Source organism: Neorhizobium sp. BT27B (assembly GCF_050455485.1).
GTDB lineage: Bacteria > Pseudomonadota > Alphaproteobacteria > Rhizobiales > Rhizobiaceae > Neorhizobium.
Genome location: NZ_JBCIYT010000006.1, coordinates 55,857 through 111,392 on the forward strand (window position 1 = coordinate 55,857; position 55,536 = coordinate 111,392).

Annotated in this window: 54 protein-coding genes and 1 other RNA gene (1 of these 55 cut by a window edge); 23 read left to right on the forward strand and 32 right to left on the reverse strand. The window is 60.4% G+C overall.

The window, feature by feature from the left end; translation table 11 throughout:
- The 4 genes from AAIH70_RS16960 to AAIH70_RS16975 form a co-directional block, all read left to right on the forward strand.
- Nucleotides 1-1,194 carry the 3' portion of an alkaline phosphatase gene (locus AAIH70_RS16960; RefSeq protein ID WP_132276039.1) on the forward strand. Its footprint begins 561 nt before the window's first position, so 1,194 of the gene's 1,755 nt are visible here — the last part of the coding sequence; the start codon falls outside the window, past its left edge; the stop codon is at nt 1,192-1,194.
- Between the two features lie 116 nt (nt 1,195-1,310).
- Nucleotides 1,311-1,790 (forward strand): hypothetical protein, encoded by a 480-nt coding sequence (locus AAIH70_RS16965; protein ID WP_430034963.1) that lies wholly within the window; start codon nt 1,311-1,313, stop codon nt 1,788-1,790.
- Between the two features lie 4 nt (nt 1,791-1,794).
- Complete coding sequence (locus tag AAIH70_RS16970) at nt 1,795-2,484, forward strand: ABC transporter ATP-binding protein (protein ID WP_132276041.1); 690 nt, start codon at nt 1,795-1,797, stop codon at nt 2,482-2,484.
- Nucleotides 2,481-3,872: an FtsX-like permease family protein gene (locus AAIH70_RS16975; RefSeq protein ID WP_132276043.1), complete on the forward strand. Its 1,392-nt coding sequence runs from the start codon at nt 2,481-2,483 to the stop codon at nt 3,870-3,872. The genes AAIH70_RS16970 and AAIH70_RS16975 overlap by 4 nt, the downstream gene beginning before the upstream one ends.
- A gap of 18 nt (nt 3,873-3,890) precedes the next feature.
- Here AAIH70_RS16975 and AAIH70_RS16980 read toward each other — a convergent pair whose 3' ends face one another.
- From AAIH70_RS16980 to rimP, 8 genes are all read right to left on the reverse strand, one after another.
- Nucleotides 3,891-4,883, reverse strand: coding sequence for an Ldh family oxidoreductase (locus tag AAIH70_RS16980; RefSeq protein ID WP_132276045.1), 993 nt, complete (start codon nt 4,881-4,883; stop codon nt 3,891-3,893).
- 94 nt (nt 4,884-4,977) lie between these two features.
- Nucleotides 4,978-5,931 (reverse strand): energy transducer TonB family protein, encoded by a 954-nt coding sequence (locus tag AAIH70_RS16985; protein ID WP_245519218.1) that lies wholly within the window; start codon nt 5,929-5,931, stop codon nt 4,978-4,980.
- On the reverse strand, nt 5,928-6,440 hold the full coding sequence (gene exbD, locus AAIH70_RS16990) for a TonB system transport protein ExbD (protein ID WP_132276047.1): 513 nt from the start codon (nt 6,438-6,440) through the stop codon (nt 5,928-5,930). The genes AAIH70_RS16985 and exbD overlap by 4 nt, the downstream gene beginning before the upstream one ends.
- 5 nt (nt 6,441-6,445) lie before the next feature.
- Nucleotides 6,446-7,702 (reverse strand): tonB-system energizer ExbB, encoded by a 1,257-nt coding sequence (gene exbB / locus AAIH70_RS16995; RefSeq protein ID WP_245519219.1) that lies wholly within the window; start codon nt 7,700-7,702, stop codon nt 6,446-6,448.
- A gap of 321 nt (nt 7,703-8,023) precedes the next feature.
- Nucleotides 8,024-10,741, reverse strand: a complete 2,718-nt coding sequence (gene infB, locus AAIH70_RS17000; protein ID WP_132276049.1) for a translation initiation factor IF-2 — start codon at nt 10,739-10,741, stop codon at nt 8,024-8,026.
- Between the two features lie 101 nt (nt 10,742-10,842).
- The gene (locus AAIH70_RS17005; protein WP_132276051.1) at nt 10,843-11,535 is read right to left on the reverse strand and encodes an RNA-binding protein; all 693 of its coding nucleotides are present in this window, start codon (nt 11,533-11,535) and stop codon (nt 10,843-10,845) included.
- Nucleotides 11,532-13,151, reverse strand: a complete 1,620-nt coding sequence (gene nusA, locus AAIH70_RS17010; protein ID WP_132276053.1) for a transcription termination factor NusA — start codon at nt 13,149-13,151, stop codon at nt 11,532-11,534. The genes AAIH70_RS17005 and nusA overlap by 4 nt, the downstream gene beginning before the upstream one ends.
- A 58-nt stretch (nt 13,152-13,209) precedes the next feature.
- Nucleotides 13,210-13,806: a ribosome maturation factor RimP gene (gene rimP / locus AAIH70_RS17015; RefSeq protein WP_132276055.1), complete on the reverse strand. Its 597-nt coding sequence runs from the start codon at nt 13,804-13,806 to the stop codon at nt 13,210-13,212.
- Nucleotides 13,807-14,070: 264 nt separating this feature from the next.
- On the opposite strand from rimP, the gene AAIH70_RS17020 reads away from it, so the two are divergent.
- The gene (locus AAIH70_RS17020; protein WP_132276057.1) at nt 14,071-15,702 is read left to right on the forward strand and encodes an MFS transporter; all 1,632 of its coding nucleotides are present in this window, start codon (nt 14,071-14,073) and stop codon (nt 15,700-15,702) included.
- A 23-nt stretch (nt 15,703-15,725) separates the two neighbouring features.
- On the opposite strand, the gene AAIH70_RS17025 is transcribed toward AAIH70_RS17020, so the two are convergent.
- Together AAIH70_RS17025 and recR are read right to left on the reverse strand one after the other, a co-directional pair.
- Complete coding sequence (locus AAIH70_RS17025; RefSeq protein WP_132276059.1) at nt 15,726-16,967, reverse strand: lytic murein transglycosylase; 1,242 nt, start codon at nt 16,965-16,967, stop codon at nt 15,726-15,728.
- A 10-nt stretch (nt 16,968-16,977) separates the two neighbouring features.
- Nucleotides 16,978-17,583: a recombination mediator RecR gene (gene recR / locus AAIH70_RS17030; protein ID WP_132276061.1), complete on the reverse strand. Its 606-nt coding sequence runs from the start codon at nt 17,581-17,583 to the stop codon at nt 16,978-16,980.
- 57 nt (nt 17,584-17,640) lie between these two features.
- Between recR and AAIH70_RS17035 the strand changes: the two genes are divergently transcribed.
- The gene (locus AAIH70_RS17035) at nt 17,641-18,273 is read left to right on the forward strand and encodes an MOSC domain-containing protein (protein ID WP_132276063.1); all 633 of its coding nucleotides are present in this window, start codon (nt 17,641-17,643) and stop codon (nt 18,271-18,273) included.
- 8 nt (nt 18,274-18,281) lie between these two features.
- On the opposite strand, the gene AAIH70_RS17040 is transcribed toward AAIH70_RS17035, so the two are convergent.
- The 4 genes from AAIH70_RS17040 to ffs form a co-directional block, all read right to left on the reverse strand.
- Nucleotides 18,282-18,893, reverse strand: coding sequence for a LysE family translocator (locus AAIH70_RS17040; RefSeq protein WP_132276065.1), 612 nt, complete (start codon nt 18,891-18,893; stop codon nt 18,282-18,284).
- 72 nt (nt 18,894-18,965) lie between these two features.
- A complete protein-coding gene (locus AAIH70_RS17045) occupies nt 18,966-19,289 on the reverse strand; it encodes a YbaB/EbfC family nucleoid-associated protein (protein ID WP_132276067.1) in 324 nt (107 codons plus the stop codon).
- A 12-nt stretch (nt 19,290-19,301) separates the two neighbouring features.
- Nucleotides 19,302-21,188, reverse strand: coding sequence for a DNA polymerase III subunit gamma/tau (locus AAIH70_RS17050; protein WP_132276069.1), 1,887 nt, complete (start codon nt 21,186-21,188; stop codon nt 19,302-19,304).
- A 77-nt stretch (nt 21,189-21,265) separates the two neighbouring features.
- Nucleotides 21,266-21,362: signal recognition particle sRNA small type (gene ffs / locus AAIH70_RS17055), an RNA gene on the reverse strand.
- A 111-nt stretch (nt 21,363-21,473) separates the two neighbouring features.
- Here ffs and AAIH70_RS17060 point away from each other — a divergent pair.
- From AAIH70_RS17060 to AAIH70_RS17075, 4 genes are all read left to right on the forward strand, one after another.
- A complete protein-coding gene (locus tag AAIH70_RS17060; RefSeq protein WP_132276071.1) occupies nt 21,474-21,893 on the forward strand; it encodes an HIT family protein in 420 nt (139 codons plus the stop codon).
- A 30-nt stretch (nt 21,894-21,923) separates the two neighbouring features.
- Entirely contained in the window at nt 21,924-22,877 is a 954-nt protein-coding gene (gene nudC / locus AAIH70_RS17065; protein ID WP_132276073.1) for an NAD(+) diphosphatase, read from the forward strand.
- 6 nt (nt 22,878-22,883) lie between these two features.
- Nucleotides 22,884-23,579: a helix-turn-helix transcriptional regulator gene (locus AAIH70_RS17070; protein WP_132276075.1), complete on the forward strand. Its 696-nt coding sequence runs from the start codon at nt 22,884-22,886 to the stop codon at nt 23,577-23,579.
- A 70-nt stretch (nt 23,580-23,649) separates the two neighbouring features.
- Entirely contained in the window at nt 23,650-24,024 is a 375-nt protein-coding gene (locus AAIH70_RS17075) for a VOC family protein (RefSeq protein WP_132276077.1), read from the forward strand.
- A gap of 60 nt (nt 24,025-24,084) precedes the next feature.
- Here AAIH70_RS17075 and AAIH70_RS17080 read toward each other — a convergent pair whose 3' ends face one another.
- Both AAIH70_RS17080 and AAIH70_RS17085 read right to left on the reverse strand, forming a co-directional pair.
- Nucleotides 24,085-24,942: a prephenate dehydratase gene (locus AAIH70_RS17080; RefSeq protein ID WP_430034973.1), complete on the reverse strand. Its 858-nt coding sequence runs from the start codon at nt 24,940-24,942 to the stop codon at nt 24,085-24,087.
- A gap of 5 nt (nt 24,943-24,947) precedes the next feature.
- A complete protein-coding gene (locus AAIH70_RS17085) occupies nt 24,948-25,700 on the reverse strand; it encodes a 3-deoxy-manno-octulosonate cytidylyltransferase (RefSeq protein ID WP_132276081.1) in 753 nt (250 codons plus the stop codon).
- A gap of 154 nt (nt 25,701-25,854) precedes the next feature.
- Here AAIH70_RS17085 and AAIH70_RS17090 point away from each other — a divergent pair, with 154 nt between their 5' ends.
- Nucleotides 25,855-26,430 (forward strand): c-type cytochrome, encoded by a 576-nt coding sequence (locus AAIH70_RS17090; RefSeq protein ID WP_132276083.1) that lies wholly within the window; start codon nt 25,855-25,857, stop codon nt 26,428-26,430.
- A 69-nt stretch (nt 26,431-26,499) separates the two neighbouring features.
- On the opposite strand, the gene AAIH70_RS17095 is transcribed toward AAIH70_RS17090, so the two are convergent.
- Nucleotides 26,500-27,444 carry an AEC family transporter gene (locus AAIH70_RS17095; protein ID WP_132276085.1) on the reverse strand — a complete coding sequence of 315 codons (945 nt, stop codon included), beginning with the start codon at nt 27,442-27,444 and terminating at the stop codon, nt 26,500-26,502.
- Nucleotides 27,445-27,818: 374 nt separating this feature from the next.
- On the opposite strand from AAIH70_RS17095, the gene AAIH70_RS17100 reads away from it, so the two are divergent.
- Nucleotides 27,819-28,811, forward strand: a complete 993-nt coding sequence (locus tag AAIH70_RS17100) for an adenosine kinase (protein ID WP_132276087.1) — start codon at nt 27,819-27,821, stop codon at nt 28,809-28,811.
- Here AAIH70_RS17100 and AAIH70_RS17105 read toward each other — a convergent pair.
- Nucleotides 28,804-29,349 carry an SH3 domain-containing protein gene (locus AAIH70_RS17105; protein ID WP_132276089.1) on the reverse strand — a complete coding sequence of 182 codons (546 nt, stop codon included), beginning with the start codon at nt 29,347-29,349 and terminating at the stop codon, nt 28,804-28,806. The genes AAIH70_RS17100 and AAIH70_RS17105 overlap by 8 nt on opposite strands.
- Before the next feature lie 151 nt (nt 29,350-29,500).
- Between AAIH70_RS17105 and AAIH70_RS17110 the strand changes: the two genes are divergently transcribed.
- Nucleotides 29,501-30,505, forward strand: coding sequence for a 2-hydroxyacid dehydrogenase (locus tag AAIH70_RS17110; RefSeq protein WP_132276091.1), 1,005 nt, complete (start codon nt 29,501-29,503; stop codon nt 30,503-30,505).
- Here AAIH70_RS17110 and AAIH70_RS17115 read toward each other — a convergent pair.
- From AAIH70_RS17115 to recF, 3 genes are read right to left on the reverse strand one after another with little or no spacing between them, the layout of a single operon-like run.
- On the reverse strand, nt 30,502-30,975 hold the full coding sequence (locus tag AAIH70_RS17115; RefSeq protein WP_132276093.1) for a GNAT family N-acetyltransferase: 474 nt from the start codon (nt 30,973-30,975) through the stop codon (nt 30,502-30,504). The genes AAIH70_RS17110 and AAIH70_RS17115 overlap by 4 nt on opposite strands.
- Nucleotides 30,972-31,742 carry a molybdopterin-synthase adenylyltransferase MoeB gene (locus tag AAIH70_RS17120; protein WP_132276095.1) on the reverse strand — a complete coding sequence of 257 codons (771 nt, stop codon included), beginning with the start codon at nt 31,740-31,742 and terminating at the stop codon, nt 30,972-30,974. The genes AAIH70_RS17115 and AAIH70_RS17120 overlap by 4 nt, the downstream gene beginning before the upstream one ends.
- 39 nt (nt 31,743-31,781) lie before the next feature.
- Entirely contained in the window at nt 31,782-32,903 is a 1,122-nt protein-coding gene (recF, locus tag AAIH70_RS17125; protein ID WP_132276097.1) for a DNA replication/repair protein RecF, read from the reverse strand.
- A gap of 303 nt (nt 32,904-33,206) precedes the next feature.
- Here recF and AAIH70_RS17130 point away from each other — a divergent pair, with 303 nt between their 5' ends.
- The 3 genes from AAIH70_RS17130 (at nt 33,207) to AAIH70_RS17140 (ending at nt 35,895) form a co-directional block, all read left to right on the forward strand.
- Nucleotides 33,207-34,703: a globin-coupled sensor protein gene (locus AAIH70_RS17130; RefSeq protein ID WP_132276099.1), complete on the forward strand. Its 1,497-nt coding sequence runs from the start codon at nt 33,207-33,209 to the stop codon at nt 34,701-34,703.
- 450 nt (nt 34,704-35,153) lie between these two features.
- Nucleotides 35,154-35,684: a cupin domain-containing protein gene (locus tag AAIH70_RS17135; RefSeq protein ID WP_430034978.1), complete on the forward strand. Its 531-nt coding sequence runs from the start codon at nt 35,154-35,156 to the stop codon at nt 35,682-35,684.
- The gene (locus AAIH70_RS17140; RefSeq protein ID WP_430034980.1) at nt 35,641-35,895 is read left to right on the forward strand and encodes a SlyX family protein; all 255 of its coding nucleotides are present in this window, start codon (nt 35,641-35,643) and stop codon (nt 35,893-35,895) included. Before AAIH70_RS17135 ends, AAIH70_RS17140 begins: the two co-directional genes overlap by 44 nt.
- Nucleotides 35,896-35,907: 12 nt before the next feature.
- Here AAIH70_RS17140 and AAIH70_RS17145 read toward each other — a convergent pair whose 3' ends face one another.
- Nucleotides 35,908-37,086 (reverse strand): low temperature requirement protein A, encoded by a 1,179-nt coding sequence (locus AAIH70_RS17145; protein WP_132276105.1) that lies wholly within the window; start codon nt 37,084-37,086, stop codon nt 35,908-35,910.
- 151 nt (nt 37,087-37,237) lie between these two features.
- On the opposite strand from AAIH70_RS17145, the gene AAIH70_RS17150 reads away from it, so the two are divergent.
- Nucleotides 37,238-37,876 (forward strand): LysE family translocator, encoded by a 639-nt coding sequence (locus tag AAIH70_RS17150; protein WP_245519220.1) that lies wholly within the window; start codon nt 37,238-37,240, stop codon nt 37,874-37,876.
- A gap of 57 nt (nt 37,877-37,933) precedes the next feature.
- On the opposite strand, the gene dnaJ is transcribed toward AAIH70_RS17150, so the two are convergent.
- From dnaJ to AAIH70_RS17170, 4 genes are all read right to left on the reverse strand, one after another.
- Entirely contained in the window at nt 37,934-39,061 is a 1,128-nt protein-coding gene (dnaJ, locus tag AAIH70_RS17155; protein WP_132276107.1) for a molecular chaperone DnaJ, read from the reverse strand.
- 97 nt (nt 39,062-39,158) lie between these two features.
- The gene (gene dnaK, locus AAIH70_RS17160) at nt 39,159-41,060 is read right to left on the reverse strand and encodes a molecular chaperone DnaK (protein ID WP_132276109.1); all 1,902 of its coding nucleotides are present in this window, start codon (nt 41,058-41,060) and stop codon (nt 39,159-39,161) included.
- 210 nt (nt 41,061-41,270) lie between these two features.
- Entirely contained in the window at nt 41,271-43,907 is a 2,637-nt protein-coding gene (locus AAIH70_RS17165) for a transglycosylase domain-containing protein (RefSeq protein WP_132276111.1), read from the reverse strand.
- A gap of 190 nt (nt 43,908-44,097) precedes the next feature.
- The gene (locus AAIH70_RS17170; RefSeq protein ID WP_132276113.1) at nt 44,098-44,505 is read right to left on the reverse strand and encodes a DoxX family protein; all 408 of its coding nucleotides are present in this window, start codon (nt 44,503-44,505) and stop codon (nt 44,098-44,100) included.
- Between the two features lie 173 nt (nt 44,506-44,678).
- Here AAIH70_RS17170 and AAIH70_RS17175 point away from each other — a divergent pair, with 173 nt between their 5' ends.
- The 4 genes from AAIH70_RS17175 (at nt 44,679) to AAIH70_RS17190 (ending at nt 46,387) form a co-directional block, all read left to right on the forward strand.
- Nucleotides 44,679-44,921 (forward strand): hypothetical protein, encoded by a 243-nt coding sequence (locus AAIH70_RS17175; protein WP_132276115.1) that lies wholly within the window; start codon nt 44,679-44,681, stop codon nt 44,919-44,921.
- Between the two features lie 106 nt (nt 44,922-45,027).
- The gene (locus tag AAIH70_RS17180; RefSeq protein ID WP_245519221.1) at nt 45,028-45,285 is read left to right on the forward strand and encodes a DUF982 domain-containing protein; all 258 of its coding nucleotides are present in this window, start codon (nt 45,028-45,030) and stop codon (nt 45,283-45,285) included.
- Nucleotides 45,286-45,567: 282 nt separating this feature from the next.
- Entirely contained in the window at nt 45,568-45,789 is a 222-nt protein-coding gene (locus AAIH70_RS17185; RefSeq protein WP_132276117.1) for a hypothetical protein, read from the forward strand.
- A 253-nt stretch (nt 45,790-46,042) separates the two neighbouring features.
- Nucleotides 46,043-46,387 (forward strand): hypothetical protein, encoded by a 345-nt coding sequence (locus AAIH70_RS17190; protein ID WP_132276119.1) that lies wholly within the window; start codon nt 46,043-46,045, stop codon nt 46,385-46,387.
- Here the strand turns inward: AAIH70_RS17190 and AAIH70_RS17195 are convergent.
- The gene (locus tag AAIH70_RS17195) at nt 46,381-46,872 is read right to left on the reverse strand and encodes a YbaK/EbsC family protein (protein WP_132276121.1); all 492 of its coding nucleotides are present in this window, start codon (nt 46,870-46,872) and stop codon (nt 46,381-46,383) included. The two genes, AAIH70_RS17190 and AAIH70_RS17195, sit on opposite strands and share 7 nt — an antisense overlap.
- A gap of 490 nt (nt 46,873-47,362) precedes the next feature.
- Between AAIH70_RS17195 and AAIH70_RS17200 the strand changes: the two genes are divergently transcribed.
- Nucleotides 47,363-47,572, forward strand: coding sequence for a cold-shock protein (locus AAIH70_RS17200; protein ID WP_132276123.1), 210 nt, complete (start codon nt 47,363-47,365; stop codon nt 47,570-47,572).
- Between the two features lie 341 nt (nt 47,573-47,913).
- Here AAIH70_RS17200 and AAIH70_RS17205 read toward each other — a convergent pair whose 3' ends face one another.
- Entirely contained in the window at nt 47,914-49,305 is a 1,392-nt protein-coding gene (locus AAIH70_RS17205) for a dipeptidase (protein ID WP_132276125.1), read from the reverse strand.
- A gap of 100 nt (nt 49,306-49,405) precedes the next feature.
- Nucleotides 49,406-49,837 carry a MarR family winged helix-turn-helix transcriptional regulator gene (locus AAIH70_RS17210; RefSeq protein WP_132276127.1) on the reverse strand — a complete coding sequence of 144 codons (432 nt, stop codon included), beginning with the start codon at nt 49,835-49,837 and terminating at the stop codon, nt 49,406-49,408.
- A gap of 420 nt (nt 49,838-50,257) precedes the next feature.
- On the opposite strand from AAIH70_RS17210, the gene polA reads away from it, so the two are divergent.
- Nucleotides 50,258-53,248, forward strand: a complete 2,991-nt coding sequence (gene polA, locus AAIH70_RS17215; protein WP_430034985.1) for a DNA polymerase I — start codon at nt 50,258-50,260, stop codon at nt 53,246-53,248.
- A gap of 36 nt (nt 53,249-53,284) precedes the next feature.
- On the opposite strand, the gene AAIH70_RS17220 is transcribed toward polA, so the two are convergent.
- The 3 genes from AAIH70_RS17220 to AAIH70_RS17230 form a co-directional block, all read right to left on the reverse strand.
- Nucleotides 53,285-53,575 carry a hypothetical protein gene (locus AAIH70_RS17220; protein ID WP_132276129.1) on the reverse strand — a complete coding sequence of 97 codons (291 nt, stop codon included), beginning with the start codon at nt 53,573-53,575 and terminating at the stop codon, nt 53,285-53,287.
- Nucleotides 53,576-53,686: 111 nt separating this feature from the next.
- A complete protein-coding gene (locus tag AAIH70_RS17225; protein WP_132276131.1) occupies nt 53,687-54,820 on the reverse strand; it encodes an alpha-D-ribose 1-methylphosphonate 5-triphosphate diphosphatase in 1,134 nt (377 codons plus the stop codon).
- Nucleotides 54,820-55,530 (reverse strand): DUF1045 domain-containing protein, encoded by a 711-nt coding sequence (locus AAIH70_RS17230; protein ID WP_132276132.1) that lies wholly within the window; start codon nt 55,528-55,530, stop codon nt 54,820-54,822. Before AAIH70_RS17230 ends, AAIH70_RS17225 begins: the two co-directional genes overlap by 1 nt.
- Between the last annotated feature and the right edge of the window lie 6 nt (nt 55,531-55,536).

Genomic DNA, 55,536 nt, shown 5'->3' on the forward strand with positions numbered 1-55,536 from the left:
TCGGCCTACATGACCGGTCACAAGACCGCCGTGAACGCCATCGGCGTTTATGCCGACCGCACACCTGCCTCGATGGACGACCCCAAGGTCGAAACCCTCGCCGAAGCCCTGCGCCGCCAGACCAAGAAGTCGATCGGCATCATCTCTACCGCCGAACTGCAGGACGCGACCCCGGCCGCAGTCGTCGCCCACACCCGTAAGCGTGGTGACAAGGCCGAAATCAACGGCATGCTGTTCGACGTCAAGCCAGACGTTCTGCTCGGCGGTGGCTCCGCCTACTTCCTGCCGCAGGCGACTGCCGGCTCGAAGCGCAAGGACGACAAGGACTACATCGCCCTGTTCAAGGAAGCCGGTTACACGCTGGCAACCAGCAAGGGTGAACTGGCAACGGCGGCCAGCAGCAATACCGGCAAGATCCTGGGCCTGTTCCACACCGGCAACATGGACACCACGCTCGACCGCGAGTTCCTCAAGAAGGGTACCGTCGGCAAGTTCCCGGAACAGCCGGGCCTGGTCGAAATGACCAAGGTCGCTCTCGATTCGCTGTCGAAGAACCCGGAAGGTTTCTTCCTGATGGTTGAAGCCGCAAACGTCGACAAGATGTCCCATCCGCTGGATTGGGATCGCGCTGTCGTCGATACGATCGAGTTCGACAAGGCCATCGGTGTTGCCCGCGAATTTGCCGCCAAGAACCCCGACACGCTGATCGTCGTTACCGGCGACCACACCCACGGTGTTTCCATCATCGGCACCGTCGATGACGAAAAGCCGGGCACCGAAATGCGCGAAAAGGTCGGTACCTACGCCGAAGCCGGCTTCCCGAACTACGAAGACAAGGACGGCGACGGTTATCCGGACAAGGTCGACGTGTCGCGTCGCCTGTTCCTGAACGCCAATAACGGCCCTGACCATTACGAAACCTTCCGTCCGAAGCTCGATGGCCCGTTTGCGCCGTCGGTCCAGAACGAAAAGAAGGAATACATCGCCAACGAACAGTACAAGGACGTTCCCGGCGCTGTCTTCGTATCCGGCATCATCCCGAAGAGCGCTGACAGCGGTGTCCACGCTGTTGACGATATCGTTCTGCAGGCCGAAGGCCCGGGCGCCGAAGGCTTCCGTGGCTACATGGAGCAGAGCGACGTCTACAAGGGTCTCGCCGAAGCTTTCGCGCTTGGCGCAAAGCAGACCAACTAAGACCTGAAAAGACCGTGGGGGCACGTCGTCATGGCGTGCCCCTGCCGTTCCCGCTCTTGCATCGCCACTCCGTTAGGATCACGATGCGTGAGACATTTCCAAAAAGGAGATTGGTCATGAGCAAGCTTGATCAGGCGCGGTTCAATCGCCGCCAGACGCTGCAGACCATGACGCTGGGCCTGATGGCCGGCCTGCCGCTGTTTTCCGCCGCCACGCGTGCTCGCGCCGAAAGCCCGATTTCGTTCGATGAGCTTTATGGCAAGATCAGCGTCCTCGGGCTCGAATTTTCCGAAAAGGTCAAACAGCTGAACGGCAAGGAGATCGCCATGCGCGGTTTCATGGCGCCGCCGCTGAAGGCCGAAGCGCAGTTTTTCGTGCTCACCGAAATCCCGATGTCGATCTGCCCGTTCTGCTCCACCGACAGCGACTGGCCGGACAATATCGTCGTCGTTTATCTCGGCGAAAAACAGACCTTTACCCAGCCCAGCCAGACGATCGAAGTGCGCGGCAAGCTGGAAACGGGATCGTGGACCGATCCGGAAACCGGCTTTGTCAGTCTCCTGCGTATCCGCCAGGCTGAATACGGCACGGTTTGAAAACATGTTGCCGCTGAAAATCGAAAATCTCGCCGTATCGTTTCCCGGTCTGGCGGCACCGGTTCTTAGTCTCGATAGTCTCGAAATCGCCGCCGGCAGCCGTGTGGCGCTGACGGGCGGTTCCGGTTCGGGCAAAAGCACGCTCATCAACATCATCGCCGGCCTTGAGCGCATTCGCGCCGGTCGCGTGTTCTGGGGCGAGCAGAACCTCGCAGATCTGTCCGAGGGCCGACGCGATCAATGGCGCGCCGCCAATATCGGTCTCGTCATGCAGGACTTTCATCTGTTTCCCGGCCTCTCGGCACTGGAAAACATTCTTCTGCCGGCGCGCCTGTCGCGCGTCGCCAATGCAGAACTGGTGAAACGCGCCCGCACATTGTTCGAAACCGTCGGCCTCACCCGTCCCGACCAGCATGTCGAGACCATGTCGCGTGGCGAAATGCAGCGCGTGGCGATCGCCCGCGCATTGCTGCGCAAGCCCGGCGTCATCATTGCCGACGAACCGACCGCCAGCCTCGATCTCGAAAGCGGCGAGGCGGTTGGTGATCTCCTGCTGTCAGTGGCTGCCGATGCCGGCTCGACGCTGATCATCGCCAGCCATGATCAACGTCTTGTCGAACGCCTTGATCGCCGCCTGTCGCTCAAGAGCGGGCGCATCGTCGCTGATGCTCGGCTTGGGGAGATCGCGGCATGATCCGGTTCATCCTCGCCGATCTGCGTCGTCTCTGGCTGGGCGGCGCCGTTGTCATTCTTCTCGTGGCGCTTGCCACGGCTCTCGGCGTTGCAGTTACACTGCAGGAACGTTCGCTTCGTCTCGGCAGTGCGCGTGCAGCGGATAAATTCGACCTCGTCGTCGGTGCCGCCGGCAGCGAAACGCAGCTGATCCTCTCCTCCATCTTTTTGCAGCCCGCACCGCTGCCGCTGGTCGATGGCGCCGTCCTGACGAAACTGGCCGCCGATCCGCGTGTTGCCTGGGCTGCCCCGGTCGGTTTCGGCGACAGCTATGCCGGCTATCCGATCATCGGTACCACGACCAGCCTGATCAATGGCACGACGACCGGTTTTGCCGACGGAAAAATGTTTGCACTGGAAGGTGAGGCCGTCCTTGGCGCCGCGGTGGATCTGTCCGTCGGGGCCGAAATCAAGCCCATGCATGGCAGCGCCGAAACCGGCGGCCACACACATGCCGGCGCAGCCTACAAGGTTGTCGGCAAGCTGCAGCCCACCGGTACGCCCTGGGATCGCGCCATTCTGGTGCCGATCCAGGCGGTCTGGCATGTCCATGGTCTTGGCGCGGAGCATGGCCATCATGAGGAAGACGGTCACGATCATGCTGCCGAAGGCGAGGGGCATCATGATGAAGCGGATGCGCATGCCGGGGGAGAGGCGGGCCAGCCGGAACCGGTGGCGCACGCTTCCGAAGCTCAGCAGCCGGTAGCGAAATATGCTTTTGCCATCGGTTCGGCATCCTCGAAACATGTCGAGGAAGAACACCACGGCAGCATCGATCCGGATGCGCCCATCGTCGAGACCTTTGGTGAAGGCATGCCCGGCCTGCCGGCGATCCTCGTCAAGCCAAAAACCATTGCCGATGCCTATCGCCTGCGTCAGGAATATCGCACAGGTGCCACGCTCGGTGTCTTTCCGGGTGAAGTCCTGACCGGACTTTATGCGACGCTGGGCGATGCCAAGATGGTGTTGAGCGCCGTTGCCGCCGGCTCGCAGGGGCTGGTCGCTGCCGCGCTGGTTCTGGTCACGGTGATTCACGTGGGTCAGCGCCGCCGCCAGATCGGTGCGCTGCGAGCATTTGGGGCACCGCGCAGCTCGGTGTTCCTGATCGTCTGGCTGGAACTGTTTCTGCTCGTCGCGCTGGGCATCGGCATCGGTTTTCTGGTTGGTCTTGGGGCCGCTCACTTTGGTGCACAGATGTTTACCGCCAAAAGCGGCGTCATCCTGCCGGTCGGCTTTACCCGCGAAGATCTGCGGCTTGCGATGATCCTGCTCGGCTTTGCCGCCGTGCTGGCTGCGGTACCGGCGCTTCTTGCCTATCGCCAGTCTCCGGCTCAGGCCCTCAGGGCCTGAGCAAGAACCTGCTCGCCATCAACGAAGTGCTTCGATTGCCGCCATGACGTCGTCTTCAAGCGTCAGGCCGCTCTCCAGCGCAGTTCGACGCAATCCGCGTCCACGACGACCGGGAAGGCGTACACCCTCCTCACGGGCCATCTCAGAGGCGAGACCGGCCATGCGCTCCAATGTGCCTGCGCCGGTTGCCGCATTCGGATCGATGGCGATGATCATGTGGCCCAGAGAGGGGGCAGGACCGTGTTCGTCGAGCAGGGAGCTTGCCTGATGGGAAAAGGTTGCGCCGGTCAACCCGGCCGCCAGCACTTCCACCATCAATGCAAGCGCTGCACCCTTTGCCCCGCCGGCCGGCGCCATCGTGCCTTTCAGCGCGGCAGCCGCATCGGTGGTCGGGTTGCCATCCACGTCAAAAGCCCAGTCATCGGGAATGCTGACCTTTTTCTGGTTGGCTTCCATCACCTTGCCGCGCGCCACCTTAGAAAGTGCAAGATCGATGACCAGCGGATCGTTGCCGGCAACCGGCACGGCGAAAGCGATCGGGTTGGTGCCGTAAAGCGGTGTCTTGCCGCCCCAGGCGGCCATGGCGGCCGGTGCGTTGGCAAACATCATCGCCACCAGCCCCTGCTCGGCAAAACGCTCTACCGTCAGCGCCATGACGCCGGCATGGTGGGAACGGTTGATGGCGGCAAGTGCTATCCCCTGTTCGCGCACGATTGCCGGCAGCATGTCGACCGCCAGATCGAGTGCCGGATAGGCAAAGCCAAGATTGGCGTCGATGGCGAGAATGCCGGGTTTGGGTCGCGAAGACAGCGGCAAGGCGCGGCCATCCACCTTGCCGGTGCGCACCTGTTTGACATAGGTCGGCACGCGGCGCAGGCCATGGCCGGATTGCCCGGCCGCTTCCGATTGCACAAGCGCACGTGCCACCGAAAGGGATGCCACGGCATCGACGCCATTGTCTTGAAAAATGGAGGAAATGAGGAGTTCGGCGTCTGCCAGCGAAATGTTCATAAACTGCACCTGTTGCGATGCAGCATAATTAGCAAGTGCCAGTCTGAAGCGCTACCGCCATGCCCGATTTCTCAAGGCATGGCGGCGATGGTTTTTAGCGGATGGTGAAGCGGATCGGAACGGTGATCGTCTTGTTGACACCAGCAGGTGGTGCCGGTACGGGCGATGCCCGTTTCATAAGCGCCAGAACTTCCTGGTCGAGCGCATCGGAACCGGAGGAACGCGATAGCGAGACCGACAGAACGTTGCCGCTGTTATCGATCTGGAAGCGGACGGACACCGTGCCTTCCTCGCGTCGCGAACGCGCTGCAGCCGGATATTTCTTCCTGCGTTCCAGATGCGCAGCCAAGCGTCCCTGCCAGCGTTGCGGCGACATTGAGGATGAAGCGGAACTGCTCGTCGATGTCTGCTGTGCAGCCGTGCGATCGGACTGGGTGGCGTCGACCTTGGCTTCCTGGCTGGCTTTGGTCGCCTGAACCTGTTTTTTCGGGCGCGGCTTTTCCGCAACCTTCTTTTTCACCGGCTCTTCCGGTTTCTTTTCGACAGGTTCGGGCGGACGCATGACCGGCAACGGCACCTCGACATTGTCGAGTGCTGCCATCTGTTCTTCCACGATCGGATCGACCTGTGGCTCCGGCGGCTCTTCCGGCACGCTTTCGGTCACTTCCTGAACCGGTTCCGGCACGGGCTCCGGCGGCGGCTCTTCGATGACCGGTTCCGGTGGTGGCGGTTCGGGCGGCGTCACCTCCTGCGGTGGAGGCTCAGGCTGAGGCTCGACGGGCTCCGGCGTGTCGCTCTTGATCTCTTCGGAATCCTGCGTCTGTTCGGCGATCTGCGTTTCTTCCGGCATTGCCGCTTCCGGCTCCGGTGCAAGCTCGATCATGATCGCCGGCGGAGGCGTATTGTCGCCGGCCGCCATTTCGGGTTCCCGCATCAGGTAGAAGCCGGCGCCAATGTGAAGAGCGAGCACGACAAGTCCTGCCGAACCCCAAAGGGCAGCCTCTCCAAAACGCCCGGCGGGCGTTGGATTGAAGGTGACCGAGTTCACGGGTTTGCACCTCCTGCAGGTGCCGGAGCGGCTGGTGCAGCAACGGGTGCTGTTGCAGGTACCGCGCCATCCTGGGCGGGAATTGGCGCGGGAAGGCTTTCCAGCCCCACAAGCGCGATCTTCAGGTATCCGGCATCACGCAGAAGGTTCATCACCTCCATGAAGTGGCCGTAATCGACCATCTTGTCGGCGCGCAGGAAAATGCGCGTATCGCGCTTGTTGCCCGTCAGCCGGTCGAGTGTGTTGGCGAGCTCTTCGCGTGCAACGGCATCGTTGCCGATGTTCAGCGACAGGTCTTCCTTGACGGTCAGATACATCGGCTCTTGCGGACGCTCTGCCGGTTTGGCGGTTGATGCCGGCAGGTCGACATTGACATCGACCGTCGCCAGAGGTGCCGCCACCATGAAGATGATCAGCAGGACCAGCATCACGTCGATGAACGGCGTGACGTTGATCTCGTGGTTCTCGGCCATTTCCTCGCCGTGATGTTCTCGAATACCGCCAGCCATGGTTCTTACTCCCCGGCGACAAGCGAAACCGGCTTGACGCGGCCGCCCGGCGGGATTTTGCGGAAGTCGAGGTCACGGCTGACCAGTCGCTCGACGCCGGCGGCTGCATCGGCCAGAAGCTGGCGGTAGCCGGTGACCGAGCGGGCAAACAGGTTGTAGATCACCACGGCCGGGATGGCGGCGACGAGGCCGATGGCGGTTGCCAGCAGAGCTTCTGCAATGCCGGGTGCGACGACGGCCAGATTGGTCGTGTTGGATTCCGAAATGCCGATGAACGAGTTCATGATGCCCCAGACGGTGCCGAACAGGCCGACAAACGGGCCGACGGAACCGATCGTTGCCAGAATGCCGGTGCCGCGTGCCATGCGGCGGCCGGCAAAGGCTTCGATACGCGACAGCACGGAGGACACGCGTTCTTTCACGCCGTCACCTTCGGCGTGTTCGATGGCGGCTTCGGAAATCTCCATCTCTTCGGCAGCTGCGCGTAGCATGGCGGCTGCCGGGCCACCACGGCCCTCGGTCGCCTTGACGGCCTCAGTCAGCGTGCGCGCCTTGCGGATCGCCTTGATCGTCTTGTTGGCGCGGGCACGGGCGCCCGTCAGTTCCAGCGTCTTGGCAAACCAGACGGTCCAGGTCAGCAGCGACGCGATGGCGAGGCCGATCATGACGCCTTTGACGACCCAGTCGGCCTGCATGAACATGCCCCAGGGGGAAAGATCGTGAGGCAGGTCGGCGCGCGGTGCTTCCTCGTCGGTCGCAGGTGCGATGTCGGTTGCCTGCTCTGTGCCTGGCTGAGCAGGTGCGGCCGTGCCGGATGGCTCCGTGCTCTGCGCCCGCGCGGATTGCTCGGAGGCGGTCGGCGTCACGGGTGCTGCTGGGGCCGGTGAAGCGGCTGGAGCGGCATTGTTTTGCGCTGGTGCTGGCGCCGACTGTGCCGGTGTCGGCTGGCTGGCCGGTGCCGGGGTTGGCTGGGCCTGCTCAGGAGCAGCAGCCTGCGGCAGACGGCCTGTTGGCGCATTCGGTGCTGCCTGCGGCGGGGTGCTCGGCTGAACTGTTTCGGAAGGTGCGGGTGCGGTATTCTGAGTCGGAGCAACTGGAGTCGTCTGCGAAGGCGCGCTGTTCTGCGTCGTCGCTGCAGGCGTTTCCGCCGGCGGTGTCTGCGCATGGACGGATGCCGTCATCAGCGTCGCGGCAATGAGCGCCGTGCAGGATAGAAAGCCACGGCCACGGGTGGTCGAAATGCGATTTTTGGCTATGGACATTCAGAAATTCTCCGGACTCGAAACAGGCTTGCACGATGCATCCGATCGTGTGCCATGCCCGGGAGAATGCTTTTTGCATTCAATCCGCCAGCGAACATGCCTCAGGCGACGCTCGTACCGTTCGGTTACCCGATAGTAAACTTGACTGCGCTTGGCAACAATAAATTGCTGCGACACGGTAAAATACGCGTGCTGGACTCAAGTTTGAGTTTATCGCGTTATGGGTGATCGATGCCGGAAAAAGTGATGGTCTATCGCGCAAAAGAAAAGCCGCCCGTGAAAAAAATCACGGGCGGCTTTCCTGTTTCTAGCCCCGTCGGCTTAGAGCGTACGGGTGATGTGTTCCACGCGGAAGCACTCGATGACGTCGCCAGCGCGAATGTCTTCGTAGTTCTCGAAGGCCATACCGCATTCCTGACCCATCGGCACTTCCGAGACTTCGTCCTTGAAGCGCTTGAGCGTCTTGAGCTTGCCTTCGTGGATGACGACGTTGTCGCGCAGCAGGCGGACACCTGCACCACGCTCCACCTTGCCCTCGACGACACGGCAACCCGCGACCTTGCCGGTCTTGGTTATGTTAAACACTTCCAGGATTTCGGCATTGCCGAGGAAGGTTTCGCGACGTTCCGGCGAAAGCAGACCCGACATCGCCGCCTTCACGTCATCCACCAGATCGTAGATGATGTTGTAGTAGCGAAGCTCGATACCGCCACGTTCGGCGGCCGTACGGGCCTGTGCGTTGGCACGGACGTTGAAGCCGATGATCGCGGCGTTGGACGCTTCGGCAAGCGAAAGGTCCGATTCCGTGATGGCACCTGCGCCCGAGTGAACGATGCGCGCACGCACTTCGTCGGTGCCGAGCTTGTCGAGCGACGCGATGATCGCCTCGACGGAACCCTGCACGTCGCCCTTGATGAGCAGCGGGAATTCCTTGTAGCCGGTGTTCTGCAGCTTGCTCATCATCTGTTCGAGCGAACCGCGCTGACCGGACTGGCGGGCAACCGCCTTGTCGCGAGCAAGACGCTGGCGATATTCGGAAATCTCGCGTGCACGGCTTTCGTTTTCGACGACAGCGAAGCGGTCACCGGCAGCAGGCGTACCCGACAGGCCGAGGATCTCGACCGGCATGGCAGGTCCCGCTTCCTTGACGTGATCGCCCTTGTCGGTGACGAGGGCGCGAACACGGCCCCACTGGTCGCCGGCAACGATGATCTGGCCTGGCTTCAGCGTACCCTTCTGGACGAGGACGGTCGCAACCGCACCACGACCGCGGTCGAGCTGGGCTTCGATGACGATACCTTCAGCGGTACGGACCGGGTCAGCCTTGAGGTCGAGAATTTCGGCCTGCAGCAACACGGCTTCGAGCAGCTTGTCGAGGTTCGTCTTGTTCTTGGCCGAAACTTCGACGTCGAGCACTTCACCGCCGAGCGATTCAACGAAGACTTCGTGCTGCAGAAGCTGCTGACGGACCTTGTCCGGGTTGGCTTCGTGCTTGTCGATCTTGTTGATCGCCACGATGATCGGTACACCGGCAGCCTTGGCATGGCTGATGGATTCGATCGTCTGCGGCATCACGCTGTCATCGGCTGCGACCACGAGGATCGCAATATCCGTTGCCTGTGCACCACGGGCACGCATGGCCGTGAAGGCGGCGTGACCGGGGGTGTCGATGAAGGTGATCTTCTGGCCGTTCTGTTCGACCTGATAGGCACCGATATGCTGGGTAATGCCACCGGCTTCACCAGACACGACGTTGGCCTGACGGATCGCATCAAGCAGCGAGGTCTTGCCGTGGTCGACGTGACCCATGATCGTCACGACCGGAGGACGCGAGATCATTTCGACGGCGTCGTCGGCAACGTCGAAGATACCTTCTTCAACGTCGGATTCCGAAACACGCTTGACGGTGTGACCGAATTCGCTGGCGATGAGTTCTGCAAGGTCGGCGTCGATGACGTCGCCCGGCTTCATCATCTGGCCTTCCTTCATCAGGTACTTGATAACGTCGACGGCGCGTTCGGACATACGCTGCGACAGTTCCTGAATGGTGATGGTTTCCGGCAGGATGACTTCGCGGATAACCTTTTCACGGGTTTCCTGCATCTGGCTGCGGCGGAATTTTTCCTGGCGACGGCGCATGGCGGCCATCGAGCGGCCACGGTTGTTGCCGTCGTCGTCCGTGCTGGCAGCAGTGATCGTCAGCTTGCCCTGGCGGCGACCTTCGTCGGCCTTCGGACGTGCAGGTGCCTTTGCCGGAATGACGACCGGTGCCTTGCCACGGTTCGGAGCGCCACCACGCGGCGGGCCGCGACGGTCGTCTTCTTCCGTAACGTTGCGGCGGCCGGGAACGGCGGCAGCAGTGCCGGGAGCGGCAGGACGCGTCGACTGCGGACGGTTTTCCTGATTGCGATTACCGGCAGGTGCAGCGGCAGCCGGCTGAGCGGCCGGTGCTTCAACGACAGGTTCCGCAACAGGCTCGGGCTTCGGCAATGCGGCGATGCGCGCAGCTTCGGCTTCCGCCTCGATGCGGCGCTGTTCTTCCTCGACCTTGCGGCGGGCTTCGTCTTCTGCGCGCTTCTGGGCTTCAATAACTTCGCGAGCCTGAGCTTCTACCAGCGCGCGACGGCGGGCGTCCATTTCGCTGGCCGAGAGGTCATGCAGCACGGCGCCGCGGGGGCGTTCGGGCTGGCGGACCTGCGTCGGCGCAGGGCGATGGGCCTGCGTCTGCTGGTGGACACGCGTCTGGGTCTGAGCCGGTGCAGGCGTCGGTGCTGCCGGGCGCGGTGCAGGTGTGGCTGTCGCAGCCGGAGCGGCGGCAACGGGTGCGTGCGTTTCAGCGCGCGGAGCCGGCGTTGCGATCGGGGTGATCGGCTTTTCGTCCTGTGGGCGGGTCGGGCGGCGTTTCACCGTTTCGACGACGACCGACTTCGTACGGCCGCGCCCCATGTCCTGGCGCACGGTACCCTGGCTCATCCCTGAAGGCTTCAAGGTGAGGGTCTTTTTCACGCCGGCTGTCTTGTCGTCTTTGTTGTCCGTCATTCCGTTCCTGTTCCTTCGCACAGGACCGGATGAGGAACATCAGACCCTGTGTTTCAATACACGTCGTTCAATGCGGCAGCCGGCTTTTGCCGGTACCCGTGTCATGTCTCTGACCGGCCAGCGCCGCCATTTGCTCCGGAAGGACCGCCATGACGGTACGTTTCGAGCATGGTTGCGCGCTTCACTACACCTTCACCCGCCTGGCCTGCAAGCGCCACGGCATGGATAAAAGCATTCTGGCCCATCAGTTCGTCCATTTCGGCCGAGGTAAACAGCCGGAAAGAAGGAATCTCCTCTTCCAGGCCGTTGCCCAGCCGCCAGGCCTTTCGGGCCTGGTCGATCTTGCGTATGCCGTCCGCGGCGGCGTCCGACGCGTGAAACACGGCCAGAGCCTCGCCCGAACGGACAGCGGCATCCACTTTCGTTGCGCCGGTCACGAACTGGCCTGCCTTGCGGGCCATGTTCATCATGCCTGTCACCTGGGCGGCCAAAAGCGTGTCCACCAGGGCGACGAGTTCCGGCTCCGCACGCACCTCCTTGTTTTTCAGGGCGCGTGCAAAAATCTTGCGAGCCACGGCCTTTTCGACCAGAGCCCGTTCCGCCTTAACCCAGCAGCCGCGACCGGGCAGCTGGCGTTTCAGGTCGGGAACCACCGTCCCGTCAGGGCCGGCCACGAAGCGGATCAGCGTTTCAGGCGATCCGGCTTCGCGTGTCACGATGCAGGTGCGGTCGTTGAAAACCTCGTCCGCAGCCTGATCTTCGTGATCACCGTTGGCAGAAGCCTCGGCAATCATTCCTGTTCAGCGGCTTCCGCCTCCTCCGAGGTTTCGGCTTCTTCGGCCTCTTCAGCGGTCGCAAGGTCAGCCTCGGTGATCCAGCCGGCCAGAAGACGGGCCTGCACGATCATGTTCTCGGCTTCGACGCGGGAAACGTCGAACTTCGAGAACGTGCCCTCGAACTTCTTGGTTTCGTTGTCCTTGCGCTCCGACCAGCCGACCAGATCGTCTGCTGCGCAGCCGGCAAAGTCTTCGACCGTCTTGATGCCTTCTTCGCCGAGCGCCACCAGCATCTGGGCGGTGAGGCCGTCGATCTGCTTCAGCTCGTCCTGAACGCCGAGCGCCACGCGCTTGGCATCGTTTTCGGCTTCGATACGCTCCAGGAATTCCTTGGCGCGCGTCTGGATCTCGTTGGCGGTGTCTTCGTCGAAACCATCGATCGAGGCGATTTCGTCGAGTTCGACGTAAGCCAGTTCCTCGACGGCGGCAAAACCTTCAGAAGCAAGCACCTGGCCGACCATTTCGTCGACGTCCAGCGCTTCCATGAACAGGTTGGTACGCTCGTTGAATTCCTTCTGACGGCGTTCCGACTCTTCGGCCTCCGTCATGATGTCGATATCCCAGCCGGTCAGCTGCGATGCGAGACGGACGTTCTGGCCGCGACGGCCGATGGCCAGCGACAGCTGCTCGTCCGGAACCACGACTTCGATGCGCTCTGCATCCTCGTCGAGAACGACCTTGGCGACTTCAGCCGGCTGCAGGGCGTTGACGATGAAGGAAGCCGGATCCTGGCTCCACGGAATGATGTCGATCTTTTCGCCCTGAAGCTCGCCGACAACGGCCTGAACGCGCGAACCACGCATACCGACGCAGGCGCCGACCGGATCGATCGACGAGTCGTTGGAAATGACGGCGATTTTCGCACGCGAACCGGGGTCACGGGCAACCGACTTGATCTGGATGATGCCGTCGTAGATTTCCGGCACTTCCATGGTGAAGAGCTTCACCATGAACTGCGGATGCGTACGCGACAGGAAAATCTGCGGGCCACGCTGTTCGCGGCGCACGTCGTAAACGTAAGCGCGGACGCGGTCGCCGTAGCGCATGTTTTCGCGCGGGATCATCTCGTCACGACGGATGATGCCTTCGCCACGGCCGAGATCGACGATCACGTTGCCGTATTCGACGCGCTTGACTGTACCGTTGACGATTTCGCCCATGCGGTCCTTGAACTCGTCGAACTGGCGGTCACGCTCGGCTTCGCGCACCTTCTGCACGATGACCTGCTTGGCCGACTGGGCGGCGATGCGGCCAAAGTCCATCGGCGGCAGCGGATCGGCGATGAAGTCGCCGATCTTGGCGTCGACATTGCGGTCGCGGGCGAGCGCCAGCGGGATCTGCGTGCCGTAGTCTTCGGCATGCTCGACCACTTCGAGAAGACGCTGAAGGCGGATTTCGCCGGTCTTCGAATTGATGTCGGCGCGAATATTGGTCTCAGAGCCGTACCGCGAACGTGCGGCCTTCTGGATCGCGTCGGCCATGGCGGCCAGAACGATTTCGCGGTCGATGACCTTTTCGCGCGCAACTGCATCTGCGATCTGCAGAAGTTCAAGCCGGTTCGCACTCACTGCCATAGTCGTTGGTCTCCGTAGGTCGAAATGCTGACTGCCGTTTCAGGCAGGGTTTCGTTTGTTATTCTGCGTCTTGTTCGTCTTCGTCGTCGTTCTGGTTGGCCGCCTGCTTGGCAAGCTTGTCGGCTTTCAGAGCGTCACGGATCAGGTCGTCCGTCAGGATCAGCTTGCCCTCGGCCAAAGCCGAGAACGGAATGGTCACATGCGCTTCTTCGCCGGCAGCCACCTGGTCGCGCTCAAGCACAAAACCGTCTTCACTGGTCTCGCCGATCTTGCCACGGAAACGCTTCTTGCCGTCGACCAGGATCGAGGTCTCCAGCTTGATGAGATGGCCGGTCCAGCGCGCGAAATCGGACTTGCGCACCATGGGGCGATCGATGCCCGGCGACGACACTTCCAGATGATACTCCTTGTCGATGGGATCTTCCACATCGAGAACCGGCGAAATGGCGGTGGACACGGCCTCGCAGCCTTCGACATCCATCGTGCCGTCTTCGCGCTCGGCCATGATCTGCAGTGTCATGCCGTTCTGGTTCATCATGCGGACGCGCACCAGACGGAAACCCATGCCGATTAGCGTGGGTTCGATGATTTCTGCGATCCTGAGGTCAAGGCCAGTCTCGACGATGAGACGCGGCTCCAGTTCGGTTGGCTGCATGTTTTATCCGGCGTTTTATCGCTCAAAAGCGAGGCTTGTCCCGCGACCGGCTAATAAAAAAGAGCGGGTCCTTGCGGGCCCACCCTTCATCAGACGATCAAGAATTTAAAGGCTATATACGCTCCGAGCCGTAGGATTGCAAGGGTTGCGCAATCATGCCTTAGCGTCACCTAAACCATATCGGCATCGACCCGGTTTTCGGCTTGCCCTCGACAGGCATGTCTCTAGGTTAGCGGGTAACAAGAATCATCCAGGAACAGCACAGTGCCCAACCGGGTGTCGCCTCTCGCGCCTTTCAGCCACCAGACATTCCGTACCGTCTGGCTCGCCAGCATCTCCTCCAATCTCGGCGGGTTGATCCAGGCGGTGGGTGCCGCCTGGATGATGACCTCGATCACCAGTTCGCAGGATATGGTGGCGCTGGTGCAGTCATCGACCACCCTGCCGATCATGCTGTTCTCGCTGATTTCGGGCGCGCTGGCCGACAATTACAATCGTCGCGGCATCATGCTGACGGCGCAGATCTTCATGCTCGTCGTCTCGTCGCTTCTGACGCTCTGCGCCTATCTCGACGTCCTGACGCCTTGGTCTCTTCTGACCTTCACCTTCCTGATCGGCTGCGGCGTGGCGCTCAACAACCCGTCCTGGCAGGCCTCGGTCGGCGACATGGTGCCGCGAGACGTGGTGCCGGCAGCCGTCACGCTCAACAGCGTCGGCTTCAATATCACCCGCAGCGTCGGCCCGGCCATCGGCGGTGCCATTGTCGCGGCGGCGGGTGCGGCAGCCGCCTTTGCCGCCAACACGGTCAGCTATCTGGCGCTGATCTACGCGCTGGTGCGCTGGCGCCCGCAATATATCAAGACCAAACTGCCGCGCGAAACCATGCTGCGCGCCATCTCGGCCGGTATCGGTTACGTGGCAATGTCGCCCAACATCCTCAACGTGATGTTGCGCTCCTGCGTTTTCGGCTTCTCCACCACCATCATCCTGGCGCTTCTGCCGATCGTTGCACGTGATCTGGTGGCTGGTGGCCCGCTCACCTATGGCATCATGCTTGGCGCCTTTGGTCTCGGCGCCATCGCCGGCGCCTTTTCTAATGCGTATTTACGCGAAGCATTTACGTCGGAAACCATCGTCCGCATTTCGTTTTGCGGTTTTGCCTTCAGCGGCGTGGTCATCGCCTTCAGCAGCAATGCATGGCTCACCACCGCCGTCATGCTCATTCCCGGCGCCTGCTGGGTCATGGCGCTGTCGCTGTTCAATGTCACCGTGCAGATGTCGACGCCGCGCTGGGTGGTCGGTCGGGCGCTGTCGCTCTATCAGACAGCGGTTTTCGGCGGCATGGCGGCCGGCAGCTGGATCTGGGGTCTGGTGGCCGAAAACCACGGTGCGCCGTTTGCCTTTCTCTGTTCCGCCGCCGTCATGCTTCTGGGCGTGGCAATCGGTCTTCGCATGCGCCTGCCACAGTTTGAAAGCCTCAACCTCGATCCGCTCAATACGTTCAGCGAACCGTCGCTGCGCCTCGACCTGAAGGCGCGAAGCGGCCCGATCGTGTTGTTGATCGACTATACGATCGGCGAGAAGGACGTGCCAGAGTTTCTCGAGCTGATGTCGCAGCGTCGCCGCATCCGCATCCGCGATGGCGCCCGCCAGTGGACACTGATGCGTGATCTGGAAAACCCGGATATCTGGACGGAAACCTATCACACCGCCACCTGGGCCGATTACGTGCGCCACAACCAGCGCCGAACCCAGGCGGATGCCGATGTCTGGAAGCGCATTCGCGAACTGCATGTCGGCGAAGTCGGCCCGCGCGTGCACCGCATGATCGAACGTCAGGCCATCCCGCCGCGCGACGATATCTTTCACAAGGCGTCGATCGATCTGCATCATTGAGATCGAGCAAGCTGAAACTCAGCCTATCGCAACTTGCCCTTCAACGAGGCATCCGGATAACAGGTCTGCGCGATACCGCTCTTGGCCTGCCAGTCGCCCAGTGAACGACGCGTCTTGAAACCTGGCAATCCATCGACATTGCCGACATCATACCCCTTGGCGACCAGCGCCTTCTGCATGGCCAGCACGTCGGAGCGCAGCATCTTACCGACATCGCCCCATTGTGACTGGAAAGGTCCCGCCCCATAGGCGATGCGATCGGCCAGATTGCCGATGAACAGCGCATAGAGGTCGGAATTGTTATATTCCTTGATGACGTAAAAATTCGGCGTCACCAGAAATTCCGGCCCGCCGCGCCCGGCCGGTACCAGCATCATGCCATCGGCCTTCAGGTCGGCCGAGGGAAACGCCTTGCCGGTGATCCGCTCGATGCCGATGCCGGCCCAGGCGGACACCGGCTTGGCCAGATCCGGCCCTTCCTGTGCGCAGGAAACATTTTGCGGAATGCTGACTTCAAAACCCCAGTCGCGGCTGCGCTGCCAGCCTTCCTTTTGCAGGTAATGACCGATCGAGGCGAGCGCATCCGGCACCGAATTCCAGATATCGGCGCGGCCATCGCCGTCGAAATCAACGGCATATTTCAGATAGCTGGTTGGCATGAATTGCGGCTGTCCCAGCGCGCCGGCCCATGATCCCTTCATGGTCGCGGCATCGACATCGCCACGCTGGATCATCTGCAAAGCCGCAATCAATTCTTCGCGGAACATGTCCTTGCGGGTCGACATGAAGGCTTTTGTCGCCAGAACCTGCACGGCGGAATAGGGCATGCGCGCCTTGCCGAAACCGGATTCCCGGCCCCAGATGGCAACGATCACTTCACCCGGAACGCCATAGGCGGCTTCGATCTTCTTCAGCGTCGAACCATAGGTGCTGGCCAGCCCGCGGCCGGTCGTCGCCAGTCCCTGCAGGCGCTTTTCGTTGAAGTAAGCGCCCGGCGAGGAAAACTCTGCCTGGCTCTGGTCCTGTTTCTTCGGAGGCGTGGTGCCCGGCGGCACCAGATCCGGCAGGTCCCAGTTCAGCGAAACTCCGTCGAAGGCAGCCATGATTGTGCGCTCGGAAACGCCGGCCTTTCTGGCGGCAGGAGAAAGATCGCTGGCGATCCATCGCTGGAACTGTTTTTCGACATCCGGCTTGTTCTGGGCAAGGGCGGGCAGGGGGAGGAAGGCGAGAGCGCTGGTCAGTAGTGCGGCCAGTTTCGTTTTCATGGCTTCCTCCTCAGATTGCCGTGCGTGCGCGCAGTGCTGCACTCAGCGTGCCTTCGTCGAGATAATCCAGCTCACCGCCCACCGGCACGCCATGCGCCAGCCGGGTGATGGCAACACCGAGATCGGCCAGCCGATCGGTAATGTAATGCGCCGTCGTCTGTCCCTCGACGGTGGCATTCACCGCAATGATGATTTCCTTGATCCCGCCCTCGCTCACCCGGTCGATCAGACCCTTGATGTTGAGATCATCCGGCCCGACGCCATCGAGCGGCGAAAGCGTGCCGCCGAGAACATGATAGGCGGCGTTCATCACGGCGGCCCGTTCCAGCGCCCAAAGGTCGGACACGTCCTCAACGACAATAATGACGGATTGATCGCGGCGGTCGTCGGTGCACACCGTACAGGGGTCGATCGTATCGACATTGCCGCAGCGCGAGCAGACTTTCACCTTGTCATAGGCCTCGCCCATGGCGGCCCCGAGCGGACCCAGCAACTGGTCCTTCTTCTTGATCAGGTGAAGCGCTGCCCGTCGGGCGGAGCGGGGGCCCAGTCCCGGCACTTTCGCCAGAAGCTGGATGAGTTTTTCGATTTCAGGACCGGTAACGCGTTTTGCCATGCGCAGCTTTTAGCCCATATGTGAGGCAAACGGAATCTCGGAAGGTGGTCTGATCGCATGAAACTTCTCGCCGTCTGCCTCGGTCATGCGGAAAAACTGCCGGGCAAATCCTACAAGACCGGCATCAACAAGCATGCCGTCAATTCATCCGTCATGATCGACCGCGAAGGCCTCGTCGGCGATGCAGTCTGCAACGGCAAATACCACGGCGGCCCGGAACAGGCAGTGCTTCTGGAAGGATCGCTGACGATGGACTGGTGGTCGCATAAGCTTGACCGGCCTCTGCCACCCGGCACGTTCGGCGAAAATCTCGTGATCGAAGGCCTCGATAATCGCGACGTCAGCGCCGGCGATCGTTTCGTGTTCGAAAATGGCCTCGAATTGCAGGCGACCTCGGCGCGTACGCCCTGCGCCACGCTTGCCGCGCGTATGGGAGATCCGTCGATCGTGAAAACCTACAGGCAGGCCATGCGCCCCGGCATCTATTGCCGTGTTCTCAAACCCGGAATGGCCATGGCTGGCGATGGTGTCGAACACATTCGCCACGACGGCGCAAATGTGCCCATCCCGGAAATGCTGGAGAAATTCGGCAAGCGACTGGTCGAAGCCGATGCTGCACGTTTCCTTGACGCCCCCATCCATGCGGATATGCGCGAAGCCATCATCGCCGGCAAACCGGCAAAGTTCTGATGTCGGCCTCAGCGCGTCGCAATCGCCGCCGCAGCCCCGGCCATGGTGCCGGCCGAAATCCGGTTGGCGATCTTTACAGCTCGTGGGCTTTTCAGAAACTGTCGTGCCTTTGCCGCCAGCGCCATCCACGCGACATCGACGGTTGCAAGAACGATGACCATCGCCGCCACCAGTTCCGCCCAACCAACCAGGGTCACGCCGGCAAGGTCGATGATGGAAGGCAGAAGCGCCACGTAAAACATCATGATTTTGGGATTGCCGAGTGTCACCGTCAGGCCGGCCCCAAACATTTTTAGCGCCGAACGGCTTTCCGGCAGGTCTTCACCACCGACGTCGGCAGGGGCGAACCACATTTTCCAGGCCAGATAGAGAAGATAGGCAACGCCGATCCACTTGATCGCCACGAAAACCGGCTGAAAGCTTTCGGCAACGGCGGCAAGACCGGCCACGGCGAGCGACAGCCAGATCGCCTCGCCCACCCACATGGCGGCAATGAATGGCAGAACATTGCGCCATCCCTTGGAAAGCACGCGTGCCACAAGGGCTGCAATGCTCGGGCCGGGAGAGCCTGCGGCTACAAACAGGGCGGCTGCGAAAACCAGAATGGATGTGAATGTCACGGCCGCGCTCCTCCAAGCGTAAGTAAAATCGGGCGCATCCCACATGAGATGCGCCCGATCCTGTCGAAAGAATCAGAACGGGAACTTCATACCCGGCGGGATCGGCAGGCCGGCGGTCAGTTCGCGGGTTTTTTCCGCGGTGGTTGCGTCGGCCTTGTCCTTGGCATCCTTGTGGGCGGCGATCAGCAGGTCCTCGAGGATCTCGACTTCCTCTTCCTTGAACAGGGAAGGATCGATCTTCAGGCCGAGCATCTCGCCCTTGCCGTTCAGGCGCACGGTCACGAGACCGCCACCCGATGTGCCTTCGACTTCGAGAAGGGCGATATCCGCCTGCATCTTCTCCATCTTGGCCTGCATTTCCTTGACCTTGCCCATCATGCCCATGATGTCGCGCATCGGTAATCTTCCTTATTGATCGGTGTCGATGTCGTCGCCGGACAAAATATCGCCCTCGGCGGTTTCGATCACGGCCGGTGGGGCCGCTGTCTCGTCGTCGTCGGATGTGTCGTCAACGCGAATGCGCACGTCGATAACCTTGGCGCCCGGAAACTGGCCGAGAATTGCCATGACATCGGGGTCGGAACGAGCGTCGGTAAGGCGCACTTCACGCGCCGAATTGTCGATTTCGACAAGCGTCGCCGAGCCCTCTTCGCGGCTGAGCGAGACGATCCAGTGAATACCGGTCCATTCCTTCAGCTTCACGCCGAGTTCACCGGGAAGCGAAGCGGGACCGCCTTCGGTCAGGCGCATGTCCAGCCGACCGGGCTCCACCTTCACCAGTCGCACGAAATTGCGCACCAATGCCTTGAGTTTGGCGTCACGGTTTTTCACGCACAGATCGACAATGTCGTTCAGCGAGCTGACGGAAACTTGCGGCGCAGCCTTTTCGGCCGGTTGCTGCTCGATCCGCCCAACCGGCATCTCCTGACGTTCCGGCATCGGCACAGAATGCAGGCGCGCCGTCGCGCCATTGCCGCCAATGCCCTGCGGCATGCCGATTGCGCGCGCGCTGGTCATCGGCGCAGATTGCATAGCCTGCGATCCGCCGCCGCCATTACCGTTCGGCGCACCACGCGGAGCGGCACCTTCGCCACCGCCATTGGCTATATCCAGCATTCGTTTTGCGGCTTCTTCCGGTGAAGGAAGGTGGGCAGCATGCGTCAGGCGGATCAGCACCATTTCGGCAGCGCCGGCAGGCCGCGAGGAATTTTCCGCTTCCGGAATGCCTTTCAGCAGCATCTGCCAGATGCGTGACAGCGTGCTCACCGCTACCGATTGAGCGTAGTCTGCACCACGCGTGCGTTCCACTTCGCTGAGCGATGGATCGTTGGCGGCATCGGGAATATATTTGAAACGGGTGACGAGATGGGTGAAGTCGGCAAGATCCGTCAGCACCACGACCGGGTTTGCTCCGGCCTCGTATTGCGCCGTGAATTCGGAAAGCGCTGCCGTCACGTCGCCGGCCACGACATGGCCAAACAGGTCGACGATACGGGCGCGGTCGGCCAATCCCAGCATGCCGCGCACGGTATCGGCATGCACGCTGCCGCCGCCATGTGCAATCGCCTGGTCCAGTAGCGAAAGGCCGTCACGCGCAGAACCTTCGGCCGCACGCGCGATCATGGCGAGTGCTTCTGGCTCGGCGGTAATGCCTTCCTTCTGCGCGATCGTGCCAAACAGGCCGACCAGATCGGCGGCACTGATACGGCGCAGGTCGAAACGCTGGCAGCGCGACAAAACGGTGATCGGAACTTTTCGGATTTCCGTCGTCGCAAAGATGAATTTCACATGTTCCGGCGGCTCTTCGAGCGTCTTCAAGAGGCCGTTGAAGGCCTGCGTAGACAGCATGTGCACTTCGTCGATGATGTAGACCTTGTAGCGCGCCGACACCGGACGGTAACGCACCTGTTCGATGATCTCGCGGATATCGTCGATACCGGTATGCGAGGCGGCGTCCATCTCGATCACGTCGACATGGCGGCCTTCCATGATCGCCTGGCAATGTTCGCCGGGTTCGCGCAGGTCGATGGTCGGGCGATCCATCTCGGCGGTCTTGTAATTGAGGCCGCGCGCCAGAATGCGGGCGGTCGTGGTCTTGCCCACACCGCGTACGCCGGTCAGCATGTATGCCTGGGCAATACGGCCGGTCTCGAATGCGTTGGTGAGGGTGCGGACCATCGGCTCCTGGCCGACCATCAGGTCCGAAAAATCCTTGGGGCGATATTTGCGCGCCAGAACCCTGTAGCCGCTGCCGGCCGGGGTGTTGCTCGCTGATGTGGACCCGCTATCGCTCATAAATATCCTGCCAGCCTGTACGGGCCATTCCGGCCGCAAGGTTTATGACCGGACCGGACGCTGACCAAGATGAGAGGGTGGGAGGCTGGCACGGCGACCCGTGCCTGGCTCGTTAGGGCTGCTTCCTTCCGGACCTGACCCGGTTGGCGAGTGGCTCGTCCACCACCAACCTCCCACCGCTCATATCGTCAATATCGCTGGTAAATGCAAGCCAAGCCTGTAAAAATCTGTAGACGTCATCGACCGCCCTCAGAAAAAGACTGAAAATACCGGAGGATTTACCCCATGCCATCGTTGCAAAAGGCAGCGTTTGAACTGGACGAGCGGCTGGCCCGCGATACGGTGCTGGCCACGGTCACCGGCCTGTGTCAGTTGCGGATCATGAAGGATGGCCGATGGCCCTGGGTCATGCTGGTGCCGCAACGGCGCGGCATCACCGAAACGTTCGAGCTGACCCCTCTTGATCAGGCCATGCTCACCTTCGAGACCAACATGGTGGCATCGGCGTTGAAGAAAGTCACGGGCGCGAAAAAGATCAATGTCGGCGCGCTTGGAAACATCGTCAGCCAACTCCATGTGCATATCGTCGCGCGTTCCGAAGGCGACCCGAACTGGCCCGGCCCGATCTGGGGTTTTGGTTCGGCTGAACCACGCAACGAGGCCGACATGGAAAAGTTTATCAAGGCGCTGACGAAAGCGCTCTGATCCGACGCACGCAATCACATGAAGGCCGACATGACAAAAACGCTGTTCGATACCGACGCTCCCCATCCCGAACCGGGCAGCCTGACGGCCTTTGCCGGCAACATGCTCGACCGTCAGGCCGAATACCGGGCGGATGATTGCGTGGAAAAGGCTTTTGCCATCGACGGCACGCATATCTTCGCGTTTTCCGGCGCAAAACTCATCCTCAAGCATGATGACCGCGTCCTCGATCCGCTGTTTTCGGCCTATGAACTGTCGGACCTGCAGCCGGATTTCGATAATGCCATCCTGCTTGGCTACAAGGAAAGCGGCGAGCCGCGCATCGCCGTGCCCGTCGGCATCGCGGCGGATGAGCTCGCCGGCCATTTCAAGCCGGCCGATGCCCGCGCGCTGTATCGCGATGCGCTGCTGGAAGGCGAAATTCTCGGTGAGGTGGCGCAGGCCGTCAGCCTTTTGCAATGGAATGGCGCCAACCGTTTTTGCGGAAAATGCGGCGCACCGACGGAAACGAGGCTCGGCGGCTACAAGCGCGTCTGCACGGCCTGCGATCACATGATGTTCCCACGCACCGATCCGGTGGTGATCATGCTGACGGTGGATGTCGAAAAGGATCTCTGCCTGCTCGGCCGCAGTCATCATTTTCAGGAGGGCATGTATTCATGCCTCGCCGGTTTCGTCGAACCCGGCGAAACGATAGAGCACGCCGTGCGGCGGGAAACGTTCGAGGAAGCCGGCATCGAAACCGGTCGCGTGCGTTATCACGCCTCGCAGCCCTGGCCGATGCCGCATTCGCTGATGATCGGCTGTTATGCCGAGGCGACCTCGGAAGAAATCAAGATCGATCCGCAGGAAATGTCGGACGTGCGCTGGTTCACCCGCGCCGAAGTGGCCACCATGCTCGATGCCGGGCAGGACAGCCAGTTTTTCGCCCCGCATCCCGGTGCCATCGCCTACAGGCTGATGCGCGACTGGATCGATTGGTAAACTTCGATGACGGTCGCCCGCTCGGAGCGTCTGCTGACACTTCTGCAGGTGCTGCGGCGCTATCGCCAGCCGGTCAGCGGCAAGATTCTGGCGCAGGAAACCGGCGTCAGCCTGCGCACGCTTTACCGCGATATCGCCAGTCTGCAGGCGCAGGGGGCTTTGATCGAAGGTGAAGCCGGTCTCGGTTATGTGCTGAAACCCGGCTTCATGCTGCCACCGATGATGTTTTCACCCGAAGAGATCGAGGCGCTGGTGCTCGGTTCCCGTTGGGTGGCAAAGATGGCAGACCCACGCCTTGCCGCCGGCGCCGTCGATGCGCTGGAAAAGATCGCCGCCGTCCTGCCGCCGGACCTGAGGCAGGAAATCGACAATTCCACCCTGCTGGTCGCCAATCCGCGCCGTCAGGAGGACAAGTCGGATCTGCTGCTGATCCGCAAGGCGATCCGCGCCGAACATATCCTTGACCTTGCCTATTCGGATGAAAAGGGCACGCCAACACAGCGCCATGTCTGGCCGTTTGCGCTCGGCTTTTTCGATAGCGTGCGGGTGATGATTGCCTGGTGCGAACTGCGCAACGGCTTTCGCCACTTTCGCACCGATCGTATCGCCTCTGCGGTCTCATTGGAAAAACGCTATCCGCGGCGGCGTGCAGCTCTCTTGAAGGAGTGGCGTGAAGCGGAAGGCATTCCTCCTGCAGTCTGATGCCGCTGCTGACAGGATTTGACAGCAGGTGCGCATAAGGTCCGCTCAGTCCCAACCAAGGAGCACTGAGATGAACCACCCCGATTTTGTCATTCTCTACGTCGACAATACCTCTGCCAGCACCGGCTTTTACCGTGATCTGCTCGGCGCTGAACCGGTCGAAAATTCTCCCACCTTCTCGCTGTTCGTGCTGTCCACCGGCATGAAGCTTGGCCTTTGGTCGCGCCACACGGCGCTGCCGCAGGTAACGGGTCAGAGTGGCGGCTCGGAAATCGGTTTCCGCGTCGATACGGTCGCCGACGTCGATCGCATCTATGCCGATTGGACTGCTCGCGGCCTTCGCGTGCTGCAAACCCCGGTCAATGCGGATTTCGGCTACACATTCACCGTTACCGATCCGGACGGCCATCGCCTGCGCGTCTACGCCCGCGCCGTCTCGGAATAAAACGAAAGAAGGCGGCGTTTTGATACGCCGCCTTCCTCAGATCCGGTTATGCCGCCAGCCTTACAGCGTGCCCCGCATGGCATGGCCCTTGTAGACACCCAGAATGCGCACCTTTTCAGAGAAGAACCGCAGTTCTTCCAGCGCGCGGCGCAAAGCCGGATCGTCCGGATGGCCCTGCACGTCGGCATAAAACTGCGTGGCGATGAATTTGCCGCCGATCTGGTAGCTTTCCAGCTTGGTCATGTTGATGCCGTTGGTGGCAAAGCCGCCCAGCGCCTTGTAGAGCGCTGCCGGAATGTTGCGCACGTTGAAGACGAAAGTGGTGACGATCACCTCGGCCGGGTCCTCGCGGGTAGCCCATGCCTCGTCGCGCGACAGAATGACGAAGCGCGTCACATTGTTTTCCGAATCCTCGACATTTTCGGCAAGAATTTCCAGCCCATAGAGGTCGGCGGCCAGACGCGGCGCAAGGGCCGCCATCGAACGGTCACCCATTTCCGACACCAGCTTGGCGGCACCGGCTGTGTCCCCGGCAACGACGGCCTTCCAGCCATTGCTGCGAATGATTTTTCGGCATTGGCCAAGCGCATGGATATGGCTGTGCACGGTGCGGATCTCGTCGCGTTGCACGCCCGGCATCACCATCAGCTGGAACCGGATCGGCATGAAATATTCGCCGATGATGTTGAGGCGCGATTCCGGCAGGAGGTGGTGGATGTCGGCCACGCGGCCGGCCAGCGTGTTTTCGATCGGGATCATCGCCAGATCGGCCTCGCCGTTTTCCAGTGCGTTGAACGCGTCCTCGAAGGTCGGGCAGGGCAGCGGTTCCATGTTCGGAAACATGTCGCGGCAGGCCATGTCGGAATTGGCGCCGTAATCGCCCTGGAAGGAAATGCGGTTGGTCACGGTCATTGTCATGTCCTTCACTTGGTACGGCCGGCGAGGATCGCCCGCGCCTTGTCGAGATCCGCGGGTGTGTCGACGCCCAGCGGCACCGAATGCACGATTTCCACGTCGATACGCATGCCGGCTTCCAGCGCCCGCAGCTGTTCCAGTTTTTCGCGTTGCTCCAGCGCGGATGGCTTCATCGAAACGAAACGCGCAAGCGCAGCGCGGCGATAGGTATAAAGCCCAATATGGTGATAGAGCGGGCCGTCGCCATAAGGCGCGGTCGTGCGGGTAAAATAGAGCGCCTTCAGGCGTGTGTCGGAGATCGGCGAGCCGACCACCTTCACCACATGCGGGCTGGCCTTCTCATGCTCGTCGGTGATCTCGACCGTCAGCGTGGCGATATCCACGTCCGGGTTTTCCATCGGCTTCAGCGAAGCCTGCACCACTTCCGGCTCGATGGTCGGCAGGTCGCCCTGCACGTTGATGATGAATTCGGCCTTGGCATCCGGGTCCACAAGCTGCACGGCCTCGAAAATGCGGTCCGAACCGGACTGGTGATCGGCGCGGGTCATGACCACTTCGAAACCGGCTTGCTTCACCACGTCGAACACGCGCTGGTCGTCGACGGCAACGATGACGCGGCCGACATTGGCTTCCGTCGCGCGTTTCGCCACCTGGATGATCATCGGTAAGCCATTGATATCGGCGAGCGGTTTGTCCGGAAGACGGGTCGACGCCATGCGCGCCGGGATCAGAACCAACGTCTTGTCGGAAGCCAAAGTCATGGTGGTAAGCCCTTCAAATCTGGTGCGAATAGTGGCAAAACGTCTCAGTTGCGAGTGCTATATTCGGATTGCACGCGTGCTGCAAAAGACATAGCTTTTCAGCGATTTCAAGATAGGCTGCTCGTATTGGGCGGTGAGGAGGAGGGTATTTGTCGTGAACCCCTATGTGAATATGGGCGTGGGAGCCCTGTTGGCCTCGGTCTTCGTTCTGATGTCGGTTTCGATCGCGTCGGAAGGACTGTTCCATTCGCCAGCGCCGGAAAAACCCGGCTTCGAGATCGTCGCGGAAGAAGCAGCAGCCGGAGGCGGCGGGGAGGCCGCAGCAGCGGCAGCCGTGCCGATCGCACAGCTTCTCGCCAGTGCCGATGCCAAGGCCGGTGAAACCGTCTTCAAGAAGTGTCAAAGCTGTCATGACGCGACCAAGGGAGGGCCCAACAAGGTTGGTCCCAATCTCTTCGGTCTCGTCAATCGCCCGATCGCCACGCATGAGGGCTTCAGCTACTCGGCTGCCATGAAGGATTATTCCAAGGGTGGCGAAGAAAAGTGGACCTACGATCACCTCAGCCACTTCCTTACCGCGCCGAAGGCCTACATCGCCGGAACCGCCATGGGCTTTGCCGGCATCAAGAAGGATGAGGAGCGCGCCAACCTGATCGCCTATCTGCGCACGCTGGCCGATACGCCCGAGCCTCTGCCGGATCCGGCGGCACCGCCGCCGGCCACCAACTGATCATTTCGCTGAATATATATATAAAGCCCGGTTCGAAGCCGGGCTTTTTTCATGGTCTTTTGCGCGGGCTCAGCCGAGCAGCCACATCCAGAAGCTGACGGTCAGCACACCGAACAGTGTGGTGATGCTGATGGTGGAAGCCGCCATGCCCTGTCCCGCGCGAAAACGCATGGCGATCAGCCAGGCATTGATGCCGGTCGGCACGGAGGAGGTGATCACGATCGCCATCGTCCAGGCCGGAGAAAGTTCCAGCAGATGCGCCACCGCATACACGCAGGCCGGCATCAGCATCAGCTTCAGGCACGCGGTCACGGTGGCAAGGCCCAGATTGCCGCGGATCGGGTATTGCGTCAGCGTCATGCCGAGCGAGATGAGCGCCAGCGGTGCGGTGGTGGAGGCGATCTGGTCGACAAGGTTCTTGGCCAGAGACGGCAATGTCAGGCCGAGGCCGTTCATGATCAGGCCTGCAAACAGCGCGATGACAAGCGGATTGCGGATGAGGTTGGAGCCCACCTGTTTCAGCACGGCCATTATGCTCCGGCGCCCGCCGCCATCCACCTTGGCGGTCGCACTTTCCATCAATACCGTGCCCACCACCATCATCAGCGGCAGGTGGATGGCAATCAGGATGGAGAGCGCCACGATCCCGTCATTGCCGACGGACAGGCCGACCAGCGGCAGGCCGATGAAAACATTGTTGGCGAAGGCGGACGACATGCCGGCGATCACGCCGATCTTGGCATCGCGACCGAACAGATAACGGGCCGCCAGATGCCCCACCGTCCAGGTAATGGCGACACCGGTAAAATAGGCGATCCAGAGGCGGAAGGGCGAGGCTCCATGAAAATCCGCTTCGGCCAGCGTGCGAAAGATCAGGAGCGGCAATGGCAGCTTGAAGACGAATTCGCCTAGCGCATCGCCCACCTTGGCGCCGACGAATTTGGTTCTCGCGAGTGTCCAGCCCAGAAGAATGAGGAGGAAGACCGGGGCGACATTCAGGAAGACAGCTGACACGGAGAAATGCTTTCGGGAGACGGGCGTATGATTGCGTCTAGCGCATATCGTCCATCACGACAAATGTATTGCCATCTATTTGGCGGGAAAGCGCAAATACGGAAAACAAAAAAGCGGGGGAAGCCCCCGCTTTCCGTCCCGATCCTGCCGGGTGTCCGGTTTAACTTCCGCCAGTACATCCGTGGTCGGGTGCAAAACCGGTAACGGCGGCTTTTCAGCCCTTGATGGCCATGCGTCGTGGCCTCCGTTGAAAACAAACGTATCCCTCTTTCATGACAGGCATATGACCTGCGTCAATCCTCCGGTTTTCTGCTTTCTTTCGGGTCAGAAATGGCTATGACGGGGGAACCCAGTCACGGAGAAAGCATCGGCATATGAGCAGGTTCGACGTCCTCACCATCGGTAACGCCATCGTGGATATCATCGCGCGCTGCGATGACCAGTTTCTCACCGACAACGGCATCACCAAGGCGGCCATGAATCTGATCGACGCCGAGCGCGCCGAACTTCTCTATTCGCTGATGGGCCCGGCCCACGAAGCATCCGGCGGCAGCGCCGGCAATACGGCGGCGGGCATTGCCAATCTCGGCGGCAAGGCTGCCTATTTCGGCAAGGTCGCGGCCGACCAGCTCGGCGAAATCTTTCAGCACGATATCCGTGCTCAGGGCGTCCATTACGAAACCAAGCCGGATGGCACATTTCCGCCAACCGCCCGCTCGATGATTTTCGTCACGCCCGACGGCGAGCGCTCGATGAACACCTATCTCGGTGCCTGCGTCGATCTTGGCCCGGAACATGTCGAGGAAGACGTGGTGAAGGATTCGAAGGTCACCTATTTCGAAGGTTATCTGTGGGATCCGCCGCGCGCGAAAGAAGCCATTCTCGAATGCAGCCGCATCGCCCATGAGGCCGGCCGCGAAGTGTCCATGACGCTGTCCGACCCGTTCTGCGTCGGCCGTTATCGTGATGAATTCCTGGACCTGATGCGTTCCGGCAAGGTCGACATCGTGTTCGCCAACAAGCAGGAAGCCCTGTCGCTCTACGAAACCGACGATTTCGAATTGGCGCTCGACAAGATCAGCGCCGATTGCAAGCTGGCAGCCGTCACCATGTCGGAAGAAGGTGCGGTCATCGTGCGCGGCGACGAGCGGATCAAGATCCCGGCTCTGCCGATCCGCGAACTGGTCGATACCACAGGCGCCGGCGATCTTTTCGCTGCCGGCTTCCTTGCCGCTTATACCAAGGATCGTTCACTGGAAGATTGCGGCAAGCTCGGTTGCCTTGCTGCCGGCATCGTCATCCAGCAGGTCGGTCCGCGGCCGCTGGAATCGATGCAGCCGCAGGCCTCGGCTGCAGGCCTTATTTAAAGGCTTCTCCGGGGTAGGCGCCCCAGATTTCGCCCTGGTTGACCCAACCCTCTGCCTCGCCGGCTTCGGCGTGGCACCAGTCGCCATTACATTCGCCGATGGTCAGAACCGCACCCGGCTCGACCTTGGCGATGATGGCGCTCGAGCCTTCCGCCCTGCTGCGCATGTTGACGAAAACGTCGTCGCCCTTGCCGCGCATCCACGGGGCGGCCACGGCAGTGCGGGTGCCGGAAAGCAGTGCCTGGTTGACCCAGCCTTCGGTGCCGTCGGCATCGCGCACGCGGCGCCAGTTTTCATATTCCTGAATGATTTCCATCGGCGTGCCGGCCTTCATATACATCCATGAAACGGCATAATCGGTGCTCGGGCCGATGCGGATATTCACTTTTCTCGATTTCAGGCTGGCGAAGCGGGGAAGCGGCAGGCCGCTGGCGCCCTTGCCCGCCCCTTGCGCAAGAACAGGTCCCACGAATACCGGTGCGGCAGCTGTGAGACAAAGCGTGATGGCAAGGATGGAATTGCGAATGACGCGACGCATATGTTTTTTAGTCCTAGATAGTTCGGAAGCCGCGTGTGTTTCGCGATCTCGCAAGCGCATGACGAGTTTCGTTTGTCTTCGCCGAAGGGTCTGGTAGAAAACGCTTAACCCAGACAGGATCGCAAAACTTGGTTAAGGACCTCTGAACAGCATGACCGCCAAGAAGAAGCCCCGGGTCTATCTGACGCGCAAACTGCCGGACGCCGTGGAAACCCGCATGCGCGAGCTTTTCGACGCCGAACTCAATATCGACGACACGCCGCGCACGCGCGAACAACTGGCCGCCGCCATGGCGGAGGTCGATGTTCTGGTGCCCACCGTCACCGATCGTATCGATGCCGAGCTGATCGAAAAGGCAGGGCCGCAGCTAAAACTGATCGCCGGTTTTTCCAACGGTACCGACCATATCGATGTCGATGCCGCCGCGAAAAAGGGCGTCACCGTCACCAACACGCCGAACGTGCTGACCGAAGACACGGCCGACATGACGATGGCGCTGATCTTTGCCGTCATGCGCCGGCTGGTGGAAGGCTCGCAGGTGCTGATGGACAAGCCCGGCCACTGGGAAGGCTGGTCACCCACCTGGATGCTCGGCCGCCGTATCGGCGGAAAGCGCATCGGTATCATCGGCATGGGTCGTATCGGCACCGCCGTTGCCCGCCGCGCCAAGGCGTTTGGGCTTTCCGTGCATTACCACAATCGCGGGCCGATCAACCCGGCAACCGAAGCCGAACTCGAAGCCACCCACTGGGACAGCCTCGACCAGATGCTGGCGCGCGTCGATATCGTCTCGGTCAACTGCCCGTCGACACCGGCTACTTTCCATCTCCTCTCGGCCCGGCGCCTAGCGCTGATGCAGCCGTCGGCGATCATCGTCAACACCGCGCGCGGCGACGTCATCGACGAGGCCGCACTGATCCAGCTGCTGCGTGACGGAAAAATTGCCGGCGCCGGGCTGGACGTCTTTCAGAACGAGCCGGCCATCAATCCAAAGCTGCTGAAACTCGCCAAGGAAGGCAAGGCGGTGCTGTTCCCGCATATGGGCTCGGCAACGCTGGAAGGCCGCGTCGATATGGGCGACAAGGTGATCATCAACATCCGCGCCTATTTCGACGGGCATCGCCCGCCGAACCGGGTTCTTCCGGGGCGCGATTAGGCAAGCTGCTTCTGCATCTCGATGGATGTCGTGCGGTCAAAACCCGCATGGCGATTTTCCGCTGTCTTTTCAAAACCCCAGCGGCCGAACGTGGCATGGTTGCCGACAAGCTCGATACGGGTTTCCAGCCTGAGCGCCGGCAGTTTTCTGTCCCGCGCCACGTCCTCTGCCTTGGCCAGAAGCTTTCGGCCCAGCCCCTTGCCTTGAAAGGCGGGGGCAATCGCCAGCTTGCCAACATACAGAAACTCGGCCTCCGGCTTGCAGAACACGCAGCCCACCAATTTTCCATCGTCTATCGCCACGAATGCAATCTCGTCTTTCGCCTTGTAGGCCAAAACCGCCAGTGTCAGCCGGTTGGCGGAGGAGGGCGGGTCAATCATGCCGTCCATATAGGCGAAAGAAGACAGGATCAGCGCCAGCAGTTCGTCCCAGCGCTGAAAATCGGCGCTGATAGGCACAATCTCGGTCATTCGGCGGCGTCTTTCGTCTTGCGGCGTTTGTATCTGATCGTGTCGAACCGTGCCGACAGCGCGTCGTAAAGCATCAGGCGACCGATGAGCGGCTCACCGGTGCCGGTGATCACCTTGATCGCCTCCATGGCCATCAGCGTGCCGATCACGCCGGTCAGCGCCCCGATCACGCCGGTCTCGGCACAGGCGGGCACCAGACCTTCCGGCGGCTTTTGCGGAAACAGGTCGCGGTAGGTTGGAAACAACACGCCATCCGGCCCGGTCTCATAGGGCTTCAGCACCGTCACCGAACCGTCGAAGCGGCCAACGGCACCGGTCACCAGCGGAATACGCGCCGCTTCCGCCGCATCGGCCGCCATGTATCGGGTGTCAAAATTGTCGGAACCGTCGATCAGCAGATCAAAACCTTTGAGGTGATCGGCCGCCCAGACACTGGAAAAACGCTCTTCGAAGGTGATGACGCGCACATGCGGGTTCAACCGCGCAAGCGTTTTGCGCGCGCTCGCGGTCTTTTCCTCGCCCACCGTGCCGGTGTCGTGGATCACCTGCCGTTGCAGGTTGGAGAGCGACACATGGTCATCATCGGCAAAAGCCAGTGTGCCGATGCCGGCAGCGGCCAGATACAGCAGAACCGGCGCGCCCAGCCCCCCTGCGCCGATCACCATCACGCGGGCATTCTTCAGCATCTGCTGCCCCGTACCGCCGATTTCCGGCAGCAGAATATGGCGGCGATAGCGTTCGATCTCTTCGGTTGTCAGGGCGTCCATGGATCTATCCTAACACCGACACACCATTTGAATAGCGGCTCATCCCGCAATGCCGCCATGCTCGACGGTCAGGAACTGCGCCCGCTCGCCGAGCGCCGAAAACATCTCGCGGTCGGTGCCGGTCATGAAGGATTGTCCGCCGAGATCATGCACGAGATCAAACAGCGCCGCACGCCGGCCTTCGTCCAGATGCGCGGCAATCTCATCGAGCAGCAGAACGGGGGCAAATCCGGTCATGTTTGCGGTCAGTCGCGCATGCGCCAGCACAAGGCCCACGAGCAGTGCCTTCTGTTCACCTGTGGAACAGCGTGCCGCCTCCATGTTCTTGTCTCTGTGGCGTACCAGAAGATCGACCCTGTGCGGTCCGGAAAGTGTACGGCCGGCGGCGGCATCGCGACGCCGCCCTTCCTCCAGCATGAAGCAGAAATCCTCTTCGAGATCGGCAAACGGCCGGTCACCGGCCTCGTCCAGAAACCCGCTCAATTGCAGATCGGGCGAAGGGAAGGGGGAAGCATCGCTTTCGGCAATCAGCGCTGTCAGAAGCCCCAGCATTTCCCGTCGCGCCGCCGCCATGGAAATGCCAAGCTCGGCCATCTGCACCTCGATGGCGGAAAGCCATGCCGGATCGAACCGGCCTTCCGAGAGCAGCCTGTTGCGGCTGCGCATGGCACGCTCGTAATCGGCGGCGCGTCGTCCGTGGGCGGGATCGAGCGACAGAACCAGCCGGTCGAGAAAACGTCGGCGGTCGGAGGAGGAGCCGGTAAACAGCCCGTCCATGGCCGGCGTCAGCCACAGCACATTCAGATGGTCGGTCAGTTCCTCGACGGAGCGTACCGGCGTGCCGTTCAGCCGTAGCCGCCGCGTCAGGCTTTCGCTGTCGCCATCCAAGCCGGTGCCGATCGCAACCTCGCCCTCGCGGCCATCCACATCGGCAAACACGCTGAATCCGCCGGTCGCGCCGACACGGGTGACATCGGATAGCACGGCGCGGCGAAGCCCGCGTCCCGGGGAAAGGAAGGAGACCGCTTCCAGCAGATTGGTCTTGCCGGCACCGTTATTGCCGGTCAGCACCACATGCCGCCCGTCGAGCGACAGCGACACTTCCGCATAGTTGCGGAAGTCGGTCAGCTTCAGACGGGACAGGGAGGTTTTTTCGGCCATCGCGATTCGTGCTTGTCGTTGCACAGGAGCTAAGGATTTCGAGGGGCAAAGGCAAGTTTTGTATTGGGCATAGCCTTTCCTTCACCACTCTCGCCACAAGGCCGGGTGACGCAAGATTCTACCCAGCTGCAAAATGTGACCAGCCTTCAAGAAATACGCGCCAGCTAAAACAACAAGAACTCATAATTAACGAAAGGTCAGTATGCATGGCTAACAGCACGTTAATCAATCGCTCCCACAAATGGCGCCAGGGGCCGGCGTAACGGAACGATTGCATCACATTCATTCGATGGGGTATTTTTCATGAGCGACCAGAAATCGGCACTGAACGAGCGTCTTGCTTTCGTGGGTTTGGGCACGGCCGAGCGCGGGCATCTCGCCAATGTGCGCCCGCTGGTGGCGAAGGCCGTGAATGGCGCGCTCGATACATTTTACGGCAAGGCCAAGGCGCATCCGCATACCGCAAAATTCTTCTCCAGCGATGCGCATATCGCCCACGCGCAGGAGCGCCAGGCCAGTCATTGGGATGTAATCGCTTCGGGCCGTTACGATGACAGCTATGTCGAAGCGGTTTCCACCATCGGTCGCACCCATGCCCGCCTCGGGCTGGAGCCGCGCTGGTATATCGGCGGCTATGCAATGATCCTCGACGGCATCATTCGCGCCGTCATTCAGGATGAAATGAAAGGCTTCTTCGTGGAGAAGAAAGCCAAGGTCCTGTCCGAACATCTGTCGGCGGTCGTCAAGGCGGCCATGGTGGATATGGATTATGCGATCTCGGTTTATCTGCAGGTGCTCAGCGACGAACGCGCCAAGGTGGAAGCCGAACGTGCTGTTGCCAAGGCGGAGCAGGATGCGGCACTGAACGCGCTCGACACAGCGCTTAAGAACCTCGCCGATGGCGATCTGACCTCGGAAGTGCGTCAGGAACTGGCGGCCAATTTCGCGGTTCTGCGCGAAAACTACAATTCTTCTGTCGCTTCGCTTGATGCGGCGATGCGCAACATTTCCGGTTCGGTCGATCAGGTTCGCGCCGAGGTCGGTGATATTTCATCCGCCGCCGATAACATGGCCAGACGCACGGAACAGCAGGCGGCGGCGCTGGAAGAGACGGCGGCTGCGCTCGAACAGATCACCGTTCTTTCCGGTCAGTCGGCAAAGCGCACCAGGGAAGTCCAGACGATCATCCGCGAATCGGCAATGGAGACCCAGAAAAACGGTCAGGTGGTGGAAGAAGCCGTCGCCGCCATGGGGGATATCGAACAATCCTCGCAGAAGATGACACAGATCATCGGCGCCATCGACGAGATCGCATTCCAGACCAATCTTCTGGCGCTGAATGCCGGTGTCGAGGCCGCGCGTGCCGGCGAACAGGGCAAGGGATTTGCCGTCGTTGCCCAGGAAGTTCGCGAACTGGCCCAGCGTTCGGCTGCCGCCGCCAAGGAGATCAAGGAACTGATCGACCGTTCGTCAGGTGATGTTCAACGCGGCGTCAATCTGGTCAACCGCGCCGGCGAGGCGCTGACCGGCATCGGCACGCGGGTCAAGGCGATCGACGAACATATCACCTCCATCGCCCAATCCGCACAGGAACAGGCATCCGGCATCGACGAGATCAACGCTTCGGTGCGCAGCATGGATCAGATCACTCAGCAGAATGCCGCGCTGATGGAAGAAACCAACGCTTCGGCCCAGAGCCTTGTCAGCATTTCCAACACGCTCGCTTCGCTGGTCGCCCGCTTCCGCACGCGCACCGGCCGGAATACGCAGCAGATGGAGCGGCCACGCCTTCGCGCCTGACATGGGGCCGGCGAAAAGCCGGCCTGTCAAAACAAACCGATCAATAATCACATATTGCGAGTTTGGACCGATCAGCGCAAAGAAGGGCAGCGCGCCACGGCATATCCGGCGCCCAGCTGCATTTTCATTAGAATTGTGAAAAATCCATCTTTCAGATCGGACCGATGTTTTGCGTTCTCCTTTGCCCAGACGCGGCAGACTGTTTCTGTCGCAACGTCTCACGACGATATTTCGAACCGTTGTGGAAACTCTGCTCCAGCCTTTACATTGGATCACCTGTGGTCTCGCCATGTGTCTGGCGGTGGTGCTGGCCGGCACACTCATTCTCATCGAGCAGAAGGTAGCCCGAACCGGCCATGTCGGGCGACCGCCTGCAGCATGATCTGAGAATATCGGTTTTCGGGCAAATACGGTATTGATCGTCGGTCACCTGACGGAGATCGACCAGGCATGACCGACCCAGCCAGACCGTCCTGTATTGCGCATTGGACCGAGATCGAAGGGCCGGACGATAACGGCTATCGCGGTTATGACGAGCGCCTTTCGATCGGCGCACCGCTTGCCCGCCATCTCGGCCTGTCGCGTATCGGCATTCACCACGAACGCCTGCCGCCTGGTCGCCGCACCTCCTTTCCACATGCCGAAAGCCTGGAAGAGGAATTCGTGCATGTCATCGAAGGCACGCCGGATGTCTGGCTGGATGGCGAACTCCATCGTTTGCGGCCGGGTGATTCCGTCGGATTTCCGGCCGGGACGGGTCAGGCGCACACATTCATCAACAATTCCGACGCTGATGTCCGTCTTCTTGTCATCGGAGATGTTTCCAAACCGGAAAACCGCATCTACTACCCAAGGCATGGCGAGATGCAGGCGTTTCGTCCGGACTGGTGGAGCGATCCGCCGCGCCGGCCGCTTGGAGATCATGACGGATTGCCGGATGCGCTTCGCGCCCGGCAATCGCAGACAAAAACAAGGGAATGAAGCCGTGAGCGACGAAACACGACTGGTGAAGCTTGAGGAACTGGCGGCCCATCAGGCCAAGGTGATCGAGGAGCTGTCGGATCAGCTGGCCGAACAGTGGAAAGTGGTCGAGCAGACCCGCGCCAAGCTGGACCGGCTCACCGAACGGTTTCTGACGCTGGAGGAAAGCTCGCTCGACGCGCCCGCCATCACCCGCCCGCCGCATTATTGAGGTTGTTGCCGATCACGCGGCATCGCGGCGAAAACGTTTCAGCGCCACATATTCCCAGATCGCCACCATCAGCAGCGTCAGGCTGGCAACGATCTGGATCATGAAATTGGCGGCGAACGGCACGATCAGAAAGCCGGCGACAAGAATGGCGATGCCGGCGCAATGCGACCACGGCATCACGCGCGACGACACTTTTTTCATCCACAGGATGCCGGCCAGATAAAGGATCGGTCCGCCCAGCAGCGCGATCGCGTGATTGTAGCCGCCTTTTTCGAACGGATGCGATAGCGAAAAATCCTCGCCGACAGCGGTGAAGATGATACCGGCGACGATCGGCAGGTGGCCGTAGGTGAAAAGGTGATCGGCCGTCGATTGCGGCTCGGCATTTTCTTCGGCCTTGTCGCTCGCGCGCTCCTGCCCGTCGTGGAAATAGATCCACCACATCAGCACGGTCGACATGAAGGCACAGAACAGCACCAGCGGCGTCATGGCGCTGTCGAGATGGCTGGATGCCGTCTTGCCGGTGGTTAGGATTGTTTCGCCAAGCGCGATGATGACGAACAGCGCGCAGCGCTCAGCCAGATGTTCGCCGTTGACGTCGAGCGTTTCTTCGGGCGCCTGGCCAAGTCCCGGCAGCCAGTATCGCAGCATCGGCGCGATATACTCGATGGCGAGAGCTGCGATCCACAGGATCACGCGCATCTCCCTGTCCAGAAGTCCACCGGCGATCCAGAAGGCGCAGGATAGGGTCAGCCAGAGCGTGATGCGCAAAAACGTGCGGTAGGATTCGTCGTTGGTGCCGCGAAAGGCGTAAAGCGCAAACAGCGAGCGCGACAACTGCATGCCGGAATAGGCCAGTGCGAAAACCAGCCCCATGTCGGAAAAGGCTTTCGGCAGCGCAATCGCCAGCACGATGCCGAAAAACATCAGCACGAACAGCAAAATTCGCACCGGCTCGATCTCGGCATCCAGCAGGTTGGTGACCCATGTCGTGTGGATCCACACCCACCAGAGCGCAAAAATGAACAGCACCGCTTCGGCGGCAATTCCGAAGGAAAAATCCGAGGCCAGTGTTTCCGATAGCTGGATCAGGGCGAAGACGAAAACGAGGTCGAAGAACAGTTCCGGAAAACTGGCCTTGGTCGATTCCTTGTCGTCCTTGCGGAGCCAGTGCTGCGTGTTTTTGGCCATGAATGTTTTCCGGTGATGCGGCGGGCGCGGAAGGACCAATCTAGCGCGGGAATGCGAAAGGGCAGGGGGCGGTGACTGATATAGATGAGGTCTGCGAAAGAATTCCGCCGGGTCGGGACATTGACCGATGTCAAGGCGATCGGCGGATGCCATGTTAGGGCTGAAGGTGCCGGGCCGTGCCGGTGATCGATTTCAGGTTCCTGTCGTGACGCCGCTGCAATTCACCCTCGCCATCCTTCTTCTGCTCTGCACGCCCGGCCCGACCAATACGCTGATGGCGCTCGGCGGATATGGGCGTGGATGGGCAAGGGCACTGCCGTTGATCGGCGGCGAACTTTGCGGCTATCTTCTGGTGATCGTGCCGGTGGCGACGCTGGCGGCGCCGTTTTTCGAAACCTATCCGCAGGCCGCGCTGATCGCCAAGATCGCCGCAGTGGTCTGGGTGCTCTATCTCAGCGTCCGGCTATGGGTATCGACGCAAAAGCCAGACGATGCCAGCGGCGATATTTCCGTCCGGCAGGTGTTTGTCACGACTGTCCTTAATCCCAAGGCACTGATCATCGCATTGGTGATCATGCCGCATGGCGATCTGCCGATGCTTGCACCATGGCTGCTGTTGTTTTCCGGTCTCGTCCTGTTTGCCGCCAACGGCTGGATCCTGTTCGGACGGCTGATGCGCGGCGGTCGCGGCTTTACGGTCAAGCCGGTTGTCATCCGCCGTGTCGCCGCCGCCTGCCTGCTGCTGTTTGCGATCATTCTCGCCGGATCGTCCATCCAGTCGCTGGCATAAAGGCCAACGAAAAAAGCCGCCCTTGCGAGGCGGCTTTTTTGCGGATCAGCTGATCGATCAGTTGTCGAAAAATTCCTTCATCCGGGCAAAGAAGCCCGTCGATTCCGGATTGTTTTCCTTGGACGACAGTTCCTCGAATTCCTGCAGCAGTTCGCGCTGGCGCTTGGTCAGCTTCTGCGGGGTTTCGATACCGATCTGGATATAGAGATCACCCGTCTGCGACGAGCGCAGAACCGGCATGCCCTTACCCTTCAGACGGAACTGTTTGCCGGCCTGCGTGCCTTCCGGCACCGTCACGCGCGATTTTGTGCCGTCGAGCGTGGTCACATCGAACGTGCCGCCAAGCGCTGCCGTCGTCATCGAGATCGGCACGGCGCAATAAAGGTCCGCTCCGTCACGCTGGAAGAACTGGTGCGGCGTGACAGACAGGAAGATATAGAGATCGCCCGACGGGCCACCACGAGCACCGGCTTCGCCTTCGCCCTGCAGGCGAATGCGGGTGCCGTCTTCGATGCCGGCCGGAATGTTGACCGACAGCGACCGTTCTTCGGTGACGCGGCCCTGGCCGTGGCACTTGCCGCAAGGGTCGCTGATCGTCTGACCACGACCGTGACAGGTCGGGCAGGTGCGCTCGACCGAGAAGAAACCCTGGCTGGCGCGCACGCGGCCGGAACCCTGACAGGTGCCGCAGGTCTTTGGTTGCGTGCCGGGCTTGGCGCCCGAACCGGAGCAGACATCGCAGGTGATCGAGGTCGGAACCCGGATCTGCGCGGTCTTGCCCGCATAGGCCTCTTCGAGGCTGATTTCCATATTGTAGCGCAGGTCGGCGCCGCGTTCGCGACCGCCCGAAGAGCGACGCGCACGGCCGCCACCCATCATCTCGCCAAAAATGTCTTCAAAGATGTCGGAGAAGCCACCGGCGCCACCGCCCATGCCACCACCGCCACCCATGCCGCCATGTTCGAAGGCTGCGTGGCCGAAGCGGTCGTAGGCCGCGCGTTTCTGCGGGTCCTTCAAGGTCTCGTAAGCTTCGCCGATCTCCTTGAACTTCTTTTCGGCTTCCGCGTCGCCCGGGTTCTTGTCGGGATGAAATTTCATCGCAAGTTTGCGGAAGGCGCTTTTCAGCTCCTTCTCGTCGGCGGTCCGCGCCACACCCAGCGTTTCGTAAAAGTCTGCTTTTGCCATGGAGATTTAACCGGCTCCCGAAAGTATTCCGGCTGCACTATGGCAGCCGGATTTCGTGTCAACTATGCGTGCTTGTCTGCCAAAGGGCAAACACTCATCAAGCCGACTTCTTGTCGTCCTTGACCTCTTCGTAGTCGGCATCGACGATATCGTCGTCCTTGCCGCCTTCGGAAGCGCCGCCTTCGGCCTGCTGGGCCTCATAGACGGCCTGGCCGAGCTTCATGGAGACTTCCATGAGGGTCTGGGTCTTGGCCTGGATGTCTTCGGCGTTCGGCTCGGAAGCCTCGACCGCACCCTTCAGCGCCGTGATGGCGTCCTGAATGGCAGCGCGATCGCTCTCGCCAACCTTGTCGCCATACTCGGCCAGCGACTTCTCGCTGGAGTGGATCAGGCTTTCAGCCTGGTTCTTGGCTTCCACGCCGGCGCGGCGGGCCTTGTCGGCTTCGGCATTGGCTTCGGCGTCCTTGACCATCTTTTCGATGTCGGCGTCGGACAGACCACCGGAGGCCTGGATGCGGATCTGCTGTTCCTTGCCGGTGCCCTTGTCCTTGGCCGAAACCTGGACGATGCCGTTGGCGTCGATATCGAAGGTGACTTCGATCTGCGGTACGCCACGCGGTGCCGGCGGCAGACCGACGAGGTCGAACTGGCCAAGCAGCTTGTTGTCCTGGGCCATTTCGCGCTCGCCCTGCGAAACGCGGATGGTGACGGCGGACTGGTTGTCGTCAGCGGTCGAGAAGGTCTGGCTCTTCTTGGTCGGGATCGTCGTGTTGCGATCGATCAGACGTGTGAAGACGCCACCCAGCGTTTCGATGCCGAGCGACAGCGGGGTCACGTCGAGAAGCAGAACGTCCTTGACGTCGCCCTGCAGAACGCCGGCCTGGATGGCGGCGCCGAGTGCAACGACTTCATCCGGGTTGACGCCCTTGTGAGGCTCCTTGCCGAACAGCTGCTTGACGACTTCCTGTACCTTCGGCATGCGGCTCATGCCGCCGACCAGAACGACTTCGTCGATTTCGGCAGCGGTGACGCCGGCATCCTTGAGGGCTGCCTTGCACGGTGCGATCGTGCGCTGGACGAGATCATCGACCAGGCTTTCGAATTTCGCGCGCGTCAGCTTGAGCGTCAGGTGCTTCGGGCCGGAAGCGTCGGCCGTGATGAACGGCAGGTTGATTTCGGTCTGCTGCGAGGACGACAGTTCGATCTTGGCCTTTTCGGCAGCTTCCTTGAGGCGCTGCAGAGCAAGCTTGTCGTTCTTCAGGTCGATGCCCTGATCCTTCTTGAACTCGTTTGCGAGATATTCGACCAGACGCATGTCGAAGTCTTCACCGCCGAGGAAGGTGTCGCCGTTCGTCGACTTCACTTCGAAGACGCCGTCGCCGATTTCCAGAACCGAGATATCGAACGTACCACCGCCCAAGTCGTAAACGGCGATGGTCTTGCCGTCCTTCTTGTCGAGGCCGTAGGCGAGCGCTGCTGCGGTAGGCTCGTTGATGATGCGCAGAACTTCAAGACCTGCGATGCGGCCGGCATCCTTGGTTGCCTGGCGCTGGGCGTCATTGAAGTATGCCGGAACGGTGATGACGGCCTTTTCGACCTTTTCGCCGAGATAGGATTCAGCGGTTTCCTTCATCTTCTGAAGGATCATCGCGGAAATCTGGGCAGGCGAGTAGCCCTTGCCCTGTGCCTGTACCCATGCATCGCCGTTGTCACCCTTGACGATCTCGAACGGAACAAGAGCCTTGTCCTTTTCGACGGTCGGATCATCTGCGCGGCGGCCGATCAGGCGCTTGACGGCAAACAGGGTGTTGGTGGGGTTGGTGACCGCCTGGCGCTTGGCCGGCTGGCCGACGAGGCGTTCGCCATCGTCAGAAAATGCGACCATGGAAGGAGTGGTGCGAGCGCCTTCGGCGTTCTCGATCACCTTTGCGTCCTTACCATCCATGATGGCGACGCAGGAGTTTGTCGTACCAAGGTCGATGCCAATAACTTTAGCCATGTTTTCTTCTCTCCTTTAAGCGAACCATCGGAACCCCGTTCAGGCATTCCACTGACAGTTCCTCGACTGGGATGGTTTTCCGCAGTCTGCGCTGCGGACATGCGGCGTATATAAGGACGGGTTTTTCCGACTGCAAGGCGGGAATTCACGCGAATGTCAGCAAAAAGAGGAGTTTGCCGCGCCTGTACTTAACGGGGTGGGTAACGGAGGTTATTGCCCCGTCAGAATGTCGAAAAGCGTTGTCCGGCGCGGCATCGGATGCGGTTGTTCGTAACCGCGGTTATCGGGCGGGATATAACCGCCTTCACCGACATTGCCGGGCGGAACATAATTGCCGTAATCGCCGCCGACATCGCCCGGTGGTACGGGCACGCCGCCCTGGTCACCATAACCGCCGCGATATTCGCGGTAATCCCGAACCTCACGGTCGCGGGGACGGTATTCCGGCTCGTAAGCGGGCTGGTTTTCCGGGCGGTATTCGCGCTGGTCATAGCGGTTCGCGGGCACATTGCCGGGCGGGACATAGCCACCGTCATTCGGTCGCACATTGGCCGGCACCGGAGCGCTTTGCTGTTGCCTTGGTTGCTGCTGTGGACGCGGCTGCGCTTGCTGAACAGGCTGCTGCGGGCGGGCCTGCTGTTGCTGTTGTGTTGGCTGGTTGGGCACCGGCTGGTTCTGTGGGTAGGGGTTTTGAACCGCCTGGTTTTGCTGAGGCTGAGCCGGCGTCGGTGCCGGCGGGAACTCGCCGGTGTCGTCTATCGGCGCGGGATCGCTGCCCACACCCGGCAGCACGCCCGAGATCAGGTCGCCGAGCGTTGTCTGTTGCGGCGGCTGTTGTTCCGTTGCCGGCGGCAGCACGAAGCCGGCGCCGCTGCCGTAAAGCGGCGTCGGCGTGTAACCGCTCATCGCCGCCGTCATATATTCCTTCCAGGCCTTGGCCGGCAGACCGCCACCTGTAACCTTCTTCATTGGCGCGCCATCATCATTGCCGAACCAGATGCCGGTGGTGAGGATGCTGGTATAACCGACGAACAGCGCATCGCGGAACGACTGGGTGGTGCCCGACTTGCCGGCCACCTGCCAGTTTTTCAGCCGCGCATTCTTGCCGGTACCTTCGAGTACGACGCGGCTCATCATGTTGTTCATGGTCGCGGCAACGGTCTCGCTCAGTACCCGCGGCGGGTTCTGGAATTCGGCCTGGTAAAGAACCTTGCCGTCCGGATCGGTGATACGCGTGATGATGTGCGGCGCGGCCTTGAAGCCGCCATTCATGAACGGGGCGTAGGACGAGGTGAGCTCGAGGAGCGAAACTTCCGATGTGCCGAGAGCGATCGAAGCATTCGACTGCAGCTCCGAGTCGATGCCGACGCGGTGGGCAAGCTGGATGACATTGGTAGGCCCGACCTGTGTCACCAGCTGCGCGGCGATCGTGTTGAGCGAATTGGTCAGTGCCGTCGAAAGCGTGACGGGGCCACGGTATTTCTGGTCAAAGTTTTCCGGTGTCCAGTTGCCGATCTTCACCGGGCCGTCGTTATAGACGGTGTCCGGCCGCGCGCCGGCTTCGAGCGCTGCGGCATACACGAACGGCTTGAAAGCCGAACCGGGCTGGCGCTTGGCCGTGACCGCGCGGTTGAACTGGCTTTCGGTATAATCCTTGCCGCCGACCAGCGCGCGGATGGCGCCGGTGGCATCGACAGAAACGAGTGCCGCCTGCGAAGCGTTGAGCTTGCTGCCCTCCTTCTGGAGGACGTCGGTCAATGCCTTTTCAGCTTTTTCCTCCAGCGAAAGATCGATCGTGGTCTCGACATTGACGTCGGTCTTGATGTCGCCGATCAGGCGCTTCACTTCATCGACCACCATATCGGCGGCATAATGCTGCGCGCCGGACCAATAGCGTTTTGCCTTGGTCGGTGGCTGAGACATCGCCGTCTTCAGGTCGCTTTCGGTAATATAGCCTTCCTGCTGCATGGTGCTGAGCACGATCTGTGCGCGGGCTTCGGCTGCCTCAGGATCGCGCGCCGGCGAAAGGCGCGATGGGGCTTTCAAAAGGCCGGCAATCGTTGCCGCTTCACCCAGATTGACGTCGCGCGCCGACTTGTTGAAGTAGCGCCGCGAGGCTGCCTCGACGCCATAGGCATTCGAACCGAAGAACATCCGGTTCAGATACATGGCGAGAATCTGGTCCTTGGTGAATTTTGTTTCCAGCCAGAAGGAAAGCAGCACTTCCTGGATCTTGCGCTCGAAGGTGCGGTCCGGCGAAAGAAACAGGTTCTTGGCCAGCTGCTGCGTAATCGTCGAACCACCCTGGATCGGCTGGCCGGTCAGGTTGTTGACGAAGGCGCGGGCAAGACCGGCGGGATCGATGCCGAAATGCGAGTAGAAACGGCGGTCCTCGATGGAAATGACGGCCTGTGGCAGGTAAGGCGACATTTCTTCAAGCGCCAAAGCCTCGCCGCCGGTCGTGCCGCGGTTTGCGATCACCTGACCATCGAGCGCGGTGATCTTGATGTTCGGCGGCCGGTCGGGGATTGTCCACGAGCTGGCGCTCGGCATTTTCGAGCCGTAATATATGACGAGACCGCCGACGCCGATGCCGACCCAGATGCCGAGAACGATGCACCAATAAACGACGGAGCGGACGAAGCCGAAAAAGCCGCCGGATTGGCGCGGTTCTTTGGCTTTGTGGGAGGATTTTTTAGCTGGCGTCGCGGGCTTGATTTTGCCCTTGGCAGACTTGCCTCTGGCGGAAATCCGATCGTCGGCGTCCAGACGCAAGTCGGAATCCTGCTCTGCCTCGTCCCCGAAGGATGGCTCGACGCGTTCATTTGACTTTGATCTGGATGCCATGCGGACCGGTAATACCCCAATTCTGTCGGGCGCCTGCCGGATGACAATGCGTCCGGCGGCGCGCGTCGTTCCTCGCCCGATATTTCCAATGAATTGTAAATGCGGCGATTTAACGAGGCATTAAGGGTGATGATGCCCGTCCCGCAGAGCAGGAACGCAGCCCGGTCGGCTGCGCTCCCTGTCATTCAGATCAGGCAGTTTTGGCAGTGCGGGCGCCAAAAAGCTTGGCGTCGAGGCTGAACGGTCCGGCGCCGGCGGCGACGAAATACAGGAAGACGAAGCAGTAGACCGCTGCCGCGCCACCACCGTTTTCAACCGGGAAGAAGCTCTTGGGGAAATGGCTGATGAAATAGGCCGACGCCATCAGGCCCGAGAGCAAGAAAGAGGCAATGCGCGTCTGGAAGCCGACAAGGAAGAGGAAACCGCAAATCAGTTCGAAAAGACCGGCGATCCAAGGAAGCGATCCGGCCGGCGGGGTGAAGTTGCCGGCCTGGAAGTGAAAGATCTTTGCCATGCCGAACGAGAAGATGACGAGGCCGAGGGCGATACGCAGCGCACTGAGAAGAGCAGGCTGGGCGCTGTTGAGGCTGTTTTGCATAAGCGGTGTACTCCGGGAGAAAATGATAACGAATCCCTTTGTTTGCTGCACTTGCGAAAAGCAATGCAACTTCACCGCACGTCTTCGTGAAAGCGCATGCCGTGCCGTTGAGCGGAACCCAATCCGGTTTGCCTGTGTTACCCGATCGAGGTTGTTGGCAAAGGAGAATGGATATGGCGCGCAAATCACTGGATGCTGGTTTCACCGGCGATATCACGAACAGGGACCGGCCAACGGCAAAGGCACGAAAGGCTGTTGATCGTGTCAGGGATGAGGCCGGCATGGTCGCGGCCCACGCGGCGGATCATCCTGCAGCGACCGGCTCGGCTCTGATTGCTGTCGGACTTGCCGGCCTGGCGGTGGGCTATCTTCTGGGTTCGGCATCTGTCCCGCGCGATCATTCGTGGCGGCACTGATCCCGCCAAAAGGATGAAGATGACATATGATCCTTTTCTGGTGTTTTTCCTTGGAACCGATTAGGCTGCCAATGCGTTTAAGTCGGCTGTTAAAGGGGAGGGTCCGATGCTCGACGTACAGATTAGCAAGTCGCAATGGAATAAGCCCGTCTGTGTCGCTGTTGGTGAAGCAGACGAACAGTTGGTCAAGGGGCCACATGATGCCCTGGCTTTGATGACAGAGAAGTGGCCGTTTCTACGTGGTGCAGAGTTCGTGCGTGCCCGCAGCCTTTGCCGGGCGGCGCTGGATGGACGGCGAACCGTCGAGGAAGCGCGCATTCAATTTGAACAGGCCGTCAGCGAAGCGCGGGCTCATTCGAACTGATTTTGAAAAGGGGGCGCTAGTCCCCTTTTTTATGGCTCAACATACAATTAAGAGTAAAATAATATGCTAAATCACATATGATTAGTTGTAGTTGCGTCGCTATCGATTTTAGCCTCAATAGTATTCCCGTGAAGGCTGTATTTATTGTTGAGACTATCTCCGGTAAGCGGATCTGAGATCAGTCCAATTGGTGCCTTTATTTCGGGGAAAGGTAGCCAACGCCTCGCAGACGTTGAGAACGTATGCACTGTAGCCAACGCCCGGCAGGGGAAGCCGGGAGCGATGGAGATTTTCATGCGCACACAAGTTCGACAGCCGGTCAATCCCGATCAGCTCAGCCTCCTTCAGCAGGTCTTCGATGATGCCTGCAACGAACACCGGATCAACAAGGATAGCCCTGATGGCGAGGCCCTTGCGCTGATTCTGGTGAATTCTCTGCAGAAGGGCATGAGCGAAAAAGAGGCTCTGTCGCATCTGGCAGAAACCCTGGCCCAAAGCCGCTAGTCGTGCGCTGTTAGGGCTGCACTCACGCGTTGCTCATGCGGGGAATGAAAGCTGTTTTCAGCTTGAAAACATGGCCGGATTGCCGGCTTCGATTACGGCGGAATCATGACTGATTCGGCCGTTTTGCTTTTTTGCATCACATCATCCCCCTGGTTGCTGCGATCGGGAACCTATCCGCCGCTCATCAGTTGAGCATGCTCCGATACGTTGAACACAACCATGTTTGGAGATACCCATGCCAGAGGCGATTGGAATGAAGTCCCTACGCAAAGCCGACATCTCAAGCGACCTTACGAGCGAGGACCTCAACGACGGGTTCAAGAGCGAAGTCGCCAACCTGCGCGCCGAGATTGCCACGATCCGCGAAAAGCTCGCTGAAAAAAGCGGCGAGGCATATGAAAATGTTTCACGCCGGGCCAGCAGTGCTGCGCATTATGTGCAGGATGAGGCTGTCTCCGCGGCCGGCGCCATTCGTGAGCATCCTGCGGCAGCCACCACTCTGTTTACGCTGATCGGTGCGATCGGCTTCGGTATCGGTTATCTGGTTGCCACGACAACGGCCGAGCAGAAGCAGGCCTGGTACCGCCGCTACTACTGATCACTCTGTTCGGCAGGCTCTTTCGGCATGCCGCAGACATCGACCCAGGTGGCGGATACCAGCTCCGCCATCCTCTCAGGCGCAATTCGAACCGCAGAATTCGTGGCGCCTGCAGCCGGCACCACGATAGCGTGGTCCTTGAGCGATAAATCGCAATAGATCGATAGCGGTGCGGCGAGGCCGAATGGGCAGACGCCGCCAATCGGGTGACTGGTCAGTTCCACCACATCTTCTCCACCCAGCATCCGCGGCTTGGCGCCAAAGTGATCACGAAACTTTCGATTGTCGAGGCGGCGTGTGCCCGCCGTCACAAGCAGCAGCACGGTTTCGCCGGCGCGCAGGCAGATGGTCTTGGCAATCTGGTCCGGCTCGACGCCATGAGCTTCGGCCGCAAGCGCAACAGTTGCCGAGCTAGCTTCGGTTTCGATGACCTGTATTTCGGGTGCGTGACTGGCGAAGAAGGCCTGAACTGATTGAAGTGACATGAAGTCAGCCTAATCGCCAGGCACTGAGGCCGCAAGCCTGAAAGAGTTATGCGCAAAACGCATGGCTGCGCTGCGAAACTCTGTCTGTTTTTTGAGCGAATATGCCGTATCTTACAAACATCGAAGCGACGCACTCCTCCTCCCAGTGTCGCTCGATTGGACTGGCAACACCTCCTCCTCCCGGTTGCTAGTCAGTATTAAGAACCCGGCGCACCTCCTCCCGCGCCGGGTTTCTTATTTTCGGTATTTGCCGACAGGGAAATTCAGTTGATGTTTCGAGTTTGGTGCAATTGAAGATTGCGCCTGCGGCATCTGTTTATCTTGACATCCCGCCTTCTCAAAGTTACCTGCCTCCGCATCGATATTTGTTTGCAAGCGGCACTAAGGCGTCCTTACGCTACGAGACCTTTCCTTCAAATACGAGAAATGACGCACATTGCCTTCATGAGGCAGTGAGCAAGCTTATATTTGCGACTGAAAGGACATCGTAATGGCTACAGGTACCGTAAAGTGGTTCAACGCAACCAAGGGCTTCGGCTTCATCCAGCCTGACGACGGCGCACAGGACGTCTTCGTTCACATCTCTGCTGTTGAGCGCGCTGGCATGAACGGCCTGAACGACGGCCAGAAGATCAGCTTCGAACTGGTTACCGACAAGCGTTCGGGCCGCGTTTCGGCTGACAATCTTCAGGCTGCCTGATCAGCTATTTATCCCTCGGGATCAGAAATATTGGACGCGCCCTTCCGGGGCGCGTTTTGCGTTTCAGGACGCGGAAAGCCGAGGCCTGTGCTAATTCGAGATGCTGTTTTAGATGTTAACGAAATATTAACCATTTCAGCTTATCGTCATTTCATAACCGCGGGTCAAAAGCCTGCGGAATTGAGAAGTGCCGATCCCGTTCGTTTGACCACGGATGTAATGGCAGGCTTGAAACGGGATACGAAAGGTCGGGCTTGCCCGGCCTTTTTGGCGTTTTAGGGCATCGAAAACCTTACGATGTGCAGTGGCCCCGACGCAAAGTGCCGGAGCCACGGGAAAAATTACCGTTTTGCAAGCGCATCTATAATGCGTGCCCACGAGCGGATGCCCTTGTGGAACGACTTCAGTTCATACTTTTCGTTCGGAGAGTGAATGCGGTCGTCGTTGAGGCCAAAGCCGACCAGCAGCGAGTCCATGCCCAGCAAGGTCTGGAAATCACCGACGATCGGGATCGATCCGCCCATGCCGATGACGACGGCAGGCTTTGCCCATTCGTCCGACAGCGCGTTCTTGGCCGTCGTCAGGGCAGGTGAATCGTAGGACAGCTGGATCGCCGGAGAGGCGCCGTGCTCATGAAACTCAACCGAGCAATCGGCCGGGATCTGCGAACGCACGTAAGCGCGAAAACTCTCGCGAACCTTCTGAGGGTCCTGGGTGCCGACGAGGCGGAAAGAGATTTTTGCCGATGCCTTGGCGGCGATCACGGTCTTGAAGCCGTCGCCGGTATATCCACCCCAGATACCGTTGACCTCGCAGGTCGGGCGCGCCCAGGTCAGTTCCAGTACCGACCGTCCCTTTTCGCCAGCCGGTTCCGAGAGCCCGATCTCGCCAAGAAAGTTTGCCGAGGAGCGACCGAGCGTTTCCCAGCTTGCCTTGATGTTTTCAGGTGTTTCCTCGACGCCATCGTAAAAGCCATCAAGCGTGATGCGGCCGGTATCGTCACGCAGGCCGGCAATGACCTTGGTGAGGATGTGGATCGGGTTTGCGGCCGCACCGCCATACAGGCCGGAATGCAGATCGCGGTCGGCAGCCGTGATGGTGATTTCCTCGCCGACCAGGCCACGAAGGGCAGCAGCGATTGCCGGCGTATCGGTGTCCCACATGCCGGTGTCGCAAACGAGTGCGAATTCGGCCTTCAATTCTTCCGCATTGGCTTGCAGGAACGGTTTCAGCGACGGCGACCCCGACTCTTCTTCACCTTCGAACAGAATGGTGACGCTGATCGGCAGCAAGCCATGCACGTCCTTGTAGGCGCGGCAGGCTTCCACGAAGGTCATCAACTGGCCCTTGTCATCGGCGGTGCCGCGACCGGTCAGTACCTTGCGGCCATTGCCGAGATCCTTGATCGCCGGTTCGAAAGGATCGTTTTCCCAAAGCTCGATCGGATCGACCGGCTGCACATCGTAATGGCCGTAGAACAGAACGTGCGGGGCGTCAGGCGTGGAGGCGGCGTGGTGGCCGACAACCATCGGATGACCGGGTGTGGCGCGTACCGATGCGTCGAAGCCGAGCGAAGTCAGTTCCTTGGCCAGCCAGTCGGCGGCCTTGGCGCAATCTGCCTTGTAGGCAGGGTCAGTGGAGATCGACTTGATGCGGACAAGATCGAACAGGCGGTCGAGCGCGGCCGGCAGGTTTTCGTCGGCGCGGGAAAGCACGGGGGAAAGATCGGTCATGGAAAAGATCCTGCATTCTTAAAGACTGGCCGGACCCTAGACCCATTCGCAATGATTTGGAAACACCCTCGGATATTGTCCCTGAGGTCAGGTTCAGCCATCAGAGCTTTCGCGCATTCTCCACCGCCATGCGCATGTATTCGAGCATAAGCTGCTTTTCAAAACTGCGAAATCCGTCGAGCAGTGCGCTTTCGGCCTCGGCCGCTGCACCAATTGCCTCGCTTTCAAGCGCCCTGCCACGCTCTGTCAGCGAGACGATCTGGGCGCGGCGATCGGTCGGGTGTGGTGTGCGTCCGACCAGTCCGTCGCGTTCCATGCGTGACAGTGTGTTGGCAAGAGTTGCCTGCTCGACATCGAGGCGATCAAGAATCTGCTTCTGGGTGAGGCCATCTTCCTGCCAGAGCTCGACGAGAACTGGGAACTGGCCGGGCGAAAACCCAAGCGTGACGGCGCGTTGGTGAAGTGATCGCGCAAACCCCTTGGCCAATTGGCCAGCCAGATAGGTCGCTGACTTGGAACGATCAAAGGCCATGGGCGAATCATCCTTCCGGATGCGAGGGCGCGGAATGGATCGGTTATATAGCCTGCCATGCTTTTGCGAAACCTGCGCAGGGTTATGTATGTGAATAAATTCTAAAGTTGATGCTGATGCCGAAAGCGAAACCGCCATGACCGGGAGGGGGATCGGTCATGGCGGCTCAGATAAGCGGCAAAGGCCCGGAGAGGGGGAAAGGCCCTTGCCCGATCTGAAGCGGCGGGGGACGAGCCAGCTTTCAGACGACGGCGTGATCAGGCGCCGTTGGTTTAGAAATGTGAGCCTGAATGCGGCTTTTCAAGGGAAGCAAGAATTACAAATCCGTAATAATACCCGGCGCCCCACTCGCAGGCGGCTTGCAAAGGCGGCGTATCCTGCCAAGTTTCATTGGACGCAACCCACGTCACGCGATATCTCATGCCCATGAAAAAAGGCGATCATCTCTTCCTAGTCGACGGCTCCGGCTTCATTTTCCGGGCCTTTCACGCGCTTCCCCCCCTGACCCGCAAGTCCGATGGGCTGCCGGTCGGTGCCGTATCGGGTTTCTGCAACATGCTGTGGAAGCTGCTGACTGATGCGCGCGACACTTCTGTCGGTGTCACGCCGACGCATTTTGCGGTCATCTTCGATTATTCCTCGAAGACGTTCCGCAAGGAAATCTATGATGCCTACAAGGCCAACCGTTCCGCGCCGCCGGAAGAACTGGTGCCGCAGTTCGGCTTGATCCGCCAGGCGACCCGCGCTTTCAATCTGCCTTGCATCGAGACGGAAGGTTTCGAGGCCGACGACATCATAGCCACCTATGCACGACAGGCGGAAGCGACCGGAGCGGATGTCACGATCGTTTCCTCCGACAAGGATCTGATGCAGCTCGTGACGCAGATGGTCCACATGTATGACAGCATGAAGGACAAGCAGATCAGTGTCCCTGACGTCATCGAGAAATGGGGCGTGCCGCCGGAAAAGATGATCGACCTGCAGGCGCTGGTCGGCGATTCGGTCGATAACGTGCCGGGCATTCCCGGTATCGGCCCCAAGACCGCCGCCCAGCTTCTCGAAGAATTCGGTGATCTCGACACGCTGCTCGCCCGTGCCGGCGAGATCAAACAGGTCAAGCGCCGCGAAAGCATCATCAATTTTGCCGATCAGGCCCGTCTTTCCAGGCAGCTGGTAGAGCTTCGCACCGACGTGCCGCTGGAGCTCGATCTGGATGCGTTGGTTCTTGAGCCGCAGGATGGTCCCAAGCTGGTCGCCTTCCTGAAAACCATGCAGTTCGGCACACTGACACGCCGCGTGGCGGCTGCCTGCGACTGCAATGCCGACGAAATCGAACCCGCTGAGGTCACTGTCGAGTGGGGTGACCTTGCCCGAGGTCCCGATCTCGATGCCGGAACCGCTGGAGATACCGTTCAGAGCGCGGGCGATGTGTCAGCAACGCCGGCAAAGGCGGCTGCTGCCAAGGGCAACGGCGAAGCCACGCCGGCATCGTTGGCCGAGACGCGGATTGCCGCTTTCGGCAGTGCCAAGATCGATACGACCACTTACACGACGATCCGCGATGTCGAGGTACTCGACGACTGGATCAGGGCGGCGCGCGAAACCGGTCTCGTTGGTTTTGACACCGAGACCAATTCGCTTGATCCGATGCAGGCCGAACTGGTGGGTTTTTCGCTGGCGCTTGCCGACAACAAGGATAATCCGTCGGGCCAGAAAATCCGGGCTGCCTATGTGCCGTTGACGCACAAGAACGGCGTCGGCGATCTTCTGGGCGGTGGTCTGGCCGAAAACCAGATCGCGCCGCGCCAGGCGCTCGACCGTTTGAAGGATCTGCTGGAAGATCCGTCGGTGCTGAAGGTCGCGCAGAACCTGAAGTTCGACTATCTGCTGATGAAACGCCACGGCGTCACCGTCAGGAATTACGACGACACGATGCTGATGTCCTATGTGCTGGAAGCCGGCAAGGCGAACCACGGCATGGACGGGCTGTCGGAACGCTGGCTGAACCACAAGCCGATCGCCTTCAAGGAGGTCGCTGGCTCGGGCAAGAGCGGTGTTACCTTCGATCTGGTCGATATCGACAAGGCGACGGCCTATGCGGCGGAAGATGCCGACGTGACGCTGCGCCTGTGGATGGTGTTGAAGCCGCAGCTTGCCGCTGCTGGCCTCACCCGCGTTTATGAACGCCTGGAGCGGCCGCTGGTGTCGGTTCTGGCCGATATGGAAGAACGCGGCATCACCGTCGATCGTCAGATCCTCTCACGTCTTTCCGGTGAACTTGCCCAGAAGGCCGCAGCCTTCGAGGACGAAATCTACCAGCTGGCCGGTGAACGGTTCAACATCGGTTCCCCGAAACAGCTCGGTGACATCCTGTTCGGCAAAATGGGCCTGCCCGGCGGTTCCAAGACCAAGACCGGCCAGTGGTCGACCTCGGCCAGCGTGCTGGAGGATTTGGCGGCCGAAGGGGCGGAGCTGCCACGAAAGATCGTCGACTGGCGTCAACTCACCAAGCTGAAATCCACCTATACCGATGCGCTGCCGGGCTACGTTCATCCTGAAACCAAGCGGGTGCACACATCCTATTCGCTGGCTTCGACCACGACGGGACGTCTGTCCTCGTCGGAACCGAACCTGCAGAATATCCCGGTGCGCAATGCCGAAGGCCGCAAGATCAGGACGGCCTTCATCTCGACGCCGGGCCACAAGCTGGTATCCGCAGACTACAGCCAGATCGAACTGCGTGTGCTGGCGCATGTCGCGGACATTCCGCAGCTGACCAAGTCTTTTGAAGACGGCATCGATATCCATGCGATGACGGCATCGGAAATGTTCGGCGTGCCGGTGGAAGGCATGCCGTCAGAGGTGCGTCGCCGCGCGAAGGCGATCAACTTTGGCATTATCTACGGCATTTCGGCCTTCGGTCTTGCCAATCAGCTGTCGATCGAGCGCTCGGAAGCCGGCGAATACATCAAGAAGTATTTTGAGCGCTTTCCGGGCATTCGCGACTACATGGACAGCACCAAGGCAAAAGCTCGCGAGGATGGTTATGTCGAAACCATCTTTGGCCGCCGCATCAACTATCCAGAGATCAAGTCTTCCAACCCGTCCGTGCGTGCCTTTAACGAGCGCGCGGCGATCAATGCTCCGATCCAGGGTTCGGCGGCCGATGTCATCCGCCGCGCCATGGTGCAGATGGAGCCCGCGCTTGCCGATGCAGGTCTGGGTGAGCGGGTGCGCATGCTCTTGCAGGTGCATGACGAACTGATCTTCGAGGTCGAGGACGCCGATGTCGACAAGGCGATCCCGGTGATCGTGTCAGTCATGGAAAATGCCACCATGCCGGCGCTGTCCATGCGCGTGCCGCTGAAGGTGGATGCGCGTGCTGCCAGCAACTGGGATGAAGCGCACTGATTTTCTGCCTGCCGCGGAATAACCGGGGCAGGCGGGTCAATGGCCGGTCGGGTAAAGGGAAGACAGGGCCGTCGACAGCATTTGCTGGGCGTAACGCTCGGCCGATTGTGATGCCTCGGACGACAGGCCCATCTCCGAACAGCGTTGCTGTACGGTCTCGACGATCAATTCCATGATGCCACGCGCCTGCTCGGCATTTCCGTTTTCCGAAGTGTCGAGCGCCAGCGCAAGGCTGGTCATCGAAACGATCTCGAGCACGACCATGCGTGCCTCGATATCGAATGCGATTTCCTCTGCTTTCCTGGTCGTTCTGGCCGTCTGTTTCATATTGTGTTCCCCTAATATAATAGGAGAGCTAGAGCGTTGTCTGAAACTTTAAAGCGAGACGTGTGAAGATTTTTACACCTCACGTCGCTGTGAACCCAAGAATAGATGCCGTCAGGTGACGCGTTTTCCTTGCCGCCAGACAGCGCGGCAGACCGGTACACCGCTCGTCCGATGCACGCGCACAAGATCGGCACGCAGGCCTGTGGCGATCCGGCCGCGGTCGTTGAGGCCGATCGTGCGGGCTGGCGTAGCGCTGACCATGGCAATCGCCTGCGGCAGGCTGACGTTCTCGATCGTGTCTGCGAGGAGGAATGGAGCGTGCAGCAGGCTGAAGGGCACATAGTCCGACGACAGCACATCCAGCACGCCGAGACGGGCAAGGTCGCTGGCGGCAATGTTGCCGGAATGCGACTGACCGCGCACCACGTTCGGTGCCCCCATCAACACGCTGAGACCAGCCTTGTGCGAGGCTTCGGCGGCAGCGACGCTTGTCGGGAACTCAGCCAGCTTTACGCCGTGGCCGATCGATTCATCGACATGCTCAAGGGTCGCATCGTCATGGCTGGCAAGCGCGATGCCGACATCCGTGCAATGGGCGGCAAGCGCATCGCGATGCGGCGCCGCATAGCGCTCGGATGCCTCCAGACGGCGTGCGACGAAAGCATCGAAAGCTTCATCGCTCAGGCCACGCTTGATCTTGTAGTAGAAGATGTACTGGTCCATCGTCTGGAACTGGCGCTGGCCGGGTGCATGGTCCATCAGTGAAACGAGCCGCACGGCCGGATCACCCTCGAAATCGGAGAACTGCTCGACCACGTCTGATGTCGAGACCTCGCAGCGCAGATGCAGGAGATGTTCCGAGCGCAGGCGACCCTCACGACCGGCCGCTTCGATCGAGTTTGCCAGTTCGCGCATCTCGCCCCGCGCAAAGCCGCCTTCCTCGCCCGATCCCATGCGCAGGCAATCGAGAACGGTGGTGATGCCAGAACCAGCGATCTGGGTGTCATGCGCCTGAATGGCGGCAATCGCATTCCATTTCAGCCCGGCGCGGGGCGAAAAATGGGTTTCCAGATGGTCGGTATGCAGTTCCACCAGGCCGGGCAGCAGATAATCGCCTTCCAGGTCTTCACCGGCTTGGGATGTTCCCTCGGAAATGTCTGCAATCAGGCCATCGCGGATCTGCACGCAACCCTGCAGGATGCTGTCTTCAAGAACGATGCGGGCATTGCTGAAAACCTGTTCCATCAAGCCACGGCCTCTTTTTTCTCACCAGACTTGAGCGGCGCACGATGCAGAACGGAAAACGGCTCGCCACGTTGCGGTTCGACGAACACCGTCAGCGCATCGATGCTGCGCGGCTTGCCGGTGAACGCGGCAAAGCGCTGTGTCAGCAGCGCGGCAATTGCCGCGCTGCGTTCCTCGACTACTGGCCCGGTCAGCGTCATGTGGAAGCGAAATTCTTCCATGACGTAAGGGTAGCCATATTGATGCAGATAGTTGCGCTGCGGCTCGCTCAGTTTTTCCGGCTTGCGGCGCGCGATATCGGCTTCGGAAAGCGGTGCACGAAAGGGCTCGAACTGCTCCACGATGCTGCCCGCGAAAGCTTGAAGGATTGGGTCAGGTGCGCCCGGCACGAGCGCGAAGAAAGGCCCAAGGCCGGCGACCACCAGTTCATGAATGTCGAAGGCGTCAGCCTGTGCGGCGAACCGATCGACTGCATCTATAAGGCCCGCTTCGTCCTTGCCGTCGGCCAGCGTAAACGGCGCCTTCAGCGTCGCATGAAAGGCGTAACGGCGCGGATCAGCCGTAATCGTCCTCCATTCGTCTTCTGAAAGACCCGTATCGGTGGGAGGGGTAAGATCGCGCCCTTCATAGGCATCACGGCCAAGCCAGACACTTGCTGCCTGCGTCAGCGGATCATCCTTGGCGGGGGTGAAATAGATCGCATAACGCATGGTATC

What these genes read in the sequence shown, in the direction of transcription:
- AAIH70_RS16965 (WP_430034963.1), top strand. Translation starts at nt 1,311, where the DNA reads ATGAGCAAGCTTGATCAGGCGCGGTTCAATCGCCGCCAGACGCTGCAG.
- AAIH70_RS16970 (WP_132276041.1), top strand. Translation starts at nt 1,795, where the DNA reads ATGTTGCCGCTGAAAATCGAAAATCTCGCCGTATCGTTTCCCGGTCTG.
- AAIH70_RS16975 (WP_132276043.1), top strand. Translation starts at nt 2,481, where the DNA reads ATGATCCGGTTCATCCTCGCCGATCTGCGTCGTCTCTGGCTGGGCGGC.
- AAIH70_RS16980 (WP_132276045.1), bottom strand. Translation starts at nt 4,883, where the DNA reads ATGAACATTTCGCTGGCAGACGCCGAACTCCTCATTTCCTCCATTTTT.
- exbD (WP_132276047.1), bottom strand. Translation starts at nt 6,440, where the DNA reads ATGGCTGGCGGTATTCGAGAACATCACGGCGAGGAAATGGCCGAGAAC.
- exbB (WP_245519219.1), bottom strand. Translation starts at nt 7,702, where the DNA reads ATGTCCATAGCCAAAAATCGCATTTCGACCACCCGTGGCCGTGGCTTT.
- infB (WP_132276049.1), bottom strand. Translation starts at nt 10,741, where the DNA reads ATGACGGACAACAAAGACGACAAGACAGCCGGCGTGAAAAAGACCCTC.
- AAIH70_RS17005 (WP_132276051.1), bottom strand. Translation starts at nt 11,535, where the DNA reads ATGATTGCCGAGGCTTCTGCCAACGGTGATCACGAAGATCAGGCTGCG.
- nusA (WP_132276053.1), bottom strand. Translation starts at nt 13,151, where the DNA reads ATGGCAGTGAGTGCGAACCGGCTTGAACTTCTGCAGATCGCAGATGCA.
- rimP (WP_132276055.1), bottom strand. Translation starts at nt 13,806, where the DNA reads ATGCAGCCAACCGAACTGGAGCCGCGTCTCATCGTCGAGACTGGCCTT.
- AAIH70_RS17025 (WP_132276059.1), bottom strand. Translation starts at nt 16,967, where the DNA reads ATGAAAACGAAACTGGCCGCACTACTGACCAGCGCTCTCGCCTTCCTC.
- recR (WP_132276061.1), bottom strand. Translation starts at nt 17,583, where the DNA reads ATGGCAAAACGCGTTACCGGTCCTGAAATCGAAAAACTCATCCAGCTT.
- AAIH70_RS17035 (WP_132276063.1), top strand. Translation starts at nt 17,641, where the DNA reads ATGAAACTTCTCGCCGTCTGCCTCGGTCATGCGGAAAAACTGCCGGGC.
- AAIH70_RS17045 (WP_132276067.1), bottom strand. Translation starts at nt 19,289, where the DNA reads ATGCGCGACATCATGGGCATGATGGGCAAGGTCAAGGAAATGCAGGCC.
- AAIH70_RS17050 (WP_132276069.1), bottom strand. Translation starts at nt 21,188, where the DNA reads ATGAGCGATAGCGGGTCCACATCAGCGAGCAACACCCCGGCCGGCAGC.
- AAIH70_RS17060 (WP_132276071.1), top strand. Translation starts at nt 21,474, where the DNA reads ATGCCATCGTTGCAAAAGGCAGCGTTTGAACTGGACGAGCGGCTGGCC.
- nudC (WP_132276073.1), top strand. Translation starts at nt 21,924, where the DNA reads ATGACAAAAACGCTGTTCGATACCGACGCTCCCCATCCCGAACCGGGC.
- AAIH70_RS17070 (WP_132276075.1), top strand. Translation starts at nt 22,884, where the DNA reads ATGACGGTCGCCCGCTCGGAGCGTCTGCTGACACTTCTGCAGGTGCTG.
- AAIH70_RS17075 (WP_132276077.1), top strand. Translation starts at nt 23,650, where the DNA reads ATGAACCACCCCGATTTTGTCATTCTCTACGTCGACAATACCTCTGCC.
- AAIH70_RS17080 (WP_430034973.1), bottom strand. Translation starts at nt 24,942, where the DNA reads ATGACAATGACCGTGACCAACCGCATTTCCTTCCAGGGCGATTACGGC.
- AAIH70_RS17085 (WP_132276081.1), bottom strand. Translation starts at nt 25,700, where the DNA reads ATGACTTTGGCTTCCGACAAGACGTTGGTTCTGATCCCGGCGCGCATG.
- AAIH70_RS17100 (WP_132276087.1), top strand. Translation starts at nt 27,819, where the DNA reads ATGAGCAGGTTCGACGTCCTCACCATCGGTAACGCCATCGTGGATATC.
- AAIH70_RS17105 (WP_132276089.1), bottom strand. Translation starts at nt 29,349, where the DNA reads ATGCGTCGCGTCATTCGCAATTCCATCCTTGCCATCACGCTTTGTCTC.
- AAIH70_RS17110 (WP_132276091.1), top strand. Translation starts at nt 29,501, where the DNA reads ATGACCGCCAAGAAGAAGCCCCGGGTCTATCTGACGCGCAAACTGCCG.
- AAIH70_RS17115 (WP_132276093.1), bottom strand. Translation starts at nt 30,975, where the DNA reads ATGACCGAGATTGTGCCTATCAGCGCCGATTTTCAGCGCTGGGACGAA.
- AAIH70_RS17120 (WP_132276095.1), bottom strand. Translation starts at nt 31,742, where the DNA reads ATGGACGCCCTGACAACCGAAGAGATCGAACGCTATCGCCGCCATATT.
- recF (WP_132276097.1), bottom strand. Translation starts at nt 32,903, where the DNA reads ATGGCCGAAAAAACCTCCCTGTCCCGTCTGAAGCTGACCGACTTCCGC.
- AAIH70_RS17130 (WP_132276099.1), top strand. Translation starts at nt 33,207, where the DNA reads ATGAGCGACCAGAAATCGGCACTGAACGAGCGTCTTGCTTTCGTGGGT.
- AAIH70_RS17135 (WP_430034978.1), top strand. Translation starts at nt 35,154, where the DNA reads ATGACCGACCCAGCCAGACCGTCCTGTATTGCGCATTGGACCGAGATC.
- AAIH70_RS17140 (WP_430034980.1), top strand. Translation starts at nt 35,641, where the DNA reads ATGCGCTTCGCGCCCGGCAATCGCAGACAAAAACAAGGGAATGAAGCC.
- AAIH70_RS17145 (WP_132276105.1), bottom strand. Translation starts at nt 37,086, where the DNA reads ATGGCCAAAAACACGCAGCACTGGCTCCGCAAGGACGACAAGGAATCG.
- AAIH70_RS17150 (WP_245519220.1), top strand. Translation starts at nt 37,238, where the DNA reads ATGTTAGGGCTGAAGGTGCCGGGCCGTGCCGGTGATCGATTTCAGGTT.
- dnaJ (WP_132276107.1), bottom strand. Translation starts at nt 39,061, where the DNA reads ATGGCAAAAGCAGACTTTTACGAAACGCTGGGTGTGGCGCGGACCGCC.
- dnaK (WP_132276109.1), bottom strand. Translation starts at nt 41,060, where the DNA reads ATGGCTAAAGTTATTGGCATCGACCTTGGTACGACAAACTCCTGCGTC.
- AAIH70_RS17165 (WP_132276111.1), bottom strand. Translation starts at nt 43,907, where the DNA reads ATGGCATCCAGATCAAAGTCAAATGAACGCGTCGAGCCATCCTTCGGG.
- AAIH70_RS17170 (WP_132276113.1), bottom strand. Translation starts at nt 44,505, where the DNA reads ATGCAAAACAGCCTCAACAGCGCCCAGCCTGCTCTTCTCAGTGCGCTG.
- AAIH70_RS17175 (WP_132276115.1), top strand. Translation starts at nt 44,679, where the DNA reads ATGGCGCGCAAATCACTGGATGCTGGTTTCACCGGCGATATCACGAAC.
- AAIH70_RS17180 (WP_245519221.1), top strand. Translation starts at nt 45,028, where the DNA reads ATGCTCGACGTACAGATTAGCAAGTCGCAATGGAATAAGCCCGTCTGT.
- AAIH70_RS17185 (WP_132276117.1), top strand. Translation starts at nt 45,568, where the DNA reads ATGGAGATTTTCATGCGCACACAAGTTCGACAGCCGGTCAATCCCGAT.
- AAIH70_RS17190 (WP_132276119.1), top strand. Translation starts at nt 46,043, where the DNA reads ATGAAGTCCCTACGCAAAGCCGACATCTCAAGCGACCTTACGAGCGAG.
- AAIH70_RS17195 (WP_132276121.1), bottom strand. Translation starts at nt 46,872, where the DNA reads ATGTCACTTCAATCAGTTCAGGCCTTCTTCGCCAGTCACGCACCCGAA.
- AAIH70_RS17200 (WP_132276123.1), top strand. Translation starts at nt 47,363, where the DNA reads ATGGCTACAGGTACCGTAAAGTGGTTCAACGCAACCAAGGGCTTCGGC.
- AAIH70_RS17205 (WP_132276125.1), bottom strand. Translation starts at nt 49,305, where the DNA reads ATGACCGATCTTTCCCCCGTGCTTTCCCGCGCCGACGAAAACCTGCCG.
- AAIH70_RS17210 (WP_132276127.1), bottom strand. Translation starts at nt 49,837, where the DNA reads ATGGCCTTTGATCGTTCCAAGTCAGCGACCTATCTGGCTGGCCAATTG.
- polA (WP_430034985.1), top strand. Translation starts at nt 50,258, where the DNA reads ATGCCCATGAAAAAAGGCGATCATCTCTTCCTAGTCGACGGCTCCGGC.
- AAIH70_RS17220 (WP_132276129.1), bottom strand. Translation starts at nt 53,575, where the DNA reads ATGAAACAGACGGCCAGAACGACCAGGAAAGCAGAGGAAATCGCATTC.
- AAIH70_RS17225 (WP_132276131.1), bottom strand. Translation starts at nt 54,820, where the DNA reads ATGGAACAGGTTTTCAGCAATGCCCGCATCGTTCTTGAAGACAGCATC.
- AAIH70_RS17230 (WP_132276132.1), bottom strand. Translation starts at nt 55,530, where the DNA reads ATGCGTTATGCGATCTATTTCACCCCCGCCAAGGATGATCCGCTGACG.